This window comes from Halomonas sp. BC1, assembly GCF_002078135.1.
Taxonomy (GTDB): Bacteria; Pseudomonadota; Gammaproteobacteria; order Pseudomonadales; family Halomonadaceae; genus Vreelandella; species Vreelandella stevensii.
In genome coordinates this window covers 1-57671 of record NZ_LFGS01000004.1, presented here as the reverse complement: position 1 = coordinate 57671, position 57671 = coordinate 1, and the positions used below count along the sequence as shown (strand labels likewise).

Below are 57671 nucleotides of genomic sequence, written 5' to 3'. Positions count from 1 at the left end.
CGCCGCCCATCGTGGGGGGCTCACGCAGAATCAGCGCGCTGAGCAGTACCGTCAGCAGGGGCACCATGGCCGCCAGAATGCCCATGTTGGTGGCGGTGGTGGTTTCGGCTGCCACGTAGGCAAGCCCCTGCCACAGGCCCATGCCCAGCAGCCCAAGCAGCGCCAGCTTCAGCCAGTTGCGGCGAATCTCGTCGCGGTGACGCAATACCGCAGGCAGCACGAAAGGGGTCATGACCGCCAGCGCCAGCAGCCAGCGTAAAAAGGCGATACTGCTGGGCGCAATCGCGCCGACCGTCAACTGGTTGATGGTCATGTTCCCCGACCAGATCAGCACGGTGGCCAGTGGGGGCAAGAAGTAGATCAATGGCATAGCGCATTCCCTGAAGACAATCCCTTGGAGGATGTTTACAAATGTCACGAGCGACGGTCAGGCAAGGCGAAATCAGCCGAAAAAGCGGAGTTTACAGAGTGTAAATGAGCATTTTGAGGCTGATTTCAACGCCGCATGGCCTAGCGCAGTAGTTTGTAAGCATCCTCTTATCGTTAGTCGGTTAATGTGACCTTCTTTTCCATGATGAGCAAGGGGGCAACGGCGGTAAAAGGCTGTACGCCGAAGGAACTATGTCATACGCTTGTTTGAATATGAGAGGCTTGTCGTTCTAACAACTCCAAAGGAGCGCCGTGATGCACGCTTATCCGCACCTTTTTCGCCCGTTGACCGTGGGCCACCTGACGCTGCCCAACCGGGTGCTGATGGGCTCCATGCATACCAACCTGGAAGAGGCCCCCAACGGCTTTGCACGTTTGGCGGCGTTCTATGCCGAGCGGGCGCGGGCGGGGGTCAGCCTGATCGTCACTGGCGGCATTGCGCCGAATGCCGAGGGTGCGGTGTTCCAGGGGGCACATGCGCTCACCGAAGCCAGCCAGCTCGAAGAGCACCGCCAGGTGGTAGATGCCGTTCACCAGGCGGGCGGACATCTGTGCATGCAGATTCTGCACGCCGGTCGCTACGCTTACTCCCCTGAGCTGGTGGCGCCTTCGGCGTTGCAGGCACCCATCAATCCGTTCGTGCCCCGTGCGCTGACCAGCGACGAGGTCGAGCAGCAAATTGCCGACTACGTGCGCTGTGCCACGCTGGCCCAGCAGGCGGGCTACGATGGGGTCGAAGTGATGGGCTCCGAGGGGTACCTGATCAATCAGTTCATTTGTCGCCGCACCAACCACCGGGACGATGAGTGGGGCGGTGACTTCGCAGGGCGTATACGCTTTGCGGTGGAGATCGTCAGACGCGTTCGTGAAGCCGTGGGCAACCGCTTCCTGATCATCTTCCGGCTGTCGATGATCGACCTGGTGGAGGAGGGCAGCACCTGGGAAGAGGTCGTGCAGCTTGGCCAGGCCATCGAAGCGGCGGGCGCCAACCTGATCAATACCGGCATTGGCTGGCACGAAGCGCGGGTGCCCACCATCGTCACCAGCGTGCCTCGGGCAGCCTTCAGCGAGGTGACCAAACGGATTCGCAGCGCGCTGTCGATCCCGCTGATCACCACCAACCGCATCAATATGCCCGACGTGGCCGAGCGCCTGCTGGCGTCAGGGCACGCGGACATGGTCTCCATGGCGCGGCCTTTCCTGGCAGACCCTGAATGGGTGCAGAAAGCCGAGCTCGGCAAGGCCGAAGAGATCAATACCTGTATCGCCTGTAATCAGGCGTGCCTCGACCATACCTTCATGGGCAAGCTGACCTCTTGCCTGGTCAATCCGCGTGCATGCCACGAAACCGAGCTGCCTTTGGTGGCTGCCGAGTCTCCCAAACGGGTGGCCGTGGTCGGCGGCGGGCCTGCCGGGCTTGCCACCGCCGTGGAAGCCGCCCGCCGAGGTCATCGGGTGGTGCTGTTCGAACGGCGCAGCGAGCTGGGCGGGCAGTTCAACTTTGCGCGCAAGATTCCGGGCAAGGAAGAGTTCAACGAAACGCTGCGTTACTTCCGCGTCATGCTCGACAAGCACGGCGTGGAGGTGCGCTTGAATACCGACGCCACGCTGGAGGCGCTGGCTGCCTTCGACGACGTGGTGCTGGCGACCGGCGTGACGCCCCGTGGGCTGACCCTGCCCGGCGCCGACCATCCCAGCGTGTTGAGTTACGCCGAAGCCATTGCGCAGCCCGAGCGAGTGGGCCGCCGGGTGGCCGTGATTGGTGCCGGAGGCATCGGCTTCGATGTATCGGAACTGCTGGCGCATCATGGCCACCCGGCCCTGGATCTGCAGTCCTGGTGTGAAGAGTGGGGCGTGGACCTCACGGTGAGTGAGCCAGGCGGGCTGAAAGCTCCCACACCGCCCGCTTCACCACGCAGTATCGTGATGTTGCAACGCAAAAGCTCCAAGCCCGGTAAAAACCTGGGCAAGACGTCTGGCTGGGTGCATCGCGCGTCGCTCAAGCAGCGCGGGGTGCGTACCCTGACTGGCTGCGAGTACCTGAAAATCGACGATGCCGGGCTGCATGTTCGTCAGGGTGAAGAGGCGCAGGTGCTGGCGGTGGACACCATCGTGGTGTGTGCGGGTCAGGAGTCGGTGCGGGACCTGCTGACGCCCCTGGAGCAGGCGGGCAAACGCGTGCATGTGATTGGTGGCGCAGACGAAGCGGCCGAGCTGGATGCCAAGCGGGCGATTGACCAGGGCACCCGTCTGGCTGCCACGCTGTAGCCATATTGAGCGCGTGACGTTGACGTTGAAATGGCGATAGACTGAAGGTCAACCCTAACGACTAAGCCCTGTTAGGGAATTAAGGCGCAGGTGGCACCCGGCCTGCGCTGCACGACCGCCAGAGAAAAAGGATAATCGTCATGCCCTCGGAGTGTACCCCACGATTTTTAGCCAGTGACAACACCTCGGGTATTTGCCCGGAAGCGATGCAGTACCTGATGGAAGCCAATCAGGCCGATGACCTGGCCTACGGCAACGACCGCTGGACTGCCCGTGCCGCCGACCGCTTTCGTCAGATGTTCGACTACGATTGCGATGTGTTCTTCGTGTTCAACGGCACCGCTGCCAATTCACTGGCGCTTTCCGCGATGGGGCGCAGCTACCACAGCGTGATTTGTCATGAGTTGGCCCACATCGAAACCGATGAGTGTGGCGGCCCGGAGTTCTTCTCCAACGGGGCCAAGCTGCTCACCTCCCCGGGTGCCAATGGCAAGCTGACTCCCCAAGGGATCGAGGCGCTGGTCACCAAGCGCAGCGACATCCACTACCCCAAACCCAAGGTCGTGTCGCTGACCCAGGCCACCGAAGTGGGTACGGTCTACTCCCGTGAAGAGCTGTTGGCGATTCGCGCCATGGCCGACAAGCATGACCTGCGCCTGCACATGGATGGCGCGCGCTTTGCCAATGCCTGCGCCAGCCTGAAGGCGTCACCTGCCGAGCTGACCTGGCAGGTCGGGGTGGATGCGCTGTGCTTTTCGGGCACCAAGAACGGCCTGGCGTTTGGCGAAGCCATCCTGTTTTTCAATCGGGAACTGGCCGAGGATTTCTCCTACCGCTGCAAGCAGGCGGGCCAGCTCGCCTCCAAGATGCGCTATGTCTCGGCGCCCTGGCTGGGCCTGCTGGAAAGCGGCGCCTGGTTGACCAATGCCGAGCACGCCAACGCCATGGCCCGCTATCTGTCGGAAGGGTTGCAGGCGCTGCCTGGCGTCTCGCTGATGTTCCCCACCGAAGCCAACAGCGTTTTCGTTGAATTGCCTCCTCATGCCATCGAAGCGTTGAAAGCGCGCGGATGGACCTTCTATACCTTCATTGGTGCGGGCGGCGCACGCTTCGTGTGCGCCTGGAACACCACCATCGAACTACTGGACCAGCTACTGGCCGACGTCAAATCCGTGCTGGAGTAAGCCGCCAGCAAGGCCCGGTTGTGGTCGTCGCGCCGCCTGCTCAGGCGGCGCGTTGCGTTGTTGGAGAGGATTCTTGTCAGCCCGGTGTTTTCAACGCAACTATTTTGCCTCGCCTTTGCTCATAGCCATATAAGACGCGGATCGTTGCGCTGCGTTGAAGGTTTCGTCATCACATTTTGCTAATGCTGACTACGCTGATAGAGCGACACTTCGCACGGCAGGCGGCCTGGGGTTTGGGTCAGGCGATGGCTGCCGGGGATGGGCCACAGGAGAGTTCCATGAGCATCTTTGATCACGTTCAAGACCGTTTTGCCCGCGTTCAGCAAGAGGACATGAGCCTGGAGGAGTATCTGGCGCTATGCCGCCGTGATCCCAAGGTGTATGCCAGCGCCGCCGAGCGCATGCTGGAAGCCATAGGCGAGCCTGAGGTGATCGACACGGCGAAAGACCCGCGTCTGTCACGTATCTTTTCCAACAAGGTGATTCGCCGTTACCCCGCGTTTGCCGAATTTCACGGCATGGAAGAGGCCATCGAGCAGATCGTGGCCTACTTCCGTCACGCCGCCCAGGGCCTGGAAGAGCGCAAGCAGATTCTCTACCTGCTGGGGCCGGTGGGCGGCGGTAAATCGTCGCTGGCCGAGCGTTTGAAGCTGCTCATGGAGCGTATCCCGTTTTACGCCATCAAGGGCTCGCCGGTGTACGAATCCCCGCTGGGGCTGTTTTCACCGGAAGAGGACGGCAAGCTGCTGGAGCAGGAGTACGGTATTGCCAGCCGCTACTTGCGCAGCGTCATGTCACCCTGGGCCGCCAAGCGCTTGAAGGAGTACGGCGGGGATATCTCCCAATTCCGCGTGGTGCGGCTCTATCCGTCGCGCTTGAACCAGATCGCCATCTCCAAGACCGAACCCGGTGACGAGAACAACCAGGATATCTCCTCGCTGGTGGGCAAGGTGGATATCCGCCAGCTGGAGCTCTACTCCCAGGACGACCCGGATGCCTACAGCTTCTCGGGCGGGCTGTGCCGCGCCAACCAAGGCCTGATGGAGTTCGTGGAGATGTTCAAGGCACCCATCAAGGTGCTGCATCCGCTGCTGACCGCCACCCAGGAGGGGAACTACAACCCCACCGAAGGCATGGGCGCGATCCCCTTCGATGGCGTCATTCTGGCCCACTCCAACGAATCCGAATGGCAGGCCTTCCGCAACAACCGCAATAACGAGGCGTTCCTCGACCGTGTGTACATCGTCAAGGTGCCTTACTGCCTGCGCGTCTCCGAAGAGATCAAGATCTACCAGAAACTGCTGGAAGACTCGTCCCTGAACGCCGCGCCTTGCGCCCCGGATACGCTGCGCATGCTGGCCCAGTTCTCCGTGCTGTCCCGGCTGAAAGTGCCCGAAAACTCCAGTATCTACTCCAAGATGCGGGTCTATGACGGCGACAATCTCAAGGATACCGACCCCCGCGCCAAGTCCATCCAGGAGTACCGCGACGCGGCAGGCGTCGATGAAGGCATGCAGGGACTGTCTACCCGCTTTGCCTTCAAGATCCTCTCGCGGGTATTCAACTTCGACAGCCAGGAAGTGGCAGCCAACCCGGTCCATCTGCTGTACGTGCTGGAGCAGGCGCTTGAGCGGGAGCAGCTGCCATCGGAGGTGTTCGAGCGCTACCTGGGCTTCATCAAGGAGTTTCTGGCCCCGCGTTACGTGGATTTCATCGGCAAGGAGATCCAGACCGCGTACCTGGAGTCCTACAGCGAGTATGGTCAGAACATTTTCGACCGCTATGTGACCTATGCCGACTTCTGGATTCAGGATCAGGAGTACCGCGACCCCGAAACCGGCGAGCTGTTGAACCGCCAGTCGCTGAACGAAGAGCTGGAGAAGATCGAAAAACCGGCCGGGATCTCCAATCCCAAGGACTTCCGTCATGAAGTGGTCAACTTCGTGCTGCGGGCGCGGGCGCAGAACAACGGCATGAACCCTAGCTGGCAGTCCTACGAGAAGCTCAAGGGCGTCATCGAGCACAAGATGTTTGCCAATACCGAGGAGCTTTTGCCGGTCATCTCGTTCAACGCCAAGGCATCCAGGTCCGATCAGAAGAAACACGAGGATTTCGTGGCGCGCATGGTGGACCGCGGCTATACCGAAAAGCAGGTGCGGTTGCTTTCCGAGTGGTATCTGCGCGTTCGCAAGTCCCAGTAGCCAGCCGGTTACGGGGGTGAACCTCACGATGGGCGGGCGCGAATGTTCAGCGCTCCCGCCTGAGGCATCAAGGAGGTCGAATGACCTACTTCATTGATCGCAGACCTAACGCCAAGCACAAGAGCGCGGTCAATCGGCAGCGCTTTCTGGAGCGTTACCGCAAGCATATCAAGCGTTCGGTCGAGGAAGCCGTGAACCGTCGCTCCATCACCGACATGGAGCGCGGCGAGAAAATCTCGATTCCAACCAGGGATATCTCCGAGCCGGTGTTCCAGCACGGCAGCGGCGGCGCCCGCACCATCGTTTCCCCCGGCAACAAGGAGTTTCTGCAGGGGGACAAGATACGTCGCCCCGGTGGGCAGGGCGGCGGTGGTGGCGCGGGTGAAGGCGGGGCGTCCAATCAGGGGGAGGGCAACGACGAGTTTGCCTTCACCCTCAGCCGCGAGGAGTTCCTGGAATTCGTTTTCGACGGCCTGGAGCTGCCACACTTGCAGCGCAAGCCCTTGAAGTCGCTGGAGGAGGTCAAGATGGTGCGGGCGGGGCTGGCCCGTGACGGCGTACCTTCGCGCATCAGCATTACCCGCTCCATGCGCGAAGCCTACGCCCGCCGTATTGCCATGCGCGCGCCCATCAAGCGGGCCTTGAAAGAGGCTGAAGAGGCGCTGGCGGCGGAAGAGCGCAAGGACCCGGTGCTGCGCAACCCGGCCCGGGTGGCGGAGCTCAAGGCCGAGGTGGAGCGGCTGGAGAAGCGCATCGAGGCGATTCCGTTCATCGATACCTACGACCTGCGCTATCACCAGCTGGCCGCCCAGCCGCAGCCATCGAGCCAGGCGGTGATGTTTTGCGTGATGGACGTTTCCGGCTCGATGACCCAGAACCACAAGGATATCGCCAAGCGGTTTTTCCTGCTGCTCTACCTGTTTCTGGAGAAGCACTACGAAAAGGTCGAGCTGGTATTCGTGCGCCACCACACCGCCGCTCGGGAGGTCAACGAGGAGGAGTTCTTCTACTCCCGCGAAACCGGCGGAACCATCGTCTCCAGTGCGCTGACGCTGGTGAACAGGATCATCGAAAAGCGCTACCCGGCAGGCCAGTGGAATCTATACGTGGCCCAGGCCTCCGACGGCGACAACTGGGACGATGACTCCAATATCTGCCGCGACCTGCTGGTCAAGCAGCTGATGCCGCAGCTGCAGTATTACGCCTACGTGGAGATCACCCCCCACGATCATCAGTCGCTTTGGCATGAGTATGAAACCGTGGCTGCCCAGTTTCCCGAGCGTTTTGCCATGCGCCAGATCGTCGATGCCGGGGATATCTATCCCGTCTTCCGTGAGCTGTTCAAGCGCCGCCTGAGCCAGGAGCGCTAACGCGCGTTAAGGAGTGGGCCATGAGTGTTGACCGCAACCCCATTGCAACGGGTTCCGACTGGAACTTTGGTATTCTGGAGCGCTTTGACGAAGAGCTGGCGCGGCTGGCTGACGAGTATCGGCTGGATACCTACCCCAATCAGATAGAAGTGATCACCACCGAGCAGATGATGGATGCCTACGCCAGCGTGGGCATGCCGGTGGGCTATCACCACTGGTCGTTCGGCAAGCAGTTTCTGGCCGTGGAGCAGGCCTACAAGCGGGGCCAGATGGGGCTGGCCTACGAGTTGGTGATCAACTCCAACCCCTGTATCGCTTACCTGATGGAGGAGAACACGTTGATGATGCAGGTGCTGGTGATTGCCCACGCCTGCTACGGCCATAACTCTTTCTTCAAGGGCAACTACCTGTTTCGTACCTGGACCGATGCCGAGTCCATCGTCGATTATCTGGTATTTGCCCGCAAGTACATCGCCCAGTGCGAAGAGCGCCACGGTACTCACGCCGTGGAGCAGTTGCTGGACGCTTGCCACGCCCTGCAGAATTACGGGGTCGACCGTTACAAGCGGCCTTCTCCCATGTCGGCCGAGGAGGAGGCCAAGCGCCAGGAGGAGCGAGAGGCCTACCTGCAAACCCAGGTCAACATGCTCTGGCGCACCATTCCCGAGCCACCGACAGGTGCAGAGCCGCTACCCGGGGCGCTGCACAGCGACGATGACCCGTTAGGGCTGCACAGTGGCGGGCGCTACCCCTCGGAGCCCCAGGAGAACCTGCTCTACTTCATCGAGAAGAACGCGCCGCTGCTGGCCCCCTGGCAGCGGGAGATCGTGCGCATCGTGCGCAAGCTGGCGCAATACTTCTACCCTCAGCGGCAAACCCAGGTAATGAATGAGGGCTGGGCGTGCTTCTGGCACTACACCCTGATGAATCGGCTCTATGACGAGGGCAAGGTGGACGAGGGGCTGATGCTGGAGTTTCTGCAGTCCCACGCGGCGGTCATCAATCAGCCGGGGTTCGATAGCCCTCACTACAGCGGCCTGAACCCCTACGCGCTGGGCTTTGCGATGTTCATGGATATCAAGCGTATCTGCGAAGACCCCACTGCCGAAGATCGCGAATGGTTTCCGGACATTGCCGGCAGCCCCTGGCGAGCCACGCTGGAGTTCGCCATGCGTAACTTCAAGGACGAGTCGTTCATTCAGCAGTTTCTATCACCCAAGGTGATGCGTGACCTGAAGCTGTTCATGATCGTCGACGACGACCAGTCGGAAATGTTGGAAGTGGCGGCGATTCATGACGAACGGGGGTATCGGCGGGTGCGCGAAGCGCTATCGACCCAGTATGCGCTATCGGTACGCGAGCCCAACATTCAAGTGGTGGAGGCCGACATTCGGGGGGATCGTTCCCTGACACTGCATCACGTTCAGGACCATCGTCGTCCGCTGGCCAGAAGCGTGTATCCGGTGATTCGTCACCTTCAGCAGCTGTGGGGGTTTCCGGTGCACCTGGTGTCGCTGGACGAGGGGCGGGTGACTCGCCGCTACCAGTGGCCGATAGAAGAAGAGAACAAGGAGAGCCATCCCTGAAGACAGTGACCCCGCGGCGAGCGCGGGGTCCAGGGTATCAGCCTTGTGCGGTCCAGGACTGGCACCAGCCGTCCGGCTCGACACTGTTTTCCGGGAACAGCTGGCAACCTTCGGTGCCTTCCACGAAAAACATGCAGTTGGAGCACAGCTCACCCTCTTCGAAAGCCGGGTGGTCGCTGGCGTCGCTGGCATTTTCAACGTAGTTCAGTGCCTGGGCCGTCGGTGAGGACGGGTCCAGACGGGGCAGCTCCTGAGCAAAAGCAGTTTTCGACAGGATACCCGCACCAAACGGCAGGGCAGCAAGCCCCAGCACGCTGTTACGCATGAACTTACGACGGCTCTGATTAGCCATGGTGTCTCCTTATCGTCACGGTCTGACGGTGTGCTACGGTGATCGGGTGGTGGGCCACCTCTATAAAACTCCGACAGCGAAACGCTGCTGGAGATCTCTAGTACATGCTAGCGCAAGCGTAAAATTAGTGCGAATAACCTTATGAAAAGCGCGACAATTGACCACGCTGCCCAGCAAGGCTTGGCCCCGCCGGGCAGGCTGCTATACTCGCTGCGTCGTGCAGTATTCATCTTACCGCCACTCATTTGCGAGGACGCCATGCAAAGCGCAGTCATCCTGATCAATACCGAAAAAGGCCAGATCAAGGCCGTGGCCGAACGCCTGGCCGATGTGGAAGGTATCAGTGAGGTGTACTCCACCTGCGGCCGTTACGATCTGGTGGCCATTGCGCGCACCCGCGATTTCGAAAGCTTGGCCGAGCTGGTGACCGAGCGGTTGAATGCCGTGGAAGGCATCAGCGATACCGAGACGCTGAACGCCATGCAGGTTCACTCACGCCATGATCTGGAAACCATGTTTTCCGTTGGTTGGTAACGCCCCGGCTTTGCAAAGCCAATGAGACGAATGATGAAACGCCGCTGACAAGGCGTCTTGAAAGATAGCAGGGGAGTCCTCCGTTGGCTAAATCACTTTTGCGCTGGCGTCGTCAAGGGCGACGCCTGGGCATTGCCGTGCTGTTCGTGCTGGTCGGTACGGGCTTGTGGGAGTATCAGGGGCGCCAGCACCAGCAGGCTTATACCTGGATGGGCGTACCCACCTGGGAAACATTGCACCCTACCAGCCTGCACCGTGTACTGCGTAACGATGGCTTTTTAGTGGGGTGGTCGGATGTACGGGTGGGGGCCTTGTGGGTCAGCTACCAGATAGAGGCCGTGCCTGAGGATGTGCGTATTGGCCCCAGGCCCAATTTCCAGCCAGACTGGCGCATGCTGTGGCCGGTGAGTACCGATAGCTATTCCGGCAGTGGCTACGACAGAGGTCATCTGGCGCCCAACTACGCCATTGCTGCCGTGCATGGGCGCAGCGCGCAGGTGGACACGTTCTTGATGAGCAACATGCTGCCCCAGCGGCCGAATCTGAATCGCCAGCTCTGGCAGCGGCTCGAAGCCTCCGTCATGGATCACTTTGCGCCGCGTTTCGAGCGCTTGCAGGTGATTACCGGGCCGGTCTACCCCGAGCGCTTCATGGATAACGTCTTCAACCGCGTGGGCTGGGTGGAAATACCCGAAGCCTTTTACAAGATCATCGTGGCACCCCATGATGAGGCGCCCTTGGCGCTGGCCTTCATCATGCCCCAGGACGTGCAGGGCAATGAGCCGCTAAACGACTACCTGGTGACCATCGATGAGATCGAAGCCCGCACCGGGCTGAATTTTTTCCCGAATCTCTCACCCCAGCTTGAAGCCGTGCTGGAAGGCGAGCTTCGCACCCAGGGGTGGGCGCTGGAGGAGGTGTCTCGTCGCCCAGGCCGGTTCCAGTAGTACGATACGCTGCATGCTGGCAGGCCAAGGCGTTGCCCTGGCCTGCCGCTTGAGCGCAGACACGGCAATGCTCGAACGGCATGGGCTCGATATACATGAAATAGACAGGCAGAAGAGAAGGCAGACAGAAGAGAAATAGTGGGGAAGAAAAGATATCAGAGCAAAAGGGTATCAGAGAATAAAAGCATACAGATGAGAGTGCGCCAAAAGAGGGCGACTAATAAGGGACAACAAACAGATAGAAAAACATCAGAGGGGATAATACGAAAGCAAGAGCGATACGGGGGCATCAATGGTGCCCAGGAGAGGACTTGAACCTCCACGTCCGTACGGACACTAGCACCTGAAGCTAGCGCGTCTACCAATTCCGCCACCTGGGCGTATCGACTCTTTCACTGCGGTACTGCTTTCACAATACATTCGGCCATTACGTCAGTGTTCGCATGGTGCCCAGGAGAGGACTTGAACCTCCACGACCATACGGTCACTAGCACCTGAAGCTAGCGCGTCTACCAATTCCGCCACCTGGGCGAACACAAACGTACTGCTTTTCTTTCACTGCTTTACTTGCCGCCGCACCGTGCTGATTCATGAAAGGGGATAACATGAAACAGTTGGTGCCCAGAAGAGGACTTGAACCTCCACGACCATACGGTCACTAGCACCTGAAGCTAGCGCGTCTACCAATTCCGCCATCTGGGCAAGTGGCGCGTATAATACCGAGGCTGTGGCTAAATGCAAGCCCCTGGGTGATTTTTTTAATGTAAAAAACCGGGGTTTGCAGCGCCAAGTGGTTGGGTGATTGAACGGGCGGCGCTATACTGCGCCCATGACCAAACAAAACATGACTTATTTCAACTCATCGTTAGTTGAACACGACGCCCTTCGAGGCGCACATGCCTTTCGCCCGCAGTGCACGCTGCCCGCGCTTTTTGTTCGCCTCCCGCAACCGTTATCAAGGATGTTGATCGCATGAAGTACTGGACGTTGAGTGATGATCCGCACGCCGAGCGCGAGGCGAAGAATTACGATAACCCGGCTCCTAGCCGTGAATACCTGTTGGCTGCCCTGGAAAGCTATGGCAAGCCGATTACCCATGAAAACATGAGCCGCATGCTGGGCATCGAAGATGAAGACCATCTGGAAGCGGTGCGTCGGCGTATGGCGGCCATGGAGCGCGACGGCCAGGTGCTGCGCGACCGCCGAGGCGCCTATGCACTGATCGACAAGCTCGACCTGATCAAGGGCAAGGTGCTGGGCCATCGGGATGGGTTTGGCTTCGTGCTGCGTGATGACGGCAAGAAGCCGGACCTGCTGCTGCCGCCCCGTCAGATGCGTCGCGTCTTCCACGGAGACCATGTGCTGGTACGCGTCAGTGGGCGAGACCGTCGCGGTCGAGAGGAAGCCACGATTGCCGAAGTGATTGCCCGCAATACCGAGACCATGGTGGGCGTATACCGCAGCAATACGCCGGAATTCGGGATTCTCATTCCCGAAAACCCGCGGATTACCCAGGAAGTGATCATCCCGCACACCGTTAGTGGTGGTGCCAAGGATGGTCAGGTGATCTCTGCCAGGATCGTCCAGCAGCCCGCCACTCGGGTTCAGCCGGTGGGTGAAGTGATCGAAGTGTTGGGGGAGCGTATGGACCCCGGCATGGAGATCGATATCGCCATCCGCAGCTACGACATTCCTGCCGAGTTCCCGCCGGAGGTGCAGGACCAGATCAGCGAAATCTCCGCTGAAGTGCTGGAAGCCGACAAGCAGCACCGCGTCGATCTGCGCGACCTGCCGCTGGTGACCATCGACGACGAATCCGCCAAGGATTTCGACGATGCGGTGTGTGCCTGGAAGACCAAGTCCGGTAGCTGGAAGCTGGTCGTCGCGATTGCCGACGTTTCTCATTATGTGCGCCCTGGTACCGCGCTGGATGACGAAGCGCGCACCCGCGGCAACTCGGTCTACTTCCCGGGGCAAGTGGTGCCCATGCTGCCCGAGCTGCTTTCCAACGGTCTTTGTTCATTGAATCCGCACGTCGACCGGCTGGTGATGGTGTGCGAAATGAACATTTCCAGGACCGGTGCCATCAGCCGCTACTCCTTCTATGAAGCCGTGATGAATTCCCATGCCCGACTCACCTATAACAAGGTGGCGGCCATGCTGGACGGCGAGAGTGAAGAAGGGGAGGCGCTGCGTCGGGAGCACGCCGAGCTGGTCAAGCCGCTCAAGAACCTGCATGAGCTGTATGGCCTGCTGCGCGCTGCCCGGGAAGAGCGTGGGGCGATCGACTTCGATACCACGGAAACGGCGATCATCTTCAATGAAGAGCGCAAGATCGAGAAGATCGTGCCGCGCAGCCGTAACGATGCCCATAAGCTGATCGAGGAGTGCATGCTGGCCGCCAACGTGGCGACGGCGCGTTTCCTCGACAAGCACGACCTGCCAGCGCTGTATCGTATCCACGAGCGTCCAACGCCTGAGCGGCTCGACAAGCTGCGCCTGTTCCTGAGTGAGCTGGGGCTTTCGTTGGGTGGTGGCGACGAGCCGACGCCTCAGGATTATCAGGCGCTACGGGAAGCGATTGCCGGCCGCCCGGATGCTGACATCATCCAGACAGTGATGCTGCGCTCGATGAATCAGGCAGTCTATTCGCCGCAGAACGAGGGGCACTTCGGCCTTGCTTACCAGGCCTACGCTCACTTCACGTCGCCCATTCGTCGCTATCCTGACCTGCTGGTGCACCGTGCCATTCGCTCGGTGATTCGCGGGCCGCGCCAGACCGCTACCGTGGTGCGGGTAGAGGGCGCGCCGGTGGATCCGCCGAGCAAGTGGTGCCCTTATACCTTCGAGCAGATGCTGGAGCTAGGCGAGCACTGCTCCATGACCGAGCGGCGGGCCGACGAAGCCACCCGTGACGTGGAGAGCTGGCTCAAGTGCGAGTTCATGTCGGACAAGCTGGGTGAAACCTTTGAGGGCACCATCGCCTCGGTGACCCAGTTCGGGCTCTTCGTGCGTCTCGATGACTTCTTCGTGGAAGGGCTGGTGCACGTCACGTCGCTGCCTTCCGACTACTACCACTACGAAGCCGAGAAGCATCGTCTCAAGGGTGAGCGCACCGGCACCACCTATCGCCTGGGCGATGGCCTGACCGTGCAAGTGGCGCGGGTGGACATGGATGATCGCAAGATCGACTTCGGTCTTGCCGATGACAAGCCGCGCCCGCAGCGTCAGCCGCGCAAGCGTCGTAGTGACGGCTCGGGTGCAAAGGGCGCTGGGGCAAAGGCGGCAGCCGGTGAGCAGCCCGCCCGTCGCGGCCCGCGCCGTACGCGCAGTGGCTCACGTAAACCATCTCCGAAAAAGGGTTGAGCATGAAATCGGCGTCGTCTCGACGTGGCCCTCGCCCGGCTACGCGCACTTCTGTCCGTACGCCCGATGGGCTGGATCACGTCTATGGTGTGCATGCCCTGGAAAGCCTGCTGGCACGGGGCGAGTCGCCCAAGGAGCTGTGGGTGCAGCAGGGCGCAGGCCAGCGTTTGCAAACGCTGGTGGCCGATGCCCGAGCCAGTGGTGCGGCGGTCAAGGAGCAGTCGCGTGACGTGCTCGACCAGTTGACCCAAGGGGCGGCGCATCAGGGGGTGGTTGCCTTCTGTGCCCCCTTGATGGCAGAAGGAGAGGAGTCTTTGTGGCTCAAGCTCCGCGCCTGGCCGTCTGATACGCCCCCCTTGCTGCTGGTGCTGGATGGCGTCACCGACGTGCATAACTTTGGCGCGTGCCTGCGCAGTGCCGATGCCTCGGGTGCCCACGGGGTGATCGTGGCCAAGGACAAGGCGGCGCCGCTCAACGCCACGGTCAGAAAAGTCGCCTGTGGTGCCGCAGAGGTGGTGCCGGTCTATCAGGTCACCAACCTGGCGCGCACGCTGGCCAGGCTCAAGGAAGAGGGCGTGTGGATCACCGGCACCGCCGGTGAAGCACAGGCCAGTGTGTTCGATATCGACTTCACCGGCCCGACCGCGCTGGTGATGGGGGCCGAAGGCAAGGGGTTGCGCCGGTTGACGCGGGAAGCGTGCGATCATCTGGCCAAGCTGCCCATGGCGGGGCAGGTGTCCAGCCTGAATGTCTCGGTGGCTGCCGGAATCTGCCTGTTTGAAGCAGTGCGTCAGCGGCAGCTTGCAAGTTAGCCTCCGTCCCACTAGAATGCTTGCGCCCGTTTATACATAAGCGGGCGTTCGTATTGGTAACCCCACTACGACACTGGTTTTATCTGCTTGATGTTCTTTTCAGCCATGCGTGGCTTGCCAAGGGCATTTCAGTCAACTCCTTGCTTCCCAGTCGCTGTCAGAGCATATGCTTCGGCACACTCAGGAAGCTGCCAAACCGCAAGGAGATTCCATGCGTCATTATGAAATCGTGTTCATGGTCCACCCGGATCAGAGCGAGCAAGTACCGGCAATGGTCGAGCGCTACACCAGCATCGTCACCGAAAGCGGCGGTACCGTGCATCGTCTGGAAGATTGGGGCCGTCGCCACCTGGCTTACCCGATCAACAAGATCCACAAAGCCCACTACGTGCTGATGAACGTTGAGTGCACCGGCGAGACTCTCGAAGAAATCGAGAACATCTTCCGCTTCAACGACGCCATCATCCGCAGCCTGGTTGTGCGCTGCAAGGAAGCCGTTACCGAAGCTTCTCCGATGATGAAGCCGGCAGAAGAAAAGCGTCCGCGTCGCGAAGAAAAGCCGCGCGCTGAAGCTGAAGAAACTGCCTGATTCTATCCACTGCACGTTTTAAGGAGCTAGTCCATGGCACGTTTTTTCCGTCGCCGCAAGTTTTGCCGCTTCACTGCTGAAGGCGTCAAGCAGATCGACTACAAAGATCTCGACACGCTGAAGGCTTACATCACGGAAACCGGCAAGATCGTTCCGAGCCGTATCACCGGCACCAAAGCACGCTATCAGCGTCAGCTGGCGACCGCTATCAAGCGTTCACGCTACCTGGCACTGCTGCCCTACTCCGATAGCCACCAGTAAGCGTTTAACGTGATGCTGGCACTGGCAAGATGGCTGATGCGCGGAACGCCCTATGCCGTAGGCGGGGCGGCCCTGGCATCGCTGGTGCCCTGGCTGTTTTGGCTGGGCGCCGCCATTGCCGCACTGGTGACCTTGCGCAAGGGTTTTGCCCCTGCGCTGCCGGTCATCATCGCCGCTGCTCTGCCTGCCGGTTTCTGGTGGGCACAAGGTGACGTGATACCACTGGCCAGCGTTCTGCTGGTCACGCTGATGTCCGTCATCCTGCGCGAGCGGATGCGCTGGAGCGAAGCCTTGATCGTGGGCACATTGGCTGCCGCCGTCATGGTTCAGCTGGGCATCTTCAGCCCGCCGGGGGGCACCCAGCTCATGCTGGAGCAGCTGCGGGAGAGCTCTACCGAGATCGACCGTATGCTCACCGAGTTTGCCAACCAGGGCGTCGACACGACGGCCTTGGCTGCCATGGTCATCGGTGGTGTCACGGGGCTGGTCGTGCTGCTGGCCGCCATTATCTGTCTGGCGCTGGCCCGCAGTTGGCAAGCCGGGCTGTATAACCCCGGTGGCTTTCGCGAAGAGTTTCATGCGTTGCGCCTGAGCCCCCGTGAGCTTGTCGTTCTGGTGGTGCTGGGAGTGGCAGGCATGGCGCTTGGTGCGCAGGCGCTGGCGATGCTCTGCTGGGTTCCGCTGCTGATTGCCGGTATTGCGTTGGTGCATGGTTTTATTGGAATAAAGGGGATGAACGGGCTGTGGCTGGTGGCATTTTATGTGCTGCTGATCACGACCTGGCCCACGATTCTCATTGTGCTGCTGTTGGGGCTGATCGATACATTTGCGAACGTTCGCGCACGCCTTGCCCGCAGCAACTGACAAGAGGTTTACGAGATGGAAGTCATTCTGCTCGACAAGATTGGTAAGCTGGGCGGCCTGGGTGACAAGGTCACTGTCAAGCCTGGTTATGGTCGTAACTACCTGGTGCCTTACGGCTTAGCCGTACCGGCCACCAAGGACAACATCGAAGCGTTCGAAGCGCAGCGTGCCGAACTCGAAGCGCAAGCCGCTGAGCGTAAGGCAGAAGCCCAGGCGCGTGCCGAGCAACTCAACGACATCGAACTGTCGTTGGTGTCCAAGGCAGGCGACGAAGGCAAGCTGTTCGGCTCTATCGGTCCTCGTGACCTGGCCGACGCGATCTCCTCTGCTGGAATCGACGTCGCCAAGAGCGAAGTACGCATGCCGCAAGGCCCGATTCGTCAAACTGGCGAATACGACATCGACCTCCACCTGCATGCAGAAGTGGACGCCGTTGTACGCGTGGTCGTTGTCGCCGAGTAATCATACTCGCCAACGCTGACGCCTCAAAGGGCGCGGGTTCTCCCGCGCCCTTTGTCTTTTTAGACCCTTTGTCTTTTTAGACCCTTTGTCTTTTTAGGCCCTGTGGCTCTTTTGGCAAAGGGCGACACAGCAGGCTTATAAAGCCCTCACTTTACGCGGGGGCCAGTGGTGTTATCCGAGCCGCACGGCTAAGATAAGCGCCGTTGGCTATCGGGTAATTGTTAAGGAGCTCGCAATGCAGGACCAGCCTTCTGCTGATCAGGAAACGGCAGCGTTAAAACTGCCACCGCATTCATTGGAAGCGGAGCAGTCGGTGTTAGGCGGGCTCATGCTGGACAACCAGGCGTGGGACAACGTCTCCGAGCGTCTGGTGGCTGACGATTTTTACCGCTATGAACATCGGCTGGTGTTCAATGTGATGACGCATCTGGCCGAGTCGGGCCAGCCGCTGGACGTCGTGACCCTTTCCGAAGCGCTGGAAGCCCGCGACCAGCTGGATACGGTGGGCGGACTGAGTTTCCTGGCCGAGCTGGCGCGCAACACGCCTTCGGCCAGCAACATACGCGCCTATGCCGATATCGTCCGTGAGCGTGCCACGCTGCGTAAGCTCATCCGGGCGGCCAACCAGATTGCCGAAGGGGCTTTTTCGCCTCAGGGCAGGCCCGCCGACGAGCTGCTCAACGAGGCCGAGCGGCTGGTGTTCCAGATTGCCGAAGAGCGGCCCAAGACCGGTGGCCCCATTGGCATGAGTGACCTGCTCACCAAGGCCGTGGATCGAATCGATGAGCTGTTCAACCTGAAAGGGGAAATGACCGGCCTTTCCACCGGCTTCCGGGATCTGGATGAGATGACTTCGGGCCTGCAGCCTTCCGATCTGGTCATCATTGCCGGACGCCCCTCGATGGGCAAGACCACCTTCGCCATGAACCTGGTCGAGCATGCGGTCATTTCCAGCGACAAGCCGGTGATGGTGTTTTCCATGGAGATGCCCGCCGAATCGCTGATGCTGCGTGTGCTCTCGTCATTGGGGCGTATCGATCAGACCCGCGTGCGTTCGGGGCAGTTGGAAGACGAAGATTGGCCGCGGCTGACCTCGGCGGTGAACCTGCTGAAAGACAAGCAGCTGTTCATCGATGACACGGCGGCCCTGTCACCCAATGAGATGCGCTCACGGCTACGTCGGGTGGTGCGTGAGCACGGCAATATCGCCTTGATCATGATCGACTATCTGCAGCTGATGCAGATTCCTGGCTTTTCCGAAAACCGCACGGGCGAGATTTCGGAAATTTCGCGTTCGCTGAAAGGCCTGGCCAAGGAGTTCCAATGCCCGGTGGTGGCGCTTTCCCAGCTGAACCGCTCGCTGGAGCAGCGTCCCAACAAGCGTCCGGTCATGTCGGATTTGCGTGAGTGTGTCACGGGAGACACGCGGGTGATGCTGGCAACCGGAGAGCGGTTGCCGATTGGTGATCTGGTCGGGCAAACGCCGGACGTCATATCGCTGGGTGAAGATGGCAAGCTGCGCCGCTCGACGACGGATTTGGTGTGGTCAGTGGGCACCAAGCCAGTATTCGAGGTTTGTTTGGCTAGTGGGCGGCGTATACGTGCAACAGCCAGGCATCGATTGAAAGCGCTATGGGATTGGAAAACGGTGGCCGAGCTCAAGGTGGGGGATCGTATCGCCTTGGCCAGGCAGTTAGCGCAGCCTGAGCATCCGGTCGTGTGGGAGGAGCATGCGCTTATCCTGCTGGCCCATTTGCTGGGTGACGGCAGCTATGTCAAAGGGCAGCCGCTGCGCTATACCACCGCTAGTGAAGCGAATAGCGACGTTGTGAAGCGCTGCGCAGAGCAGTTTGGCTCGACGGTGACTCGCCATGCGGGACGCGGCAACTGGCATCAACTCGTCATTGCTGGCAATGGCAATCGCTGGCACGCCCAGGGAGTGGGCGCCTGGTTGAAATCGCTGGGTATCTTTGGGCAGCGCTCTGCAGAAAAATATATTCCAGGTGAAATTTTCAGACTGTCCAATCAGCAGCTCGCGCTGTTCATGCGTCATTTGTGGGCCACCGACGGCAGCATTACGACAGATAAAAATGGGCGCACACGCGTCTATTTTTCTACGGTTAGCCGTCGGCTTATCGATGATGTCAGTGCTCTGCTGCTACGTTTCGGTATTGTGACCCGAATCCGCCATGTCGTGTCAGGAGAGGGGAGTGGTTGGTATACCGCCGACGTGTCGGGAAGCGATCAACAGCAGCGCTTTGCACAGAAAATTGGGGCTTTTGGGCATCAGGTGGCGTCGTTAGCACCGCTGAAAGCGGCATCCGTCGTGGCGAACACCAATATCGATACCTTGCCCCAGGAGGTGTTCGAGCATGTCAAACAGGCCATGCTTGCTAAAGGCGTGAGTCACCGGAAAATGGCTGCAGTGCGTGGCACATCTTATGGTGGCTCGTCCCATTTTAGCTTTGCTCCTTCCCGGGAAACCCTTGGCAGCTATGCAGATGCGCTGGGCGATGTGGCTTTGACACAGATTGCCTCCAGCGATCTCTTTTGGGACCAAATCGTCGAGATACGCCCTTGCGGTGAAGAAGAGGTCTTCGATTTGACCGTCCCCGGTGACGCGTGCTGGCTAGCGGATGGCATCGTGAGCCATAACTCGGGAGCGATCGAGCAGGATGCAGACGTCATTGCCTTCGTGTATCGCGACGAAGTGTATAACCGCGATAACCCGGATAACCAGGGCCTGGCTGAGCTGATCATTGGTAAACAGCGTAATGGTCCCATCGGGACAGTACACATGGCCTTCATAGGCAAATACACGCGCTTCGAAGACCTGGCGCCGGATAGTTACGGTGAAGCCTTCGGCGATTGACTTGAGGCTGAGGGGGGAGCACGTATAATGCGCTCCCCGTTGGCTGAGTCGTCTGGGTAACCCTCACTGGAAGGGCGGGATGAGAAGCGTGGGTCAATCGCATTGGTAGATAGACAGGAGTAACGCATGGCAGGTGGTTTTAGGCGCGGTAACCGTAAGCGGCTTCCCAAGCTGGAAGGTCGGGGTGAGCTCCAGTCGTTAGAGCGTGAAGGTCCCTTCAAAGAGTGGTTGGGCATGCCCGATCTCTACCGCTACCACCTGGTAGTGGAAGGGGAGCAGTACAGCTACCAGACAGAAGATGCGGAATTACCTGTCACCATTGGCGACAAGGTCGTGTTCCGTTACAAGGAAACCAAAGGGGGCAACTGGATCGATCGCAACTCGCTTGGCAAGGCCATCGACCCCTCGGAATATCAGTAATACGACACACATCTTGACGTTTCGGTCAGGAACTCTTTTCTGTTATTGCCCTCTTAGGGGGATAGTGCCAAGGTAATACTATTGTCATGGGGCAAAGGCATGCTGTGCTCCATGGCGATGACCAATAACAGGAGGGAACCATGGAACTTAAAGAGCTTAAACAGTTCGTCGAACGTCATGACAATTTTGAAATCCGAGTAATCACGCATTCGGGTAGCCGTTTCTATCAGGTCGAGCTCGAAGACGTCGAGGGTGAGCGTCATATGCTGACCCAGCGTGGCAAGCCTATGCTGTTTCGAGCGCTGGACGATGTGTACCTCGAACTCAAGCGGGCCGGTATCCACCGGGCTTACCTCGTTCAGCACGTGCCTCAGGATGAAGTCATCGGTCGCGACGCCCACTACAGCGCGCCGCTGACCTCGCGTATGCCGCTGGTATTCTGACGCCCAGGCATCACTGATTGCGCGAGCGTGACCCGCATTTTTCCCACCATTGGCCCAGCCGAATTCGGCGACGGGCAAAGAACCGATAGCCTGCATCCATGACGGCGCGCAGGCCAGGCAAGCAAGACAGTCTTACCAGCCGCCTGTAGCCCAACACGGCATACAGGGCCCGGCTGGCATCCATCCCGACATACCAGTTTCCCTGCTGATCCTGAAGATGCAGTTGCCCCATCATGGCTTCGAAGCTGAGCCCCAATGCGCCGGGGTCGAAATCCTCGTGCTGAATATCGATCAGGCGAATGCGCTGGTGGTGTCGGTGCTTGGCTAGCCAGGCCACTTCGACGCGACAAAAGGGGCAGTGTCCATCGTGGTAGAGCGTGACCGGTGGTTCGGCATGCAGCGTGGCGAAACGGCTCATGAGGAGCGCTCCTCGTGGGGGGTATCCTTGGGTGTGAGCGGCTTGCTCGTAACCGGCGGCAGTGGGGGGCGATGCCAGGAACTGCTCTACCTGCTGGCGCAGAACGCCACCACCGCGCCTTCAGGGGCCTGGCGAAGTGTCGGAAGCGACGGGCTAAGCTGGTCGCCCAGAATGAGTAGCAAAGGCTTGGACATGGGTTGGCCTACAGTTATACAAATTATGTTGATAGTATAACTTTATCCCGCGTCTTTGCTGAAAAGTGATAAGATTTAGACCATTGTGAATGATCGACAGCCCCCAGGAGTAAGTGAGATGGCCGACAGCGTTGTAAAGGATCAACCCGGTGAAGGGCGCTTGGCCCACGCGCCAAGCAGTCATCCTCCGGTTGCCCCCGCCAAGGTGGGCGTGGTGCTGGCCAATCTGGGGACGCCCGATGCGACTGACTACTGGTCCATGCGGCGCTATCTCAACGAATTCCTGTCGGATAAGCGGGTCGTGGACTATGCGGGTTGGAAATGGCAACCGCTGCTGCAGCTCATCATTCTGACCAAGCGCCCCTTTACGTCGGGCCATGCCTACAAAAGCATCTGGAACACCGAAAAAGACGAGAGCCCGCTGCTGACCATTACCCGTGCACAAACGGAAAAGATGACCGCCCGGCTGAAAGCGCTGTATGGCGACAGTGTCGAGGTCGATTTCTGCATGCGCTATGGCAACCCTTCCACGGAAAGCGTGCTGAATCGCATGAAAGAGAAGGGCTGCGAGCGCATCGTGTTCTTCCCGCTCTACCCGCAGTACGGCTCGCCCACCACGGCTACCGCCAACGATCAGGCGTTTCGCACGTTGATGAAGATGAAGTGGCAGCCCTACCTGCGCACGGTGCCGGCCTACTTTGAACACCCGGCTTACATCCAGGCGCTGGCCAACTCGGTGCAAGAGGCGTACGACGGCTTTGAAAGCCGTCCCACCAAGCTCGTGGCCAGCTACCACGGTGTGCCGGAACGCTATCTGATGGAAGGCGACCCCTACCATTGCCAGTGCCAGAAAACCACGCGCCTGCTGCGTGAGCGTCTGGGGTTGAGCAAGGAGGAGGTCGATACCGCCTTCCAGTCACAGTTTGGCCCGGAAAAGTGGGTAGGCCCGCAAACCGTGGATCATGTGGCCGAGCTGGCCAGGCAGGGCCACAAGCACATTGCCATTCTGTCACCTGCTTTCTCCTCCGACTGTGTGGAAACCCTCGAAGAGATCAAGGAGGAGATTCACGACAGTTTCATGGAGGCCGGTGGCGAGACGTTCAGCTATATTCCTTGCCTGAATGATCGCGATGATCATATCGATGCCCTGTTGGCCGTGGTCAATAATGAGCTGTTGGGCTGGTTGCCCGTGCCCGCTCCGTAAGATTTCTGCTCGCGCTGACGCCGCTTTGGCCACTGCCCGAGCTTTTTTTATGCCAGCGAGGTGGCTGGAGTTTTTCGAAAGGCTGGTATAAGGTTTGTGCATATAAAATCACATTTATTCAACGTTTAAGCGGCACATGTCGTACCATGCGCCGCTTGCGGGAATAGTTTGCGCTTATTTTAGGGAGAGAACGCCGGATGCAATTTGCCGTTTTAATAGGCTTCGTGCTGGCAGCGTCGTCACCGCTGCTCAACCTCTGGTGTAGGGAACGAACCAGCCTGGTGCTGGCGCTATTTCCAGCGCTGATGGCCGCGTGGCTGATTGGCCAGGCCCCGGTGGTGCTGAGTGAAGGGCCGCAGCTGCTGGAGTGGGCGTGGGTGCCGTCGCTGGGGATCAGCCTGAGCTTTTTGCTGGATGGCCTGTCGCTGCTGTTTGGCCTGCTGATTTCCGTCATCGGTACTTGCGTACTGATCTATGCTGGCGGGTACTTGAAAGGCCATCCGGATATTGCCCGCTTCCATCTGGCGCTGGTGGCCTTCATGGCCTCCATGATGGGGCTGGTCATGGCCGATGGCCTGTTGACCCTGTTCGTTTTCTGGGAACTGACCAGTATCACCTCGTATCTGTTGATCGGCTTCAACCATAACGATATCGAGGCCAGAAAGTCGGCTCGCCAGGGCTTGTTCGTGACCGTTTCCGGTGGCCTTGCGCTGATGGCGGGACTGGTCCTGCTGGGTGTGGCCAGCGGCAGTTGGTCGCTGAGCGAGATTCTGCAGTCCGACGACAACCTGCGCGAGCATGCGCTCTATACGCCCATGTTGATCTGCCTGCTGCTCGGTGCGTTCACCAAGTCGGCGCAGTTTCCGTTTCATTTCTGGCTGCCGAACGCCATGGCGGCGCCAACGCCCGTATCGGCTTACCTGCACTCGGCCACCATGGTCAAGGCGGGTATCTACCTGCTGGCGCGCCTGCAGCCCGAGCTGGGCGGTACCGGCATGTGGGTGGGTATTCTCTCGGTGGTGGGTGCGACCACCATGCTGACGGGCGCCTTCCTGGCGATCCACCATACCAATATCAAGAAGCTGCTGGCCTACTCGACGATCATGGCGCTGGGCACCTTGACCATGCTGCTGGGCATTGGCTCCGACTATGCCATGACGGCGTTCGTCACCTTCCTGCTGGCGCACTCCATGTACAAAGGTGCGCTCTTCATGGTGGCGGGTATTCTGGACCATGAAACGGGTACCAAGGATGTCACGGCCATGGGGGGCTTACGGCGAGCCATGCCCGTGACGGCGACGATTGCCTTCGTGGCCGCGCTGTCGCTGGCCGGGGTGCCGCCGCTGTTCGGTTTCATTGGCAAGGAGCTGATGCTGGAGGCTGCCCTGGGCGCCGACAGCGTGCGCCTGATGCTGGTGCTGTTTGCGTTCTTCTCGGCCATTCTGACCATTGCCGTGGCGGCCATCATTGCGCTGCGCCCTTTCTTTGGCGCGCAGCATGCCACCCCCAAGGTCGCCCATGAAGCGCCGTTGAGCATGTTGGTGGGGCCAGCTTTGTTGGCCTGTGGCTCGCTACTGCTGGGGCTGGCGCCCGCGCTGCTGGGGGTGGATGCACTGCTGACCGCAGCGGCCACTTCGGTAGTAGGCGATGCGCTGACGGTTACCCTGTCGCTGTGGCACGGTATCAACGTGGCGCTAATCATGTCGCTGGTGAGCATGGCGCTGGGCTTTTTGCTGTTCAAGCGTTGGGACGATGTGCGCAGTCATTTGGCGCGATTGGCACCGGTCATGCGCTATGGGCCGGAAGCAGGCTATGAAGGCTTCATGAATGGCGTCGTACGCTTCTCCGAGTGGCAGACCCACATTCTGCAGAATGGCTACATGCGTAATTACATTCTGGTGATGCTGGTGGTGTTGATCGGCCTGATCGGTAATTCGATTCTGCTGCGCCACTCGCCCCAGCTGGCGCTGACGCTGGACGTGCGTTTCCATGAAATCATCGTGGTCGGTACCATGGCCATGGGGGCAATTTTTGCCACCATCTCGCGCTCGCGCCTGGGAGCCGTGGTGTCGGTTGGCATCATGGGCTTCTCGATTGCGCTGATCTTCATTCTGTTCAGTGCCCCCGATCTCGGCATCACCCAGCTGCTGGTAGAGACCATGACGGTCATTCTGCTGGTGCTGGTGCTGTTCCGCTTGCCGCGTTACTCCAACCTCTCGACCAGCCTCGAGCGCGTGCGCGATGGGGTCGTGGCAGCTGCCATGGGGGTCATGATCTTCCTGTTGATCATGACGGCATGGAGCATCGACCAGTTCGAAACCATTTCCACGTACATGGTCGAGAACAGCGCGCCACTGGCCCATGGCCGTAACATCGTCAACGTGATTCTGGTGGACTACCGCGCCCTGGATACGCTGGGTGAGATGTTCGTGCTGGCGCTGGCCGCCATTGGTGTCATTGCCATGTTGAAACTGCGTCACGATGGCCCCCAGGGCAAATCAGTAGAGGCGGAGAAGAGCAGCGTCAAGGAGCCCTACGATGGTTAAGTCAGGTACGATCATTCTCAATACGGCGGCACGCTTTTTGATGCCGCTGCAACTGATGTTCTCTATTTTTCTGTTGCTGCGTGGCCATGACGAGCCCGGCGGCGGCTTCATCGCCGGGCTGGTGGCGGCGGGGGCGTTTGCGCTTTACCTGTTCGCCTTTGGTGCCAGCGCCACCCGAGAAGTGCTGCGCATGGTCGACCCCCGCGACCTGGTCGGGGCGGGTCTGCTGTTGGGCATGATCTCGGTGGTGCCCGCCTGGTTCATGGGTGAGCCCTTCTTGACTGCACAGTGGTGGACGATTCCCGGTATCGAGTTCAAGGCCTCTACGCCGCTGATCTTCGATGTGGGCGTCTATCTGGCGGTGCTGGGTTCCGTGATGGGCATGGTCATGGCGTTAATGGAGGTGGACAAGGATGAGCCTTGAGCTGCATACCCCGGATAACATAGGAGGCTCCCCATGGAACCGCTAATGGCCCTGGCGATTGGTTTGCTGTACGCCACTGCCGTATTCATGATGCTGCGGCGTTCGATCGTCAAACTGGTGATCGGTTTGCTGCTGCTTTCCAATGGCGCCAACCTGCTGATTTTTACCACCGCAGGCATGACCCGTGGCGCGCCACCGCTGATTCCCGAAGGCATGATGCAGCCACTGGGCCCCGTGGCCGATCCGCTGCCCCAGGCCGTGGTGCTGACCGCCATCGTCATCGCGTTCGGCGTACTGGCATTTGCCGTCGTACTGATTCGCCGTGCCTATGAGATCGTGAAGGCAGATGATTTGGACAAGATGAAGGATACCGACACGTGAGGCCTGAAGTTGCACTTCCCGTTCTGTTGCCTCTGCTTTCGGGGGCGATATCGCTGCTGTTCTGGCGGTCGCGGCCCATGCAGCGCTTTGTGGCCGTTGCTGGCAACGTTGCGCTGCTGGGCGTCAGTCTGTGGCTGTTTGTCGCGGTACTGACAGATGGCTATGTCACCATGCAGATGGGTAACTGGCCTGCGCCCTTCGGCATTACCCTGGTGGCGGACATGCTCAGTGCCGTGATGATCCTGATGACCGGTATCATCGGCTTGGCCATGGGCATCTACTCACTGGCCACCACCGGGCGTGGTCATGAAAAGTTTGGCTACTACCCGCTGATGCATCTGCTGCTGGCCGGTGTGGCCGGAGCCTTCCTGACCGGCGACATGTTCAACCTCTACGTGTGGTTCGAAGTGATGCTGGTGGCATCGTTCGCGCTGCTGATTCTGGGTGGCGAGCGTGCCCAGATGGAAGGAGCCATCAAGTATGTGACGCTGAACCTGTTGGCATCGGTGATCTTTCTGACCGCCGTCGGTCTGCTGTATGGCACGGTCGGTTCGCTGAACATGGCCGATATCGCCCTGCGCATGGACGAAGCCGAGCACAGCGGCATGGTAGAAGTGCTGGCCGTGATGTTCATGGTGGCCTTTGGTATCAAGGCGGCCGCGTTTCCGCTGTTCTTCTGGCTGCCCGCGTCGTATCACACGCCGCCCGTGGCGGTATCGGCGCTGTTTGCTGGCCTGCTGACCAAGGTCGGGGTGTACTCGCTGTTCCGCGTCTTCACGCTGATCTTCGATCAGACCATGGGCTACCTTCAGGACATCATACTGTGGGGTGCAGTCTTGACCATGGTCACCGGCGTACTCGGGGCGGCGGCGCAGTATGAGTTCCGCCGTATTCTCTCGTTTCACATCGTCAGCCAGATTGGCTACATGATTCTTGGTCTGGCGCTCTATACCCCGCTGGCCATCGCCGGTGGCGTGTTTGCGATCATGCACAATATCATCGTGAAAACGAATCTGTTCCTGATCAGTGGTATCACGCATCGCTTGCAGGGCACCTACCAGCTCAAGAAGATGGGCGGGCTGTATCGCGAGCGCCCCTGGCTCGCCGTGGCGTTCTTCATTTCGGCTTTCTCGTTGGCGGGCATTCCGCCGCTGTCCGGTTTCTTCGCCAAGTTCGTACTGGTGCGAGCAGGCCTGGAAGCGGGCGCCTATGTGGCCACCGGCATCGCTTTGGCCGTGGGCTTGATGACCCTCTACTCGATGGTCAAGATCTGGAACGAAGTGTTCTGGAAAGCCCTCCCGGAAGAGAACAAGGTGCCCGCCACCCAAACGCCCACGGGCGATGACGGCCGTATGCTCAAGCCGAGCCTGTGGATGATGTATCTGCCGGTGATCGTGTTGGCCATGATGTCGCTGCTGGTGGGTGTGTTCGCCGAGCCCATCATGCAGGTCATGAATCAGGTTGGCGATCAATTGATGAACCCGGCAGGCTATATAGAGGCCGTACTCGGTGAGTCGGCAAGTGTCATCGATGCGCTGTTGGAAGCGGCTGAAGCAGGTGTGGATCAGGCGAGTGACGTTCAGGAGGATGCTCCATGACCGGTGCAATTTGGAACTTGTTACTTGGCTTGGCCTGGGTACTGTTGAGCGGTGATTTCTCGGGCTTGAACCTGCTGGTAGGCATGGTGTTTGGTTATATTGCGCTGGTGTTGATCGAACCTCAGGTTGAAGCGCTGAAAGGCTATCCTTCGCGAGTGCCGCGCATCATCGGCTTCATTGGCTTCTTCATGAAAGAGCTGGTGCAGGCCAACTTGCGCGTCGCTTTCGATATCCTGACGCCGCCCTGGCACATGCAGCCAGGGGTCATTGCTTTTCCGCTGGCCGCGCGCACGGAAATGGAGATCACCATGGTGGCCAACCTGATTTCGCTGACGCCGGGCACGTTGAGCCTGGACGTCTCCGATGATCGCCGGGTGCTCTATATCCATGCCATGTTCCTTGATGACGAAGATGAGTTGAGACGTAGCCTCAAAGAGATGGAGTACCGAGCCCTGGAGTTATTTCGCTGATGGATACCGTGATTTTAATTAGCCAGGTCGTGATGGGCTGTGCCCTGATACTGACCTTCGTGCGCGTGGTGCGTGGCCCTAGCCTGCCGGACCGAGTGGTGGCGCTGGAGCTGTTTTCCACCACGGTGGTGGGGCTGGTAGGGGTATATGCCATACAATCAGGTGTATCGAGCTTTCTGGATGCGGCCATCGTCATTGCGCTGATGGGCTTCCTGGCCGCCATCGGATTTGCTCGCTTTCTGGAACGTGGAGGGCCGCGGGATGATTGATTTCGTCAAGGGAACGCTGGTTCTGACCGGCGCCAGCTTCATGCTGCTGGCCTCCATTGGTTTGCTGCGGCTGCCCGATTTGTTGACCCGTATGCATGCCACCACCAAGGCTGCTGCACTGGGGGTGATCCTGATCATGCTGGCGGCAGCCATGCACTTTGCCGAAGTGGGGGTCGTGGCGCGGGCATTCGCGATCATCGTATTCATCTTGATCACCGCACCTATTGCCGCCCATGTGATTGGCAGGGCGGGTTACTTCGTCGGCTCTCGACTGTGGAGCGGTACGGTGAAGGATGAACTCAGGCCCAATTATGATCCGCTCACCCATGAATTGAAGAGCGGATTGGAGACCCATGAAAATGCCAAGCGTCAACCTCGGCCTACAGATCCCGACTGACCATTAATCAACGAGTTAACCAAAAGCCACCTTCGGGTGGTTTTTTTATGCGGAGTTAATAAGGCGCTGCTGTTTAACCAAAGTGCGCAGTGCCACTAAATGCCTGTTAATTTATATACAATATATGTACTGTATAAGATATAGTGTCCATGTATGAAAGCGTGGCGCGGTGCTTTACGCGCAGCGAGATGGACAGATGAGACGAAAACAAGACCTACCGGAAAAAGACTGCGTTCAATGCCAGCGCCCATTTACTTGGCGGAAAAAATGGGCGCGCTGTTGAGAGGAAGTGCGTTTTTGCAGCGAACGCTGCCGACGCGAAGCCAGACAGCACAGCACGCCGAGGAGGCACGAGCATGAACAGCACGACTGATATTGTCTGGCTACAGGATAACCTCCGTGTAGCGGACAACCCTCTACTACATTTCACATCCGCCCCTGATCAACTGGTTTGCCTTTACGTACTGGACCGGGCGTGGTTACGTTCCAATATGGCAGGCGAGGAGACTTGCCGCCTTGGCCCGGCGCGCCTGCGCTTCTTATGGCAAAGCCTGATGGAACTGCGTGGCGAGCTGCTGCAATTAGGCAGCGATCTGCTGGTACGTATTGGTCACCCTGCCGAAGAGGTAGTGGCCATGGCCACGCGCCTCAAAGCCCGGCAAGTGCTGGTCGCCGAACACTCGGGCTGCGAAGAACGGGCGCACATTGGTCAGGTGGCCGAGACGCTGCCTGAGCACTGCTCGCTGGTGCGTTTCGATAGCGGCTACCTGATTGACGCCTCGGCGCTGCCGTTTGCGTTGGAGGAGCTGCCTGCCAGCTTTTCGGCGTTTCGTCGTCAGGTGGAGAAACATTGTGAGATCCCCGCGCCGCTCAGCATGCCGGTGACGCTGCCCGGGTGGCCAGACGACGCCCCCCGCGGCTTCCCGCCGCTCAGGGATGTGTGTCAGCAGAGTGCGACCTGGCAGCCAGACAAGCGTCAGGGGCTTGTATTCGTCGGCGGTGAATCCGCCGCTCGAGACCGGCTGCAGCACTATCTGTGGCGGCAGAACGGCGCTGAGTCCTACAAGAAAACCCGCAATGGTTTGTTGGGAGCCAACTTTTCGACGCGGTTTTCGCCTTGGCTGGCCAGGGGCTGTCTCTCGGCTCGCCAGGTACACCGTGAGGTCAAGGCCTGGGAAGCCATCAACGGTAGCTGCGAGTCCAGCTACTGGATCGTGTTCGAACTATTGTGGCGTGACTACTTTCACCGTGCAGCACAGCTGGAAGGCCCTGCGCTATTCGGCCGCGAGCAGCTCCCCGTGCCTAACGAGGCGTTCAACCGTTGGCGCGATGGCAAGACAGGGGTCCCGTTCATCGATGCGGCGATGATCGAGCTCAAAGGGACCGGATGGATATCCAATCGCGCACGCCAGAACGTGGCCAGTTTCCTGGTCAAGGATCTCGGCGTGGACTGGCGTTTGGGCGCTGGCTGGTTCGAGCACTGTCTGATCGATTACGATGTGGCCAGTAACTGGGGTAATTGGCGCTATATCGCCGGAGTAGGGCGAGATCCCCGGCAGGATCGCTACTTCAACGTGTTGAAGCAGGCAGGACATTATGACCCAAAAGGCCTCTATGTCGCATACTGGCTGCCCGCCCTCGAGTCCTTGCCCTTTGGCCTCGAACGGCACCAGCCTTGGCGCGCGGCGCCTTCCAGGTTCGATCCTCCCTGCGTCATGCCAAGTGAGTGGCACCGCTGGCTGATTGCTGCCGAAGAGTTCGAGGAGACGGATGAGTAAGCAAGCAGGAAGCGTTGTGAGTGAACGCCGATTGGCCTGGGGGCTGGGCCTTGCTGGGCTGATCCCGTTCATTGCGGCGAGTGGCGCAGCATGGTGGGCGCCTACCGCCTGGCAGGTCACGGCGATTTACGGGTTTACTTACTACAGTGCGGTGATTCTGTCATTTCTGGGTGGCGTTCATTGGGGCAGTGCGCTGCAGGTCTCGCGGCTGGGTAACGGTAGGCGCTTGGTACTGGCCATGGTGCCTAGCCTGATTGCCTGGCCTGCGCTGATGTTCGATGTGGTGACGGGGCTATGGGTGCTGTTGGCAGGCTTTGTGCTCATTGGTCTTTACGATGTCAGCCGCGATGGCCGTGAAGGGTTTCCTCGCTGGTACACAGGGTTACGCTGTGTGCTGACCGGTATCGTGGGGGCTGCCCACCTGGTGGTGCTGTGGCGGCTCATGGTTGGAGGCTGGCATCAGACCCGTTTCTGAGCCATTATCACAGCCACGCCAAGGACAGCCATGAGACGATGACATGTTATTGAAATCCCAGGTATCACCCGCTTTCGCGCCCACCTTCAAGCCAGCCTTGATACTGGCAACGATGCTGGCTTTGGGGGGGCAATCTGCCCAAGCCAGCCCGCAACTGATGACCGAAGTCGATGCGCGAGCCGCCGAGCAGGTGCAGTATGCCAGCTTCAACCAGTGGCTAAGTGATTTCCGCCGTTACGCCGCCAATCAAGGGATCAGTGAAGCCACTCTGGCCAAAGCGCTGGACGGTGTGCGTTATCGCGAGCGGGTGATCGAGCTGGACCGTCATCAGCCTGAGTTCGTCAGGCCCATCTGGCAATACCTCGATAGCGCCGTGTCCAGTACGCGCATTGCCAATGGTCGTGAAAAGTATGCTCAGCATCGCGATACTGCTCAACAGATGCAGCAGCGCTATGGGGTGCCTGCCGAAATCATCGTTGCCATCTGGGGTGTCGAGAGTAATTACGGCAGCAACTTTGGTGACTTTTCGACGCTGGAGTCCCTCGCCACCCTGGCCTACGATGGCCGTCGCCGTGATTTTGCCCGCGGAGAGCTTCTGGCAGCGCTGCGTATCATCGAGCAGGGGGATATCGCCGCCGATGAGATGCGCGGCTCCTGGGCCGGGGCCATGGGGCATACTCAGTTCATCCCCAGCAGCTTCGAAGCCTATGCGGTGGACGGCGACAACGATGGACGGCGTGATATCTGGGGCAGTATTCCCGATGTCATGGCCTCGACGGCCAACTACCTGGCCCGCGCCGGTTGGCAAGCAGGCCAGCCCTGGGGAGCCGAAGTGGTGCTGCCTGATACGTTCGACTACTCGCAAACCGAGCGTTTGAGTTCGGCCCAGTGGGCCGCGCAGGGCGTACGGGCGGTGAGCGGCGATTTGCCCGCCTTCGATAGCGCCGCCGTCATCGTACCAGCGGGTGCCAGTGGCCCAGCATTCATCGTAGGCCCTAACTTCCGGGCCATTTTGCGCTACAACAACGCCACCAGCTATGCACTAGCGGTGGCGACACTGGCCGATGCCATTGCCGGGCGTCAGGGTATTACTCAGTCCTGGCCCACCCATGAGGCACCTTTGACGCGCGACGATGTCAGAACGCTTCAGCAGCGGCTGAACAACGCCGGTTATTCGGTGGGCACCGCCGATGGCATCATGGGACCCAATACCCAGGCAGGTGTGCGAGCCTTCCAGCGTGATCAAGGGCTGGTGCCAGATGGCTTTGCTACTCAATCGCTGCTCGCGCGACTGCCATAATTCCACTACTCCTTTAATCCAACTATCAAGGATGCGTTGCGATGGTGAATAGATTGCGAAAGGCCATGGGCATGACGGCTCTGGCGAGTGTGCTGATGGCGAGTGCCAGCGTACAGGCTGAGGACAAGGTGTTCGGCTGGGTGGAGAACGCGTTCATCGAGCCTTGGGGCATTGGCGTCAAGGCCAAGCTGGACAGCGGTGCGCTGACCTCGTCGTTGGACGCCCGTGACATCGAGATTTTCGAGAAGGATGGCGAAGACTGGGTGCGCTTTCGCTTAAAGCTGGAGGATCAGGCCAGCGGTGAGGCCTTTAGCGACGAAATCGAACGTCCGCTGTATCGTGAGCAAGCCGTGCGCGGCGCCGGTGGGCGCGATGAACGCCCCGTGGTGCTGATGGATGTGTGCATGGGCGACACCATCTATGAAGAGCAGTTCAGCCTGCGCGACCGCGAAGAGATGATTTACCCGCTGCTGCTGGGGCGTCGCACGATCAGCCATCTTGGGTTACTGGATGTGCGCAGAACGTTCTTGCAGACACCGGAGTGTGGGGAGAATGCCGAGTACGTTCCCCACGACCCCGAAGACGATCAAACCTGATCAATAGGGTGAGTCAGAACAGCCGTGCCAGCAGCGCCGTCACGGCGGTTTCTACTCTCAGGATGCGCGGGCCCAGGTGCATGCCCTCGCATCCTGCTGCCAGCAGTTGCTCGACTTCCCATTCGATAAACCCCCCCTCTGGCCCCACGAAAAGTGCACAGGGCTCGTCGATGCCGCGTGGGCAGGCGTCGGGCATGCCAGGGTGAGCGACGAGTCCCCGTCGCTCGTGTAGTACGCCGTTCAGGTGATCTTCCAGAAAAGGGCGAAAGCCCTTGCACAGCGTGACCTGCGGGAGCTGCGTGTCGCGTGCCTGCTCCAACCCGAGCAGGAGATGCTGGTGCACCTTTTCTGGGCGTAGCTCCGGCGATTGCCAGTAGCTTTTCTCCACCCGCTGGGTGTGCAGTAGGGTAATCTGTTTCACGCCTAGCGCAGTGACATGTTCCAGCGTGCGGGCCAGCATGCGCGGGCGTGGCAGGGCCAATACCAGATGTACCGGTAGCGCGCGCGGTGGAGGCGTTTCCAGCGGGCCCAGGTGGAAGAGGGCACCGCTGTCGCTCAGTTCGATCAGTTCGGCCTTGCCCATGTTGCCTCCTTGAACGCCCACGCTCAGTTGGCCCCCCGGCTGGGCGCGATGTACGTCGCGCAGATGCGTCAGGCGGCGGGTGTCGGTCAGGCGGGCTTGTTGGCCGTTCACCTCACTGGGGTCGAGCAAGATCAGATTCATGATGGTCGTCTATTAGTCGTGGGCAGGCCGCGCATCGCGGCACTAATCCGTTAAGCTGGCTTGCATGGGCGTGTGTTGCAGGCACAATAGCAGCCATGGCGACAAAAGCCTTTATCGCGTTTAAGGAGATACGCTGTGCGCGTCATTCGTAAATATGCCAACCGCAGGTTGTACGACACACAACAAAGCCGCTACGTGACGCTGGAAGATTTGCGCCGTCTGATCATCGACGAAGAGCCTTTTCGTGTCGAAGATGCCAAAAGTGGCGAAGACCTCACGCGCACGATTCTACTGTCGATCATTATCGAACAGGAGCAGGCCGATAGTGAAGCGGAAGTGTTCTCCAACGATCTGCTGGCCCAGTTGATTCGCGTGTATGACATGTCGTCACCGCTGCCTCTGGCGCGCTATCTGGAACAGGGCACCCAGCTGATGCTGGAGCAGCAGAAGCGCCTCCAGAGCCAGTGGCAGCAGGCCATGCGGCATACGCCCATGGAGTTCATGCGTGAACTGGCCGAGGAGAACATGCGCTTTTGGCAGAACACGCTCAACCAGCCTTCCACCAAGGAAGACGACGACCCAACGGACGGCAAGCCTTAGCTTCACAACAGCGCTGGGTTTCAGACAGCGCTTGGCGCCCCGCTAGCGGCTGCGTTATGGCATAATGCGCCCATCGATGCTCTCCTGTTTTGAGAAGGATACCCATGAAAGTTTTGATGATCGGTGGCGGTGGTCGTGAACATGCCCTTGCCTGGAAGCTTGCCCAATCCCCCCAGGTCGAGCAGGTGTTCGTAGCGCCTGGTAATGCAGGCACGGCCACGGAGCCCAAGCTGAGCAATGTGGCCATTGCCGCAACCGACCTGCCTGCGCTGGTGGCGTTTGCTCAGCAAGAGCAGATCGCCCTGACGGTCGTTGGCCCGGAAGCGCCGCTGGTGGAAGGGGTGGTCGATCAATTTCAGGCAGCGGGCCTGGCCATCTTTGGCCCTACCCAAGGGGCTGCTCAGTTGGAAGGCTCCAAGTCCTTCACCAAGGACTTCCTGGCCCGCCACGCCATTCCCACCGCCGACTACCAGACCTTCACGGCGGTCGAGCCAGCGCTTGACTACCTGGCCCGCATGGGCGCGCCCATCGTCATCAAGGCCGATGGTCTGGCCGCCGGCAAGGGCGTGATCGTGGCCATGAGCGAAGCCGAAGCCGAAGCCGCCATTCGCGATATGCTGGAAGCCAACGCCTTTGGCGATGCCGGTGCGCGGGTCGTCATCGAAGAGTTTCTGGATGGCGAAGAGGCCAGCTTCATTGTCATGGTCGACGGTGAGCATGTCGTGCCCATGGCCACCAGTCAGGATCACAAGCGTGCCTACGATGGCGATACCGGTCCCAATACCGGCGGCATGGGGGCCTATTCACCGGCGCCTGTGGTCACGCCCGAGGTGGATGCCCGCATCATGGAGCAGGTGATCCTGCCTACCGTACGAGGCATGGCCGAAGAGGGCAATGCGTACACGGGCTTCCTGTATGCCGGTTTGATGATCGACGCTGCGGGCCAACCCAAAGTGATCGAATACAACTGCCGCTTTGGTGACCCGGAAACCCAGCCCATCATGATGCGACTGGTGTCGGATCTGGCGGAGCTTTGTCTGGCGGGCGCTAAAGGCGAGCTGGCAGGCAAGCAGTGTGAATGGGACAGCCGCGCGGCGGTGGGCGTGGTCATGGCGGCGGGCGGTTATCCCGGCAGCTATCGTAAAGGCGATGTGATTCACGGCTTGGTCGATGCCGAGCAGGCCCAGTGCAAGGTGTTCCACGCGGGCACTGCCCTGACCGATGAAGGCGAGATCGCCACGGCCGGGGGGCGCGTACTGTGTGTCACGGCGCTGGGCGACAGCGTGTCGGCTGCTCAGCAGCAGGCCTATCAGGGTGTCAAGGCCATCCAGTGGGAAGGCGCCGAGTTCCGCCGTGATATCGCCTTCCGCGCCATTGCCCGGGAAGTGAATCACTAACGACCTCTTTCGTCACCCAAGCAGGAGAGCCGTCATGGAACGCGTTGCTATCGAATTTCCCGCAGACGCGGTGATCCACCGCCATACCCTCTCGGTGCGGGTGACCGACATGAACTACGGCCGCCACCTGGGGCATGATGCCCTGGTGTCGCTGCTGCATGAGGCCAGGGCGCAAGCACTGGGTAGCCTGCACTTGCCCGAGTGGGACATGGGCGGCTATCCCAGCGTTGTGGTGGACCTGGCGATACAATATCAGCAGGAAGCGCGCTTCCCGGAGGTGCTGGTCATCGAGACGGCGGTGCCTGAACCGCAGGGCAAGGCACTGACTGTCTATCAGCGTGTCTTGAAGGAAGGCAGCGAGACCGTGGTGGCCACGGCCCGAATCAACAAGCTGCTGCTGGATCTGGGGGCGGGCAAGCCGGTGCCCATTCCTGACGCGGTGAAGCAGACACTCGCCGAGGCAAGGGGGAGCTGATGTCCCGAGAGTATCCCATCATTGCCATCACCGGCTCCTCTGGGGCTGGCACCACCACGGTGCGCCGTAGCTTCGAACGGATGTTTCTAAGAGAAGACGTTCACGCGGCCATGGTGGATGGTGATGCCTTCCATCGCTATACCCGCGATGACCTCAAACGTATCTTCCGCGAAGAGCCCGAACGCAAGGATGAGCTTTCTCACTTTGCCGTCGAGGCCAACCTGCTGGATCGCCTGGAGGGCCTGTTCGTCGAGTACGGTGAACACGGCACCGGTACCTACCGGCACTACATCCATGCAGAAGACAAGCAGAAGATCGAAGCCGGTTACCGAGTGGGCACCTTTACCGAATGGCAGGCGCTGCCTTGCGGCACTGACCTGCTGTTTTACGAAGGGCTGCACGGTGGGCTGGTGACCCGCGAGTACGATATTGCTCGGCACGTGGATTTGCTGGTGGGCGTTGCGCCGACCATGAACCTGGAGTGGATTCAGAAGATCGATCGTGACACCAAGCTGCGTGGCTATTCCCAGGAAGCGGTCATCGACACCATTCTGGGGCGCATGGACGATTACGTGCGCTATATCCAGCCGCAGTTTTCGCGTACCCATATCAACTTTCAGCGCGTGCCTACCGTCGACACCTCCAACCCCTTCGAGGTGCAGGATATCCCCACCGATGCCGAGTCTTTCGTGGTGATTCGCTTTCGCGACCCCTCGACCGTGGATTTCCCCTGGCTGCTGGCCATGATCAAGGATGCGTTCATGACGCGGCCCCACACGCTGGTGGTGCCCGGTGCACGCATGTCGTTGGCGATGGAGTTGATCCTCGCCCCGTTGGTTCGCCACCTGCTGGCTCAGCGCCGTTTCCGATAGGCGCGTTTAGCTGGCTCTTTTGACAATAACGCGCCATACCAAGGAGGCTGCGATGGAGTGCCTGTTTTGTAAAATCATCAACCGCGAGATTCCTGCGGATATCGTCTTCGAAGACGAGCATGTGCTTGCCTTTAACGATATTAGCCCTCAGGCGCCTACGCATCAGCTGATCATCCCTAAAAAGCACATCGCCACGCTCAATGACATTGCGCCTGACGACCTGCCGGTGATCGGCCGCTTGCAATATACCGCTGCCCAGTTGGCCAAACAGCAGGGATTTGCCGAAGACGGCTATCGGGTGGTCATGAACTGTAACGAAATGGGCGGGCAGACGGTCTACCACATCCATATGCACCTGATGGGCGGGCGCCAGTTCACTTGGCCTGCAGGCTAAGTCTAACGCGGGAGGCTCGCTTTGGCGGGCGAAGGGCGCCGTCAGGCGCCCTGGCAAAGTCAGCCATCGCGAGCTAAAGCTTCCTCCCACACCCGCCCTGCCAGGCACTGGGGGGAGGTCGCTTTAGCAGGCGAAAGGCGCCCGCGGTCAAGCGTCGATACGCTTGTACTTCATGCGCTTCGGCGTGTCGTTGCCGACTCGTTTCTTGTGATCTTCTTCGTATTCCGTGTAATTGCCATCGAAGAACACCACTTCCGAGTCGCCCTCGAAGGCCAGGATGTGCGTGGCGATACGATCCAGGAACCAACGGTCGTGGGAGATCACCATGGCGCAGCCGGGGAAGGCCAGTAGGGCTTCTTCCAGGGCGCGCAGTGTCTCGATGTCCAGGTCGTTGGAGGGTTCGTCCAGCAGCAATACGTTGGCACCCTGCTTGAGGGTTTGCGCCAGCTGCAGGCGCCCGCGCTCACCGCCCGACAGCTCATCCAGGCGCTTCTGCTGGTCGTTGCCCTTGAAGTTGAAGCGACCCACGTAGGCACGCGAAGAGACTTCGTAGCCGTTGATGTTGAGAATGTCCTGGCCGTCGGATACCGCTTCCCATACCGTCTGCTTGTCGTCCAGCGCGTCGCGCAACTGCTCGACGTAGGCGATATCCACGGTTTCACCGATCACCACGTCGCCCGCATCCGGCTGCTCCCTGCCGGTGACCAGCTTGAACAGCGTCGATTTACCCGCGCCGTTACCGCCGACGATGCCGACAATGGCCCCCTGGGGAATGGTAAAGGAGAGGTCCTGGTAGAGCAGCTTGTCATCGAAACGCTTGGTGACGTTGTGGAATTCGATGACCTTGTCACCCAGGCGCGGGCCAGGCGGAATGTAGATTTCGTTGGTTTCGTTACGCTTCTGGTAGTCGCCGGACTGCATCTCTTCAAAGCGATTGAGACGCGCCTTGCTTTTTGCCTGACGGCCCTTGGCGTTGCTGCGTACCCACTCCAGCTCCTGCTTGATGGCCTTCTGGCGCGAGGCTTCCTGCTTGGCTTCCTGGGTCAGGCGCTGCTCTTTCTGCTCCAGCCACTGAGAGTAGTTGCCCTCGAAGGGGATACCCTGGCCACGGTCCAGCTCGAGAATCCAGCCTGCCACGTTGTCCAGGAAGTAACGGTCGTGAGTGATGGCCACGACGGTGCCGTTGTAGTCGTGCAGGAAGCGCTCCAGCCAGGCCACCGATTCCGCATCCAGGTGGTTGGTGGGTTCGTCCAGCAGCAGCATGTCCGGGCTGGACAGCAGCAGGCGGCACAGAGCCACACGGCGGCGCTCGCCCCCGGAAAGGTTGCCTACCTTGGCGTCCCAGGGCGGCAGACGCAGCGCTTCGGCGGCCACTTCCAGCTTACGCTCGATGTTATGCGCATCGGCGGCTTCGATGATGTTTTCGAGACGCGCCTGTTCGCTGGCGAGGGCATCGAAGTCTGCATCCGGTTCTGCGTAAGCCGCGTACACCGCATCCAGTTTCTGCTGAGCTTCCTTCAGGGCACCCAGCGCTTCTTCGACGGTATCCCGGACGTTTTTCTCGTCGTCCAGCTGCGGCTCCTGAGGCAGGTAGCCCACGTTGATGCCGGGCATCGGACGAGCTTCACCTTCAAACTCTTTATCGACACCGGCCATGATGCGCAGCAGCGTGGATTTACCGGCGCCGTTCAGGCCTAGTACGCCGATTTTGGCGCCCGGGAAGAACGACAGCGAGATATCCTTGAGAATTTGCTTCTTGGGCGGCACGACTTTGCCAACCCGATTCATGGTGAATACGTATTGCGCCATGGAAATCCGTTAGGTTGTGGTAAAAGCGGGGCCAGCGGTGCTGGCTTGGTGTACAGATGATAGTGCCCAGCGCGGCTAAAGGCCAGCCGCACGGTACTGAGTCAGGTGAGCAGGATGAAACGAAAAACCGTGCGGAAATGAAAAATTCTACGCAGACTGGTTTGCATCTATTGGCCCCCACAGGCTGGCCTGGAGGCACTCACTGCTGTGGGAGGGGGTTGTTGTGGGAGGGAGCTTTAGCTCGCGACGATTCAGGCACCAGTGCCTGCCCAGACAGTCGCCCAATGAAATTGGCCTCCCACAAGCTGGCCTGGAGGCACTCACTGCTGTGGGAGGGGGTTGTTGTGGGAGGGAGCTTTAGCTCGCGACGATTCAGGCACCGGTGCCTGCCCAGGCCGTCGCCCAATGAATTGGCCTCCCACAAGCAGGTTTGGGTGGCTACCCAGGCTATCCTGAATCCATTACGCGCTGAATTAAATGAAAAGGGGCAATCCAATGATTGCCCCCTGTTCGAACGACAGAGCATCTACCCGTAAGGCGCTACTCTTCCTCATCCCAGTCGTCTTTGATGGCACGCTGCAGGCGTCGCTCTTCTAGCCATGCTTCCACCTGGCGCCGTGCGCGCAGGGTGTCGGCCTTGCTGGGTTTGCTCTTGGCGTATTGATCGTCGTTGACCGCGTCCAGGTTGTCGAAGTCGTCGGCGTCCAGCCCGTCGCTGGTGTAGGTCTCACGATTCAAGGGGTCACGGCTCATGGTATGCCCTCCAACCCAGGCCGGCGCACCGGCATCACAACGGCTCCCTTCCGCAGGGAGCACCTAACGCTAAACAAGCGCCTAGGCGCTATATAACGCCAGTTGGGATGAAGTTCAAGCACAAACTTGCCTTGGCCGCCATTAAATCCCCCAGAGCTACCAAAATCCCCAGAGCTACCAAAATCCCCAGAGCTACCAACAGCAGCATGGCCACAAACGCTATTCGGCCAGCGCCTGCTGCTTTTTCAACGCTGCCAAAGCCAGCTGGGCTTCGACCCGTTCGGTGACGTCTTTCTGCACGCCGATGAAGTACATCAGGTTATCGGCTTCATCATAAACCGGCGTAATCGATAGCTCGTTCCAGAACATCGTGCCGTCTTTACGATAGTTGCGCAGCACTTCGCGAGAGGGGCGGCCATCCTGTAGGGCATCACGAATCGACGCGAGGGCATCCTGATCGCGGTCTTCGTTCTGCAGAAAACGACAATCTCGATACAGGATTTCGTCTGCGCTGTAGCCGGTCAGTCGTTCGAAGCCCTTGTTGACATAAATCAGAATGTTTTCGTCACCTTCCTGCTCTGCAACGACAATGCCATCTTCAGAAGCATCAACAATGCGTTCGAGTAACTCCGGGCTGATCAAGGGAGATCGTTTCATCAATGGATTCCTGTTGCTTCTCGTCATTCTAGCCGTGTCGCTGTTCGTCAGCGCGAGGCGCGTATAGGCAGGGTAGGCGATGCCACTTACCACTGATTACCGCTAGGATAGCAAAAAACCACGTTACGCCGTGATTCCCGCCCATCATGGCGAGCGTTGCACGGGTTTGCAATCCTTGAAGATCACTCTGCTTCTGGAAGACGCTGAGCGCTTACCATGGCCCCGAGTGCCGTGGCCGCTAGCACCAGCAGCAATAGGCTGCTGCCAAGCCACTGGGCCAGCCCGCCAATCAGGCCGCCCACTGCCAGCATGAGCACTCCTGTGAAAGTGTTGGACAGCGCCACATAGAGTGCTCGGTTGTCCTGACTGGCCATATCGACCAGATAGGTCTTGCGGCCCAGGCGAACCCCATGGTGAATGATCATCAGCAGGGCATAAACGCAGGCGTAGGGCAGTACGCTGCGGGTCCACTCGCCCGGTAGCCAGGCAATGCCCGCGCCTAGGCAGCAACACAGAGCGGTACCGGCGGCAGCATCACGCATGACGCGGCGGCTGGAGTGGTCCGCGCGTTTGCCCCAGATGGGGCTGGCAATCATCGCTGACAACCCGGACACCACCACCATGATGCCTAGCCCGCCCAGCTCACCGCCGCTTTGTTGTTGGCCCAGCAGCGCCAGGTAGGGCAGGGCAAGCGCACTGGAAAGCAATAAGGCCCTGGCCAGATTGAAGTGCAGGAAGGTGCGATCCTCGCGCATCAGGGTGGCCCCGAGCTTGATACTGTCCCAGGCGTTTTCACCGCCTTCTACGGCCCCCGGCATTTCCTTGATGCGCGCGGCGCTGAACGCGTTGAGCAACCATCCCGCCGCCGCGACACATAGCAGCATGGCCAGCGCCACGTTACCTGGGCGATCACCGAACCACAGCAACACACCGCCCGCCGCCAGCGTGGCGGCACCTGCTACGCTGCCACTCCAGCCCATGAGGGTCCCTCGCCGGCGCTTGGCGATGGTCTTGCCCAGTACGTCCTTGGTGGCGATCGACGAAAGCCCCCTCGCCAATGACAGTACCACCAGCACCGCCAGCACCAGAAATCCACCCAGCGTGCCATTTCCCCAGAGCGCCAGTAGCGCGAGGCACAGTGCGGCCAAGGCTTGAAGCAGCGCTCCGGTGACCCATACCCACTTGCGCTGAGGTTTCAGGCGAATGAAGCCTGCCACGAACAGCTGAGGCAGCAGCGCGCCAGCCTCACGGATGGGGACCAGCAAGCCCACCATCCACACTGGCGCACCGATGATGCCCATCAACCAGGGCAATACCAGTCGTGCACTGGAGAGTTCATCCGCCAGCTTGTTACCCAATGCCGCCCATAGATGATGGAAAAAGTTACGCGGCTGCTCCTGGCAAGCGCCCTCGGGGATGTCGGCACACATACGGCTGTCGTCATCGCCCGTCAGCCACTCATAGAGACGCGTTTGTGAAACATCTGGCTGAGCCATGGGGTTCCTTGGCAGTTGCTAATAAATATAAGATGACAGAATGCTTGATCAATATCATAGCGTAATCGACATGATAGTTTAGCTTGTCAGGGAATTGGCCGATAAGGAGTACGCCATGCCGCAGGTCCGGATTCACTACTGCACCCAGTGTCAGTGGCTGCTGCGCAGCGGCTGGTATGCCCAAGAGTTACTGTCCACGTTTGGTGAGCAGCTCGACCAGGTCGCGCTCGTGCCTTCCCATGGGGGCCGGTTTGAAATCTGGTGTGATGACACGCTGCTTTGGGAGCGCAAACGTGACGGCGGCTTCCCGGATATCAAGACGCTCAAACAGCAGGTACGCGATCACATCGACCCTGACCGTGACCTTGGGCACATCGACCGATGAGCCAGGATAGAGCGGCTATTCTGTATGGACTGGGGGCGGTCGCCCTTTGGTCGACGGTAGCGACCGCCTTCAAGCTGGCACTCTCCTGGATGAGCCCGTTAGAGCTAATGTGGCTAGCGGCGTTGGTGTCATGGCTGTTGATGGGCGCGCTGGTAGTTGCTCAAGGGCGCATGCAGCAGGCGCTCAGGTACGGCTGGCGCACGGCCTTATGGGCGGGGCTGATGAACCCCGTCGCGTATTATCTGGTGTTGTTTGCAGCCTACGACCGTCTGCCAGGCCAGGAGGCCATGGCCCTGAACTACACCTGGGCATTGGCCATGGCATTTCTGGCGGTGCCTCTGCTGGGGCACCAGTTGACGCGAAGAGACATGCTGGCCGGGCTGATCGCCTATGCCGGGGTGTGGGTCATTGCGACGCGTGGACAGGTTTTCAACGTCGCCTTCGAGGATGGTTTAGGCGTTGCGCTGGCGCTTGCCTCAACGTTGTTATGGGCACTCTACTGGCTACTGAATGCGCGAGATGCCCGGCCACCGTTAGTGGGGCAGTGGCAAAACTTCAGTGTTGGCTTACCTGTTTTAACCGTTCTGTTACTTTTTGGCCCGGGGTTTCAGTGGCATGGCATGACTGCGCTGGCCTCCGGCGTATACGTAGGATTGTTCGAGATGGGCATTGCCTTTGTGCTGTGGCAGTTGGCGATCCACAAGGTGTCTCGAACCGCCAAGGTGTCTACGCTGATCTTCCTCTCTCCGCCGGTCTCTCTGTTGTTGCTCTATGTCGTGGTGGGCGAGCCATTACTGAGCTCGACGTTGACTGGTCTATTGCTGATCCTGGCGGGGCTGGCGCTTCAGCAGTGGCCGAGAAAGGAATTGCCCGCTACCGATTGAGTGTTTTTTCAGCATGTTATTGTAAATTTTTGTGACTTTTGTTTTTATATAGTGGTGCTTACGAATTCAGTGCTAGCTAATATGAATTTGCTAGGGAGTTATGTCTAGACGACACTCATGTTTAATTGAATTCGGCAATAACAAAGCGCAATAGATGTGTCAGCATCGGCGGGTAAGCAGCCAAGGGGGTAGCAATGCACGGTAGCGTTGTTGCACAGGGAAAGACTACTTGCTCATCTGCAGCGAGAAACGTTCATTCGAGATTCACGGCCATGAAGAACAGCAAAACAACCACGCAAGCATCATCCTCTTTTTTACAACGCGGTCTGCTCCCCGCAGCCGTGGCAACCTTGGGTTGCCTGCCACTGACGGCATTGGCACAAAATCTGCCTGCTACGCTTTACGCGCCGGGCGCTACGGATGTGGTCAGTACCATTCAGCAAACCATCGTCAGCAATCCTCAGGTTAATGCCGCTTGGGCCAACTTTAGCGCAGCAGGTAGCGACGTGCGCGTTGCTCAAGGTAATTATCTGCCCTCTATTGATGTTTCGGCGGGGGTAGGCCGTCAAGATCAGCAGAACGATGGGCGGGGCAGCTATAACAGTGATTTTGCCGAGCTGACGCTGACCCAGATGGTCTTCGATGGTTTCGCGACGCGCAGTGAAGTGGAGCGTCTGGATCGTACGCGCTTGATTGCCTATTTCGAGCTGCTGGGGGCCAGTGAAAATATTGCCCTGGAAACCTTCCAAGCGTATCTGGATGTCATGCGTTTCCGTGAAATGGTGCGTTTGGCGCAAGATAATTACCGCGAACACCGCCGCGTGTTTTCGCAGATCGAAGAGCGCGCCCTTTCGGGTGCGGGCAGAGGGGTAGACCTGGCGCAAATCAGTGGTCGTCTGGCGCTCGCCGAGTCCAACCTGATGACCGAAGCCTCCAACCTGCATGACGTGACGGCGCGCTATCAGCGCCTGGTCGGCCAACTGCCGCCTCAGAACATGACGCCTGCGCCCTCACTGGCGGCTGATTTACCCACGGATGTGAGCCAGGCCATTCAGATGGCGTTCCAGGGGAATCCTGAATTCCACGCTGCCATCGAGAATATTGCTGCCCAGCGGGCCGTGCAGAGCGCTGAGCGTGCTGCGTTTATGCCGCGATTGGATATTCAGGGGCGTACCGGCACCAATAATCAGGACGACGCCATTTCAGGACGTCGCGACGAGCACAGCATTCAGCTAGTGGCGAGCATGAACCTTTACCGTGGTGGTTCTGATAGTGCTGCCTTCGAGGCGGCCTCCACCCGAATCGAGCAGGCGGTCAACCAGCGTGAAGTAGCTTGTACCAACGTGCGTCAGACCACGCAGATTGCTTACAACGATACCCAGCGCATTGGCGAGCAGCTGCGCTATTTGAATGACCATCGCCAGTCCATCGACCGGGTCCGCGGTGCTTATCAACAGCAGTTCGATATCGGTCAGCGCACCCTGCTGGACGTGCTGGACAGCGAAAACGAGTTCTTCGAGGCCAGCCGTGCCTATGCCAACGCAGAGTTTGATCTGACGCTGGCCCAGGCCCGCACCTTGGCCGCCATGGGCCAACTAATGCAAACCCTGGACGTCGTCCGTGACGACATCCCTAGCCTGGCAGAGCTGGGCTACGAAGGCATGGCGCAGAATCCCGAAATGGCGTGTGGTACGGAAGGGCCGCGCGGGTTTACGCTGGAAGACTTCACTCGAGGTATCAGTGCCCAGTTCAGTCACGAGTCAACTAGCCAGTCACCGGTGTACGCGTCAGCAGCCACCTATGTGATGATGCCTGACGTCTAAACAGTGTCGCTACGGCTGACGGTGTTCCATGGTTTTGAAAACGCCGTCAGTCTAGCTATCCATTATTATCCGGCTCACAAAAGCCCACCGCTGGCGGCCACTTTTTAGTCGTCAGGCATGTATAGTTAAGCGCTTCCCTGAGGATACGAGGTCTGTGTGACACAAGCGAAGCTAACGAAGACAGACGCAGCAAACTCATTTGCCAGCGAGCCGCCAGGTGGCGATGAATTGCTGGAATGCCTTAAGGCAATTGCCTCGTTTCATCAGCATGAAGTCTCTGCAGAAGCATTGCGAGCGGGGTTGCCGCTGGAAGACGGCAAGCTAACGCCTTCTGTGTTTGGCCGGGCAGCCTCCAGAGCTGGGCTGACTGCGCGTATCGTCAAAAGCCCACTCTCAGGGCTCAATCCAGCACTGCTACCTGCTGTGCTGCTACTCGAACCTGGCCGGGCCTGTGTGCTGTTGGCCATTGATCTCAAACAGCAAAAAGCCCGTGTGCTGTTTCCTGAACTGACGGAATCCGAAGTCGAAATCCCTTTAGCGGAGCTCCATGCGGGCTATAGCGGCGATGCTATTTACGTTCGCCCGAAGTTTCTGACGGACAATGCTTCCGAACCAGGCGTCAATAGTAAGAAGCGCCGGGATCAGCACTGGTTCTGGGGCGTAATTCGCGAGAATCGGCGGTTATATCGAGACATCGTGCTGGGGTCGGTGGCCATCAACTTGTTTGCCATCGCCATGCCGCTTTTCGTGCTCAACGTTTACGACCGCGTCGTACCCAATCAGGCGACTGAGACGTTGTGGGTGCTGGCTATCGGTATTTTTATCGTGTTGTGTTTCGATTTGGCGCTGCGACTGATGCGCAGTAGCTTCGTTGATCTGGCGGCAAGCCGTGCGGATGTCAAACTCTCTTCATCGCTTATGGCAAAAGCACTGGGTGTCCGGTTGGAAGAGCGGCCGGCATCGACCGGCGCGTTCACAGCCACCATGCAGTCGTTCGAATCGGTTCGTAATTTTATTGGTTCGGCGACGATTCTGGGGATTGTCGATCTTCCCTTCGTGCTGATGTTTGCGGCCATTATTGCACTGATCAATCCCTGGTTAGTACTGCCGGTATTGATCGGAGCCGTGTTTGTACTGCTGTATGCATTGGCCGCGCAAGGCAAGTTGCACGAACTTTCGCAAACCGCTTGGGAGGTCGGTGCTCAACGCAACTCCTTGTTGGTCGAGTCGGTTTCTCAATTGGAAAACGTCAAGGCCCTACGGGCCGAGAGCCGCATTCAACGCCAATGGGAAAAAGCCACAGCGTTTTTGGCTAAAATCGGTAGCCAGCTGAAAATGGTCAGTACGTCGGTATCCAGCGTGGCGCTATGGGCTCAGCATAGCGTCGCGGTCTGCGTGATCATTATCGGTGTCTACCAGATTATCGAAGGTAATCTCACCCAAGGGGGGCTAATCGCGGCCTACATGCTGTCTTCCCGTGCCATGTCGCCCATTAGCCAAACGGCAGCACTACTGGCGCAGTACCATCAGTCTGCTACTACCTTGGAAACGCTCAACACCGTAATGGATAAGAAAAGCGAGCGTCATGAGGGTAAGTCCTACGTCGAAAAACCCAGCTTCGAAGGTAATATCCGTCTCGAGAAAGTCACCCTGCGCTACCCAGAGGAAGAACGCGATGCTCTGCGTGAGGTCTCGATCCACATCAAGGCAGGAGAGAAAGTCGCCCTGCTGGGTCGTATTGGCTGTGGCAAGTCATCTCTCAATAAGCTGATCATGGGGTTCTACCAGCCAACGGCAGGTGCCGTGCTGGTCGACAACGTCGATATCCGCCAGTTGGATCCGCTGCATCTGCGCCGCCATATTGGCTATGTGCCGCAGGATGTCAGTCTGTTCTCGGGTTCCTTGCGCGAGAACATCGTGGCCGGGGGGGGAAATGACCGCGTCGATGACGAAGCGTTGCTCAGAGTGCTAAAGCTGGCTGGCTTGGAGGCGCTGGTAAATGGCCACCCTCACGGTGTGGATTTGCAGGTGGGCGAGCGCGGTCAGGCGCTGTCTGGCGGGCAAAAGCAGGCAGTGGCCATTGCCCGAGCCTTGGTGCAGGACCCGCCCATCTTGTTGTTGGATGAGCCGACCAGCTCCATGGACAACGCCAGTGAAGAAGCCTTCAAGGCCAACCTGACCCGCATATCGGCAGGCAAGACTATTCTCGTGGTGACCCACCGCACATCGCTGCTGTCGCTGGTCGATCGCATCATCGTCATGGATGCGGGCAAAGTGGTGGCCGATGGCCCCCGCGATACCGTGGTGGAAGCGCTGCGTAAAGGGCAAATCGGGAGGGCTTCCTGATGACACGCAAGCCTTCCGTGACACCAGAGCAAAAAGGTTTCGATGCGATTGGCCGTTTTTCCGAAAAAGGCCAAAAACCGTTTCGCCCTTTCATGGATCGACTGTTTGCCAGACGGGTCACCTCTGCGCACCTCAATCGTGACTGGGCAAGCGATACCGACTGGGCGCGCATGCAGCAAGAGCCTATCCGTGCGCGCCTGTTTCTCTATACGGTACTGCTAACCATCGTAGCCCTGCTGACATGGTCCTATTTCGCCGCCATCGATGAAGTCACCCGTGGCACGGGCCGCGTCATCCCCGCCAGCCAGCTCCAGAGGATCCAATCCTTCGATGGCGGCGTGGTCAATCAGATCATGATTCGCGAGGGGCAGCTGGTCAGCGCGGGAGATGTGCTGATGCAGATCGACCCGACTCGCTTCGTCTCGGATTTCAGGGAAAACCGCGCCCAGCGCTTTGCGCTGGAGGCACGTGCCGAGCGGTTAAGGGCGCTGGCCACCAATTCACCCTTCGAACCCTCCGATGAGCTGCGCGAAGAAGTGCCGCATATCGTCATGCAAGAGCGCGAGGTGTACGAGAGTCGTCGCGAAGAGCTGCGCGAGCAGGAAAACGTACTCAATGACCGTATCCGTCAGCGTCGAGAAGAGCTACGTGAAGCACAGGCACGGCGCGACACGGCTCAGCGTGAAGCGAACATGGCTAGCCAGGAACTGAACCTGACGCGCCCCTTGCTGGCATCCGGTGCGGTGTCGGAAGTGGAAGTGCTGCGTTTGCAGCGGGAAGTATCGCGTGCCACGGGTGAGCGCAACCAGGCAGATGCCTCGGTGTCACGTTTGCAAGCTGCCGTGGAAGAAGCCGAAACTCAGTTGAGGGAACTGGGAGCCGAGCGTCGCAGCGAGTGGCGTAATGATTTGGCCCAAGCGCTGGGTGATTTGAATGCCCTGCAGCAGTCAGGCACTGGCTTGCAGGATCGCGTCCGGTTGACGGAGATCCGGTCACCGGTAGACGGCATCGTACAGCGTATCCACATCAATACGATTGGTGGTGTCGCTCAGCCGGGCCAGGAAGTTGTGGAAATCGTGCCGACCGATGATCAACTTCTGGTGGAGGCACGCATCGCCCCGCAGGACATTGCCTTCCTGCACCCAGGACAACCTGCCACCATCAAGCTCACCGCCTACGACTACGCGATTTATGGTGGGTTGCAGGCCGAACTCGAGCATATCAGCGCCGACACTATTACCGATGATGATGGCAATACCTTCTATCTGGTTCGCGTGCGCAGCCAAGAGAATGAAAACGTAGCCGACCGGCTGCAGGTTATACCGGGGATGACCGCACAAGTGGATATCGTCACTGGTAAGCGAACCGTCATGCAGTTCATGCTGAAACCTGTTTTAAGGGCGTGGCGAGATTCCATGGGAGAGCGCTGATGAAACACTGGTTTATAACAACAGACGGGAGTTTAAAAGCGCGCTGGAAAAAAGCGTTTCAGGATGTGGGAGCCCTGACGCCTGACACCCTGGGCCGGCGCGTAGCGCCCAATGATCTTGTGTGGCTGTCCACTACCGTGGATAGCTGGCCACTCATGATTCCTGCGCTGATAGAGCAGGGTGCCATCGTGGTGGTGCTGAGCTATACCCCCGACGATCGTGAAGCGCTAAGGGCATTGGATCTGGGCGCCAGGGGCTATGTGCATACCCTGGCGGCGGCTGATGTGCTGAACCAGGTGGCTCTGGTCGTGACCCATCAAGGTGTTTGGGTTGGGCAAGCGTTATTGGCGAAAGTCCTCGGTGGTACGTTCAAGGCTCTCCAGCAGCGCGTTGACCATGACCGTTATCAACACAGCGACTACCTGCAGCTGCTCACCGAGCGAGAGCGTGGCGTTGCGTTGGCCGTGGCGCGTGGCGCCACGAACAAAGAGGTGGCCCGCCAGTTGGAGATCACTGAACGCACGGTTAAAGCGCACCTAAGCGCTATTTTTCGAAAGCTGTCAGTACGCGATCGGCTGCAGCTGATTCTCAAATTGGCACCGGTGGCGGAGCGTACCTCTGGTAGCGTTGAGTGATCCGCTAGGTCTGGGTTTTGGGGGTCGCACCGCTGCACCCCAAAGCGTCCGCTGCCGGTACCTCACCTCGTTCGTCACTTACACCCTCACTACTTACGCGAGCCATGACATGTCGGATCACGCCGTTCAGGAAGCACACGTTGCCCGTGAGGCTATCCACTCAGCCTTGCATGATGCTTTGCATGCTGTGGGTTCTGACGTGTTGTCACAATGGCAGCGTCAGCATGCCAGCGTAGCTCCTTTCGACTCACTGTTACTGGTCTCGGTAAGCGACGGCTATGCGCGGGCTCAGGTCACGACGCTGACGGTCGATGTCAGCGCACTGCGGGCGGGCCAGTGGGAAGTACTGGTGCCTGCGCTTGAACAAGCGATTACCCGACTGCAGCGTAAATTCGGGCATCCGCTGGTGGGGTGTCGCATCGAATGGCCTTTCGCCGTGCGTGAAGGTCGTTGGGGGGCCTTCAAGCAGGAGCTTAAACGCTATAAGCGCAGCTACTTCCGCAGTGGTTTGGCGTTTGAAGGCAAGCGCGAAGCCAGGCTGCTGCTCAGTGAAATGGAGCTGAATGCCAACGCCTGCCTGTATGGCGGGCACCAGGTGGGCCATGCGCAAATTAACCAAGCCCACCTGGAGCGCTACCTCAAGGCCCGCCACGGCTCTAGCCAGATGCCAAGCTTTGCCGACGAGATGCCCATGTGGAGTTTTGCTACGGCTGGCGTCTTTTTGGCGCTTGGCGGTGAACAGCCGAGCCATCATCTTCTGAGCACGCAGCCCCGCTGCTGGGGGCGTCGTGAAACCCCGCCGTTGACCCCTGCCTCCACCGCTGAACTGATAGCCCGCTCGACGCGCTTTCTGGGTAGGCAGGTACAGGCGAATGGCCGCTATGTGTATGGTTATTTTCCCTGTTTCAATCGTGACATTGGCACCTATAACATCCTCCGCCATGCCAGCAGTACTTATGCGCTGCTGGAAGGTTATGAAAGCTGCCTTACTCAACGGCTTCTTGACGATGAACAGCTCCGCCAGTTGCATGGCCAGATAGACCGCGCGTTGGAGAGCTTGCGCGATCGGGACATCATCGAGCGTGATGGCGCGGCCTATGTGGTCGACACGGGAAACATCATCAAACTAGGGGCTAATGCAGTGGCTATCCTGGCCCTGGTCAAGTATCAGCAGGTGATGGACGATGACCGCTATGCTGCGTTGGCCGACGCGCTGGCGTTGGGGATCGTCCGCATGCAGGAGGCTGATGGCAGCTTCGTGCATGTGCTGAATGCGGCGGATTTATCGCTCAAGGAAAAGAGCCGAATCATCTACTATGATGGCGAAGCGGCCTTTGCGCTGATGCGGCTTTACGGCCAGACTCGTAACCCCCAGTGGCTGGCGTGTGTCGTCAAGGCCTTTGACTATTTTATCGACAACGGCCATGAGCAGGCCCACGATCACTGGCTGGCCTACTGTACCAATGAGCTGGTGATGTACCGCCCCGAACGCCGCTATTTTGAATTCGCGGTGCGCAACGTAGCGGGGTACATCGACTTCATCCGTGATCGGATCACCACTTTCCCAACGCTGTTGGAACTCTCCATGGCGTTCCACAAGACACTGCTCACGCTGGAGCAGATGCCGGAGCTTGCCGATGTGCTCGATGGCCTGGACATCGATGCGTTCTATCACGCGCTGCATACCCGCGCGAACTACTTGCAAAATGGATTCTTCTGGCCGGAAGTGGCCATGTACTTCAAGGCCCCGTACACCGTGCAAGACGGTTTTTTCATTCGTCATCACAGCTTCCGCGTGCGCATCGACGATGTCGAGCACTATCTCTCCGGTTTGGTGGCCTATCAGCAACTGCTGGGCCATGGTCGGCAAGCGAGTTTCAGGGTGGACGGGGGCAAGCTGGAGGCCGAATCACTGGCATCGACGACCAGCGGGCGCTGGCATGTGATGCCGCCGATGGGCTGGCAGGCCACAGGGCTATGTTGCAAGCAGGCGTTTTTCGCATCAGGCCATCTCGTGGTGGCGAGCGGCAGGGCCGACACAGGCTTTTTGACGGAAGCCGCCATAAAAGCGCTGGTGGAGCAGGGGGCCTCGGCCGTCATATGTGAACAAGGCGAGGTTTACCAAGCGCTTGGGGTGCCTATTCTGCAGGTAGAGGATGTCCAGGCAGCGGTACTCGCCATTGGGCAACATCAGCGTCGCCAGTTTCGTGGGCGAGTGGTCGGGGTGACGGGAAGCGCGGGCAAGACCACCGTGGTCGCGATGTTGGCACACGCTTTGGATGACGGGCCCGTGGGGCAGAGTCGAGGGAGTGCCAACTTGCCCATCGGGGTGGCCTGGAATATGGCGTCCATGCCGCAAACGGCAAATTATTGGGCCGTCGAGATGGCCATTGGCTCCATGGCGGTCAATACAGCGCTGGCGCGGCCTGACCTTGCCATCATCACCAATATTGCTGCATCGCACCTTGTCTATCACCACTCTCTGGATGAAATCGCCCGAAAGAAAGCGCGCATCTTCAGGAGTATGGCACCAGGCGGGGTGGCGATTCTCTACCGCGACAGCGCCCACTACGGGTACCTCGCAGGGCAAGCACGACACTACCGCTTGACGGTGATCAGTTTTGGAGAGCATGAGGAAGCGGATGTTCGACTGCTGGAATATCATGGGTTGAGCGGACAAGTCTGCATCGATGGCAATGCATATACCGTCGAGCTGGCTGCGGCAGGACGCCATATGATGTTGAACGCACTCGCTATTCTAGCCGTGGCCCAGCATGACCGGCTGCCCTTGGCAAAGGTCATCGAGCGGTTACGCACTTTTCAGGCGGTACCGGGCCGCGGTGAAGTCAAGCAACTGAATTACCAAGGAGTGCCTATCACCCTGCATGATGAAGCTTATAATGCCAATCCTCTTTCCATGCGCATGGCCCTGGAAGCCTTTGCTGCATTGCCGGTCAAGGGAGAAAATAAGCTTTTGATTATTGGAGACATGCTGGAGTTGGGGGAGGAGGCAGAAGCGTTGCACCGTGAGTTGTCGCCACTGATTGCCGCATTGGCCACACGACGCGTGCTATTGTGCGGCCCTCTAAGCCAACCGCTGCTGGCCATGTTGGGTGGCGAAGATCAGGGCGTTTTTCACTACTCGGATGTAAAGGCACTCAAGCCGGAACTCATGCAACACTTGCAGCCCGGTGACCATGTGCTGGTCAAGGCCTCTCATGGCGTGGGACTTGCCTCACTGTTCGCGGCGCCGAATCTTGTTGGATAAGCTGGCTGGAAGGGAGCTCGCGCGTAATGGTATGGCGTTTGCTATCCTCCTGATAAGCGCTTTCTCCGCCTTGGCGCAGCCTCAGCAGGGGGTTGGTGTTTGTCATACGCTGACACGAGAACCTGCCTTGTCGAAGGTTGGGGCGATGCAGGTGCCAGGCTTATCGGGTTCATTGACGCACTTTGTCGTGCGAGACCCCGAACCACCTGTAGCAATAGACCCCATTCGACAGGATGATACCGCCACCCAACTAGCTGCCGCCAATGTGCTTTTTCATGAGGTGCTAGGACTAACGCCCCCGCTACAGATGCCGCGTTATCTACAGGCTGAGGAAATCGTGGTGATTCTGCGGGATGACCAGATTCGCGGCGGCCAAGCCTATGACGAAGTAGTGCGTAACCCGGCTATTCCCGAATGCCATATTCGCATGGCCCTGGGCGGACGTGTTGAGGCCGCCACTAACCTGACACCAGCCCACGAGCTTTTCCACCTGTATCAAAACGCCCACATGATGTTCAAGCAAGGGTGGGTACACGAAGGGCTGGCACGCTGGTCGGAGTCGCTGCTGAGTGGTGACGTGCAGCCCGGTCCCCCTCTGCCTACGGCTAGTAGCGACCTGGAAAGCATTATGCAGTCGAGCTATGGCGCCGTGACCCTATGGCAACGGTTATTTTATCTACTCGACCCCCAAGGCAGTATCTCGCTGCCCAGCTCACTGATGTCGCTGCGCTACCACGATGGCAGCCAGGTAGTGACATTGGAGCATCTTCACGGTAGCCGCTTCGTGGCGCCCCTGTTCGAAGCACTCCATCAGGCGAGCATTTCCCTGGCTGAACAACAGCAATGGCCCACTTACGGCTGGGCCGAAGCCGAGCAGCGCAGCTTGCAGTATAACCATGCCATTCTGGCGGCTTTATACCGGGCGATATCGGCCTACGCGCCGAAGGAGCATCAGCCTGAAGAGCTGCGTAGGTTCATGCAGCTGATCGATACCATGCTGAAAGAACGGGAGTGAAGGGTTACATGTCGGCAACCGAAGAGCAGAGGGCTCATCGTCGCCACCTACGCGACCTGATGTGGGCCCTTTTGGGTGAGGTGGTGCGACCATTCCGCTGGCAGGTAGGCGCCATTCTCTTGAAGCAAGTAACAGCGCAGATACTGTTGCTGGCCAGCCTGTTGCTACCTTGGCAGCTGTTACAAGTCTTGATGAGCGGTCAGAGTCGTTTGACCCGCGGATTGCCTGCACAGTTTGGCGATAATGACAAGATGGCGATGCTACTGGCCTTGGCCGTTCTCTGCTTTTGCGCGTTTGCGCTAATGCAGTGGTGGGTCAAGCGCAGCATCTCACGTTTGTTCGACGCCCTTTTGCTTAGGCTCAACAAGACACGCCTGGTAGCCAATCATCGGCCTTTGGGCAGGCGCATGCTGGCCATCGTGATGGGAGCGCTCTCTTCGATGTGCATTGCCCTATTGTTTTGTTTGGTCATTGCCTTTTTGCACCCGGCGCTAGGGTTCCTGGCAGTGGTTTGTGTGGCCATCCTGGGGCTTATCGTGGCGCGTTACTACCGCTTCGAAAAAGTGCCACAGCTTCAGGAAACGCTGCAAAGCAACGTATTGTCGGTCATCAATATCAGTTTTGCGCTTGGCTTTGTCATCCTGGTCATCGACTATCTGTATGGATCGGCGCGCCCCCTGTTCACACTGTTCGTCCTGCTGATTGCGTTGCGCCAAATGATGGCCGCCAGCGTCAACGGCATGGTCAACGCTCTGGGTATCATCAAACACGTTCAGCACATCAACATGCTGTTGCTCCCTCGCGCCCGGCAGGTAGCGATTAGCGAAGCAACGGACTTCCTCAAGCGCTTCGATGCGGCACGATTGGCCCAATGGCTGCCCGGCTGGTTGGCCGAACGTCATCATCTCGCATTCGTCGATATCGTCGAGTGTCGTCTGCTGCACAGTCGTACCGTCGCCCACGTGCTGCTATGCACGCAGCAGGACAGCGCAAGCCCCTCCTACTGGCTGTTGAAATGTTACGTGCCTTCGCGAGAGAACGAAGCGCACCACGAAATTGCGCTGCTCGAAGAGCGCAGTGCGGCGGCGGGAGCAATGCCGTCTGAAGTACCCAAACTGATCGGTCATGGCGACTTGCTTTGGTGCCATTACGTCGCTCTAGACATCGGCAGCCTGCGCCCGCAATGGCTCAACTCGGAAGAACGCAAACCCTGGCTGGCGGCGCTTCGCCAAGCGTTACTGCAGACGCCGCTGTCACCGAGCCTGATAGCACAGTACCGAGCTACCTTTGCCACGTTGCCAGAACGCATGAGAAGCATTGATACGAACCGCTTTGATTATTTGACGCAGGAAGATCGGCAAGGCTTTCAGATCACGCGATTCCAGGAAAGCTGGCCACATATGATCGCGCTAGTCGAGAAGGTGCCAGCTGGCCTCACGCTTCAGAACCCCGCCACTGCACGCCTCGCATTGATAAACCAACAACCTCTATTACTCGACTGGCAAAGCTGGAGCCATGATACCCTGGGCGCCCATTGGCCCCTCTCGGCCAAGCTTAATAAAGAAGTACTCGCGCTGCTGTCGGCAAACTGGCCGCAGCTCACCCAAAGCCCAGAATGGGAAGCGCTGCACTCCCCGGAAGAGGCCACGCTCCATATTGCGCTAGCCGCACGAGCCCATGAGTTTTGCCACCGCTGCCGCTACCATAATGACGCGGGTGCCCTCAATATGATGGCGGGTCTGTTAAAGGCTCATGAATCCCTGCGCGCAGACCCGTAACCTCCGTTTCTCGCTTCCTTTTCACGTAAATACTGCCCGTTCATTGCGTATTGGCCATCGGTACAATAGGCAACCCCGTTGGCCAGCGCTACCTTGTTTACAATGCCGCCAATAGGCTTTTCTGCGTCTGCAGTCAGTCAGCCTCGGCAACCCCTTAATCGAGCGGTGGGTGGAGAACAAGACATGGCAACGGTAATTGCGATTTCAGGTCAAGCATGGGCACGCGACGAAGATGGCAACCTGCGTGAACTGCGCATTGGTGACGTCATTCAGGAGGGAGAAACACTCATTACCTCCGTCGATGGTCGCGTCGAGCTGGACTTTGCCGACGGTACCGGCGCCAACGTGGTAGAGGGCGGCCAGGAAGTCGCCGTTACCCCTGAGCTGAACACAGACGCCATTGTCGCCACCGATGCCAGCGCCCAGGACGACGACCTGGAAGCCCTGCTCGCCGCCCTCGAAGATGAAGACGGTGACCTGCTCGATCTCCTTGATGCCACTGCTGCCGGCGCTGGCGCAGGTGGCGGCGGTGGCGGCGGCAGCAGTTTCGTACGCGTTGCCCGTATCGCCGAAGAAACCGACCCACAAAGCTTCAACACCGACGGCGGCCTGGAAGGCGCCGAATTCGTAGAGTTTGACGGAGGTGCTGCCGCTGCCGCTGCCGCTACTGCTGACGATACAGATGCCGATGCGGATGCAGACGCTGACGCCGATGCCGACGCCGACGCCGACGCCGACGCCGATGCAGATGCAGATGCAGATGCAGATGCTGACGCAGACGCCGATGCTGATGCAGATGCTGACGCTGACGCAGATGCGGATGCGGACTCGGATTCCGATGATCCTGAAGATCCCGAAGATCCCGAAGATCCCGAAGATCCCGAAGATCCCGAAGATCCCGAAGATCCCGATGATTCGGATTCAGATGCGGACGCCGACGCCGACGCGGATGCCGACGCCGACGCCGACGCCGACGCCGATGCCGATGCGGATTCTGACGCTGATGCAGATGCGGATGCCGATGCTGACGCAGATGCCGATTCTGATGCTGACGCGGATGCCGATGCCGATGCTGACGCAGATGCCGATTCAGACGCCGATGCGGATGCAGATGCGGATGCAGACGCTGACGCCGATGCCGATGCAGACGCCGATGCCGATGCAGACGCTGATGCCGACTCCGACTCCGACTCCGACTCCGACTCCGACTCCGACTCCGACTCCGACTCCGACTCCGACGCGGATGCCGACGCCGACGCGGATGCAGACGCAGACGCTGATGCCGATGCAGATGCAGATGCAGATGCAGATGCAGATGCCGACGCGGACGCCGATGCTGACGCAGACTCCGACGCGGATGCAGACGCCGATGCAGATGCAGACGCTGATGCCGATGCGGATGCGGATGCGGATGCCGATGCGGATGCCGATGCCGACGCTGATGCAGACGCGGATGCGGATGCGGATGCAGACTCCGACGCGGATGCAGACGCCGACGCCGATGCAGATGCCGACGCAGATGCTGATGCGGATGCTGACGCCGACGCGGACGCCGATGCAGACGCGGATGCGGATGCCGATGCGGATGCCGATGCGGATGCCGATGCAGACGCCGATGCCGATGCCGATGCCGATGCCGATGCCGACGCTGATGCAGATTCTGATGCCGACGCGGATGCAGATGCAGATGCAGACGCAGATGCGGATGCTGACGCAGATGCCGATGCGGATGCTGACGCAGATGCCGATGCCGATGCCGATGCCGATGCTGACGCTGACGCCGATGCGGACGCCGACGCCGACGCCGACGCAGACGCGGACGCTGATGCCGATGCAGACGCCGATGCCGATGCAGATGCGGATGCAGACGCCGATGCAGATGCAGATGCAGATGCGGACGCTGATGCAGACGCGGATGCC

The 57671-nt window shown here is 59.2% G+C and carries 52 protein-coding genes and 3 tRNA genes (1 of these 55 running past the window's edge); 44 read left to right on the top strand and 11 right to left on the bottom strand.

Features of this window, described 5'->3' with window-relative positions; all coding sequences use genetic code 11:
• Window positions 1-370, bottom strand: the beginning of a protein-coding gene (locus B7L72_RS01870) for a DMT family transporter (protein WP_081192246.1). It extends 548 nt beyond the left edge of the window; the window shows 370 of its 918 coding nt (coding positions 1-370); the start codon lies at window positions 368-370; its stop codon lies beyond the left edge, outside the window.
• A 314-nt stretch (window positions 371-684) separates the two neighbouring features.
• Here B7L72_RS01870 and B7L72_RS01865 point away from each other — a divergent pair, with 314 nt between their 5' ends.
• The 5 genes from B7L72_RS01865 to B7L72_RS01845 all read left to right on the top strand — a co-directional run bounded on the left by B7L72_RS01865 (window position 685) and on the right by B7L72_RS01845 (window position 9038).
• A complete protein-coding gene (locus B7L72_RS01865) occupies window positions 685-2697 on the top strand; it encodes an NADPH-dependent 2,4-dienoyl-CoA reductase (protein WP_081192244.1) in 2013 nt (670 codons plus the stop codon).
• A gap of 140 nt (window positions 2698-2837) precedes the next feature.
• Window positions 2838-3881 carry a threonine aldolase family protein gene (locus tag B7L72_RS01860; RefSeq protein ID WP_081192242.1) on the top strand — a complete coding sequence of 348 codons (1044 nt, stop codon included), beginning with the start codon at window positions 2838-2840 and terminating at the stop codon, window positions 3879-3881.
• Between the two features lie 278 nt (window positions 3882-4159).
• Window positions 4160-6082: a PrkA family serine protein kinase gene (locus B7L72_RS01855; protein ID WP_039181971.1), complete on the top strand. Its 1923-nt coding sequence runs from the start codon at window positions 4160-4162 to the stop codon at window positions 6080-6082.
• A gap of 80 nt (window positions 6083-6162) precedes the next feature.
• Window positions 6163-7452 carry a YeaH/YhbH family protein gene (locus B7L72_RS01850; RefSeq protein ID WP_081192240.1) on the top strand — a complete coding sequence of 430 codons (1290 nt, stop codon included), beginning with the start codon at window positions 6163-6165 and terminating at the stop codon, window positions 7450-7452.
• Between the two features lie 20 nt (window positions 7453-7472).
• Complete coding sequence (locus B7L72_RS01845; RefSeq protein WP_081192238.1) at window positions 7473-9038, top strand: SpoVR family protein; 1566 nt, start codon at window positions 7473-7475, stop codon at window positions 9036-9038.
• Window positions 9039-9075: 37 nt separating this feature from the next.
• On the opposite strand, the gene B7L72_RS01840 is transcribed toward B7L72_RS01845, so the two are convergent.
• On the bottom strand, window positions 9076-9390 hold the full coding sequence (locus tag B7L72_RS01840; protein ID WP_039181982.1) for a high-potential iron-sulfur protein: 315 nt from the start codon (window positions 9388-9390) through the stop codon (window positions 9076-9078).
• Between the two features lie 258 nt (window positions 9391-9648).
• Between B7L72_RS01840 and B7L72_RS01835 the strand changes: the two genes are divergently transcribed.
• A complete protein-coding gene (locus tag B7L72_RS01835; RefSeq protein ID WP_026002022.1) occupies window positions 9649-9924 on the top strand; it encodes an Lrp/AsnC family transcriptional regulator in 276 nt (91 codons plus the stop codon).
• 83 nt (window positions 9925-10007) lie between these two features.
• The gene (locus B7L72_RS01830) at window positions 10008-10871 is read left to right on the top strand and encodes a DNA/RNA non-specific endonuclease (protein ID WP_254893734.1); all 864 of its coding nucleotides are present in this window, start codon (window positions 10008-10010) and stop codon (window positions 10869-10871) included.
• Window positions 10872-11164: 293 nt separating this feature from the next.
• Here B7L72_RS01830 and B7L72_RS01825 read toward each other — a convergent pair.
• The 3 genes from B7L72_RS01825 to B7L72_RS01815 form a co-directional block, all read right to left on the bottom strand.
• Window positions 11165-11251, bottom strand: a tRNA-Leu gene (locus tag B7L72_RS01825).
• Between the two features lie 64 nt (window positions 11252-11315).
• Window positions 11316-11402: transfer RNA gene (locus tag B7L72_RS01820), tRNA-Leu, on the bottom strand.
• Between the two features lie 84 nt (window positions 11403-11486).
• Window positions 11487-11573 (bottom strand) — tRNA-Leu (locus B7L72_RS01815).
• Window positions 11574-11843: 270 nt separating this feature from the next.
• On the opposite strand from B7L72_RS01815, the gene rnr reads away from it, so the two are divergent.
• The 9 genes from rnr to B7L72_RS01770 all read left to right on the top strand — a co-directional run bounded on the left by rnr (window position 11844) and on the right by B7L72_RS01770 (window position 20960).
• Complete coding sequence (rnr, locus tag B7L72_RS01810; RefSeq protein WP_081192234.1) at window positions 11844-14237, top strand: ribonuclease R; 2394 nt, start codon at window positions 11844-11846, stop codon at window positions 14235-14237.
• Window positions 14238-14239: 2 nt separating this feature from the next.
• On the top strand, window positions 14240-15049 hold the full coding sequence (rlmB, locus tag B7L72_RS01805; RefSeq protein WP_081192232.1) for a 23S rRNA (guanosine(2251)-2'-O)-methyltransferase RlmB: 810 nt from the start codon (window positions 14240-14242) through the stop codon (window positions 15047-15049).
• 211 nt (window positions 15050-15260) lie between these two features.
• Window positions 15261-15638, top strand: coding sequence for a 30S ribosomal protein S6 (gene rpsF / locus B7L72_RS01800; RefSeq protein ID WP_016916554.1), 378 nt, complete (start codon window positions 15261-15263; stop codon window positions 15636-15638).
• A 33-nt stretch (window positions 15639-15671) separates the two neighbouring features.
• A complete protein-coding gene (gene rpsR / locus B7L72_RS01795) occupies window positions 15672-15899 on the top strand; it encodes a 30S ribosomal protein S18 (RefSeq protein ID WP_009097135.1) in 228 nt (75 codons plus the stop codon).
• Window positions 15900-15911: 12 nt separating this feature from the next.
• Window positions 15912-16763: a hypothetical protein gene (locus tag B7L72_RS01790; RefSeq protein WP_081192230.1), complete on the top strand. Its 852-nt coding sequence runs from the start codon at window positions 15912-15914 to the stop codon at window positions 16761-16763.
• Window positions 16764-16778: 15 nt separating this feature from the next.
• The gene (gene rplI, locus B7L72_RS01785; protein WP_016916556.1) at window positions 16779-17225 is read left to right on the top strand and encodes a 50S ribosomal protein L9; all 447 of its coding nucleotides are present in this window, start codon (window positions 16779-16781) and stop codon (window positions 17223-17225) included.
• A gap of 100 nt (window positions 17226-17325) precedes the next feature.
• Window positions 17326-20097, top strand: coding sequence for a replicative DNA helicase (locus B7L72_RS01780; protein ID WP_446718541.1), 2772 nt, complete (start codon window positions 17326-17328; stop codon window positions 20095-20097).
• A 126-nt stretch (window positions 20098-20223) separates the two neighbouring features.
• Window positions 20224-20517, top strand: a complete 294-nt coding sequence (locus B7L72_RS01775) for a hypothetical protein (RefSeq protein ID WP_039182003.1) — start codon at window positions 20224-20226, stop codon at window positions 20515-20517.
• A 140-nt stretch (window positions 20518-20657) separates the two neighbouring features.
• Complete coding sequence (locus B7L72_RS01770) at window positions 20658-20960, top strand: DUF6482 family protein (RefSeq protein WP_039182006.1); 303 nt, start codon at window positions 20658-20660, stop codon at window positions 20958-20960.
• A 10-nt stretch (window positions 20961-20970) separates the two neighbouring features.
• On the opposite strand, the gene B7L72_RS01765 is transcribed toward B7L72_RS01770, so the two are convergent.
• On the bottom strand, window positions 20971-21378 hold the full coding sequence (locus B7L72_RS01765) for a thiol-disulfide oxidoreductase DCC family protein (protein WP_081192226.1): 408 nt from the start codon (window positions 21376-21378) through the stop codon (window positions 20971-20973).
• A 312-nt stretch (window positions 21379-21690) separates the two neighbouring features.
• Here B7L72_RS01765 and hemH point away from each other — a divergent pair, with 312 nt between their 5' ends.
• The 13 genes from hemH to rloA3 all read left to right on the top strand — a co-directional run bounded on the left by hemH (window position 21691) and on the right by rloA3 (window position 33010).
• Window positions 21691-22776: a ferrochelatase gene (gene hemH, locus B7L72_RS01760; protein ID WP_081135349.1), complete on the top strand. Its 1086-nt coding sequence runs from the start codon at window positions 21691-21693 to the stop codon at window positions 22774-22776.
• A gap of 197 nt (window positions 22777-22973) precedes the next feature.
• Complete coding sequence (locus B7L72_RS01755; RefSeq protein ID WP_016916563.1) at window positions 22974-25322, top strand: putative monovalent cation/H+ antiporter subunit A; 2349 nt, start codon at window positions 22974-22976, stop codon at window positions 25320-25322.
• Complete coding sequence (locus tag B7L72_RS01750; RefSeq protein WP_016916564.1) at window positions 25315-25746, top strand: Na+/H+ antiporter subunit B; 432 nt, start codon at window positions 25315-25317, stop codon at window positions 25744-25746. Before B7L72_RS01755 ends, B7L72_RS01750 begins: the two co-directional genes overlap by 8 nt.
• A 33-nt stretch (window positions 25747-25779) precedes the next feature.
• A complete protein-coding gene (locus B7L72_RS01745) occupies window positions 25780-26127 on the top strand; it encodes a Na+/H+ antiporter subunit C (protein ID WP_026002026.1) in 348 nt (115 codons plus the stop codon).
• Window positions 26124-27725, top strand: coding sequence for a Na+/H+ antiporter subunit D (locus B7L72_RS01740; protein ID WP_016916566.1), 1602 nt, complete (start codon window positions 26124-26126; stop codon window positions 27723-27725). Before B7L72_RS01745 ends, B7L72_RS01740 begins: the two co-directional genes overlap by 4 nt.
• The gene (locus B7L72_RS01735; RefSeq protein WP_016916567.1) at window positions 27722-28195 is read left to right on the top strand and encodes a Na+/H+ antiporter subunit E; all 474 of its coding nucleotides are present in this window, start codon (window positions 27722-27724) and stop codon (window positions 28193-28195) included. The genes B7L72_RS01740 and B7L72_RS01735 overlap by 4 nt, the downstream gene beginning before the upstream one ends.
• On the top strand, window positions 28195-28464 hold the full coding sequence (locus B7L72_RS01730) for a monovalent cation/H+ antiporter complex subunit F (protein ID WP_016916568.1): 270 nt from the start codon (window positions 28195-28197) through the stop codon (window positions 28462-28464). Before B7L72_RS01735 ends, B7L72_RS01730 begins: the two co-directional genes overlap by 1 nt.
• Entirely contained in the window at window positions 28457-28861 is a 405-nt protein-coding gene (mnhG, locus tag B7L72_RS01725) for a monovalent cation/H(+) antiporter subunit G (protein WP_016916569.1), read from the top strand. The genes B7L72_RS01730 and mnhG overlap by 8 nt, the downstream gene beginning before the upstream one ends.
• Before the next feature lie 196 nt (window positions 28862-29057).
• Window positions 29058-29144, top strand: coding sequence for a DUF2256 domain-containing protein (locus tag B7L72_RS01720; protein WP_081192809.1), 87 nt, complete (start codon window positions 29058-29060; stop codon window positions 29142-29144).
• A gap of 73 nt (window positions 29145-29217) precedes the next feature.
• Window positions 29218-30639, top strand: a complete 1422-nt coding sequence (locus tag B7L72_RS01715; protein ID WP_081192224.1) for a DASH family cryptochrome — start codon at window positions 29218-29220, stop codon at window positions 30637-30639.
• A 16-nt stretch (window positions 30640-30655) separates the two neighbouring features.
• Window positions 30656-31114, top strand: a complete 459-nt coding sequence (locus tag B7L72_RS01710; RefSeq protein ID WP_081192222.1) for a DUF3429 domain-containing protein — start codon at window positions 30656-30658, stop codon at window positions 31112-31114.
• Between the two features lie 43 nt (window positions 31115-31157).
• Window positions 31158-32414: a lytic murein transglycosylase gene (locus B7L72_RS01705; RefSeq protein ID WP_139788415.1), complete on the top strand. Its 1257-nt coding sequence runs from the start codon at window positions 31158-31160 to the stop codon at window positions 32412-32414.
• A gap of 65 nt (window positions 32415-32479) precedes the next feature.
• Window positions 32480-33010 (top strand): retropepsin-like aspartic peptidase RloA3, encoded by a 531-nt coding sequence (gene rloA3 / locus B7L72_RS01700; protein WP_081192220.1) that lies wholly within the window; start codon window positions 32480-32482, stop codon window positions 33008-33010.
• Between the two features lie 13 nt (window positions 33011-33023).
• On the opposite strand, the gene B7L72_RS01695 is transcribed toward rloA3, so the two are convergent.
• Window positions 33024-33734, bottom strand: a complete 711-nt coding sequence (locus tag B7L72_RS01695; protein WP_081192218.1) for a 16S rRNA (uracil(1498)-N(3))-methyltransferase — start codon at window positions 33732-33734, stop codon at window positions 33024-33026.
• Window positions 33735-33869: 135 nt separating this feature from the next.
• Here B7L72_RS01695 and phaR point away from each other — a divergent pair, with 135 nt between their 5' ends.
• The 5 genes from phaR (at window position 33870) to B7L72_RS01670 (ending at window position 37472) form a co-directional block, all read left to right on the top strand.
• Window positions 33870-34334, top strand: coding sequence for a polyhydroxyalkanoate synthesis repressor PhaR (phaR, locus tag B7L72_RS01690; RefSeq protein ID WP_016916575.1), 465 nt, complete (start codon window positions 33870-33872; stop codon window positions 34332-34334).
• A 104-nt stretch (window positions 34335-34438) separates the two neighbouring features.
• Window positions 34439-35731 (top strand): phosphoribosylamine--glycine ligase, encoded by a 1293-nt coding sequence (gene purD, locus B7L72_RS01685; RefSeq protein ID WP_081192216.1) that lies wholly within the window; start codon window positions 34439-34441, stop codon window positions 35729-35731.
• Window positions 35732-35765: 34 nt separating this feature from the next.
• Window positions 35766-36206, top strand: coding sequence for an acyl-CoA thioesterase (locus B7L72_RS01680; protein ID WP_016916577.1), 441 nt, complete (start codon window positions 35766-35768; stop codon window positions 36204-36206).
• Complete coding sequence (locus B7L72_RS01675) at window positions 36206-37078, top strand: phosphoribulokinase (RefSeq protein ID WP_016916578.1); 873 nt, start codon at window positions 36206-36208, stop codon at window positions 37076-37078. Before B7L72_RS01680 ends, B7L72_RS01675 begins: the two co-directional genes overlap by 1 nt.
• A gap of 52 nt (window positions 37079-37130) precedes the next feature.
• Window positions 37131-37472 (top strand): histidine triad nucleotide-binding protein, encoded by a 342-nt coding sequence (locus tag B7L72_RS01670; RefSeq protein ID WP_039182057.1) that lies wholly within the window; start codon window positions 37131-37133, stop codon window positions 37470-37472.
• 147 nt (window positions 37473-37619) lie between these two features.
• Here B7L72_RS01670 and ettA read toward each other — a convergent pair whose 3' ends face one another.
• From ettA to B7L72_RS01650, 4 genes are all read right to left on the bottom strand, one after another.
• The gene (ettA, locus tag B7L72_RS01665) at window positions 37620-39281 is read right to left on the bottom strand and encodes an energy-dependent translational throttle protein EttA (RefSeq protein ID WP_081192214.1); all 1662 of its coding nucleotides are present in this window, start codon (window positions 39279-39281) and stop codon (window positions 37620-37622) included.
• Between the two features lie 540 nt (window positions 39282-39821).
• The gene (locus B7L72_RS01660; RefSeq protein ID WP_016916581.1) at window positions 39822-40034 is read right to left on the bottom strand and encodes a PA3496 family putative envelope integrity protein; all 213 of its coding nucleotides are present in this window, start codon (window positions 40032-40034) and stop codon (window positions 39822-39824) included.
• 219 nt (window positions 40035-40253) lie between these two features.
• The gene (locus tag B7L72_RS01655; protein ID WP_081192212.1) at window positions 40254-40691 is read right to left on the bottom strand and encodes a PAS domain S-box protein; all 438 of its coding nucleotides are present in this window, start codon (window positions 40689-40691) and stop codon (window positions 40254-40256) included.
• Window positions 40692-40873: 182 nt separating this feature from the next.
• The gene (locus B7L72_RS01650) at window positions 40874-42187 is read right to left on the bottom strand and encodes an MFS transporter (protein ID WP_081192210.1); all 1314 of its coding nucleotides are present in this window, start codon (window positions 42185-42187) and stop codon (window positions 40874-40876) included.
• 115 nt (window positions 42188-42302) lie between these two features.
• On the opposite strand from B7L72_RS01650, the gene B7L72_RS01645 reads away from it, so the two are divergent.
• From B7L72_RS01645 to B7L72_RS19025, 10 genes are all read left to right on the top strand, one after another.
• Window positions 42303-42572, top strand: coding sequence for a SelT/SelW/SelH family protein (locus B7L72_RS01645; protein WP_016916584.1), 270 nt, complete (start codon window positions 42303-42305; stop codon window positions 42570-42572).
• Complete coding sequence (locus B7L72_RS01640; protein WP_081192208.1) at window positions 42569-43456, top strand: DMT family transporter; 888 nt, start codon at window positions 42569-42571, stop codon at window positions 43454-43456. Before B7L72_RS01645 ends, B7L72_RS01640 begins: the two co-directional genes overlap by 4 nt.
• A 272-nt stretch (window positions 43457-43728) precedes the next feature.
• Window positions 43729-45279 (top strand): TolC family outer membrane protein, encoded by a 1551-nt coding sequence (locus B7L72_RS01635; RefSeq protein ID WP_081192206.1) that lies wholly within the window; start codon window positions 43729-43731, stop codon window positions 45277-45279.
• A gap of 228 nt (window positions 45280-45507) precedes the next feature.
• Window positions 45508-47625, top strand: coding sequence for a type I secretion system permease/ATPase (locus tag B7L72_RS01630; RefSeq protein WP_254893732.1), 2118 nt, complete (start codon window positions 45508-45510; stop codon window positions 47623-47625).
• Window positions 47625-49055, top strand: a complete 1431-nt coding sequence (locus tag B7L72_RS01625; protein ID WP_081192202.1) for an HlyD family type I secretion periplasmic adaptor subunit — start codon at window positions 47625-47627, stop codon at window positions 49053-49055. The genes B7L72_RS01630 and B7L72_RS01625 overlap by 1 nt, the downstream gene beginning before the upstream one ends.
• Window positions 49055-49690 (top strand): response regulator transcription factor, encoded by a 636-nt coding sequence (locus tag B7L72_RS01620; RefSeq protein WP_081192200.1) that lies wholly within the window; start codon window positions 49055-49057, stop codon window positions 49688-49690. The genes B7L72_RS01625 and B7L72_RS01620 overlap by 1 nt, the downstream gene beginning before the upstream one ends.
• Before the next feature lie 109 nt (window positions 49691-49799).
• The gene (locus B7L72_RS01615) at window positions 49800-52958 is read left to right on the top strand and encodes a UDP-N-acetylmuramoyl-tripeptide--D-alanyl-D-alanine ligase (RefSeq protein WP_081192198.1); all 3159 of its coding nucleotides are present in this window, start codon (window positions 49800-49802) and stop codon (window positions 52956-52958) included.
• Between the two features lie 127 nt (window positions 52959-53085).
• Entirely contained in the window at window positions 53086-53973 is an 888-nt protein-coding gene (locus tag B7L72_RS01610; RefSeq protein ID WP_254893731.1) for a hypothetical protein, read from the top strand.
• A 119-nt stretch (window positions 53974-54092) separates the two neighbouring features.
• Window positions 54093-55751, top strand: coding sequence for an ABC transporter ATP-binding protein (locus B7L72_RS01605; protein ID WP_254893730.1), 1659 nt, complete (start codon window positions 54093-54095; stop codon window positions 55749-55751).
• A 183-nt stretch (window positions 55752-55934) separates the two neighbouring features.
• Window positions 55935-57671: retention module-containing protein (locus B7L72_RS19025; protein ID WP_176212816.1), on the top strand; the 1737-nt coding region annotated here is incomplete at its 3' end.

What these genes read in the sequence shown, in the direction of transcription:
- B7L72_RS01675 (WP_016916578.1), top strand. Translation starts at nt 36,206, where the DNA reads ATGTCCCGAGAGTATCCCATCATTGCCATCACCGGCTCCTCTGGGGCT.
- ettA (WP_081192214.1), bottom strand. Translation starts at nt 39,281, where the DNA reads ATGGCGCAATACGTATTCACCATGAATCGGGTTGGCAAAGTCGTGCCG.
- rloA3 (WP_081192220.1), top strand. Translation starts at nt 32,480, where the DNA reads ATGGGCATGACGGCTCTGGCGAGTGTGCTGATGGCGAGTGCCAGCGTA.
- B7L72_RS01730 (WP_016916568.1), top strand. Translation starts at nt 28,195, where the DNA reads ATGGATACCGTGATTTTAATTAGCCAGGTCGTGATGGGCTGTGCCCTG.
- rlmB (WP_081192232.1), top strand. Translation starts at nt 14,240, where the DNA reads ATGAAATCGGCGTCGTCTCGACGTGGCCCTCGCCCGGCTACGCGCACT.
- B7L72_RS01640 (WP_081192208.1), top strand. Translation starts at nt 42,569, where the DNA reads ATGAGCCAGGATAGAGCGGCTATTCTGTATGGACTGGGGGCGGTCGCC.
- rpsF (WP_016916554.1), top strand. Translation starts at nt 15,261, where the DNA reads ATGCGTCATTATGAAATCGTGTTCATGGTCCACCCGGATCAGAGCGAG.
- B7L72_RS01840 (WP_039181982.1), bottom strand. Translation starts at nt 9,390, where the DNA reads ATGGCTAATCAGAGCCGTCGTAAGTTCATGCGTAACAGCGTGCTGGGG.
- hemH (WP_081135349.1), top strand. Translation starts at nt 21,691, where the DNA reads ATGGCCGACAGCGTTGTAAAGGATCAACCCGGTGAAGGGCGCTTGGCC.
- B7L72_RS01865 (WP_081192244.1), top strand. Translation starts at nt 685, where the DNA reads ATGCACGCTTATCCGCACCTTTTTCGCCCGTTGACCGTGGGCCACCTG.
- B7L72_RS01715 (WP_081192224.1), top strand. Translation starts at nt 29,218, where the DNA reads ATGAACAGCACGACTGATATTGTCTGGCTACAGGATAACCTCCGTGTA.
- B7L72_RS01775 (WP_039182003.1), top strand. Translation starts at nt 20,224, where the DNA reads ATGGCAGGTGGTTTTAGGCGCGGTAACCGTAAGCGGCTTCCCAAGCTG.
- B7L72_RS01745 (WP_026002026.1), top strand. Translation starts at nt 25,780, where the DNA reads ATGGAACCGCTAATGGCCCTGGCGATTGGTTTGCTGTACGCCACTGCC.
- B7L72_RS01655 (WP_081192212.1), bottom strand. Translation starts at nt 40,691, where the DNA reads ATGAAACGATCTCCCTTGATCAGCCCGGAGTTACTCGAACGCATTGTT.
- B7L72_RS01855 (WP_039181971.1), top strand. Translation starts at nt 4,160, where the DNA reads ATGAGCATCTTTGATCACGTTCAAGACCGTTTTGCCCGCGTTCAGCAA.
- B7L72_RS01770 (WP_039182006.1), top strand. Translation starts at nt 20,658, where the DNA reads ATGGAACTTAAAGAGCTTAAACAGTTCGTCGAACGTCATGACAATTTT.
- B7L72_RS01650 (WP_081192210.1), bottom strand. Translation starts at nt 42,187, where the DNA reads ATGGCTCAGCCAGATGTTTCACAAACGCGTCTCTATGAGTGGCTGACG.
- B7L72_RS01790 (WP_081192230.1), top strand. Translation starts at nt 15,912, where the DNA reads ATGCTGGCACTGGCAAGATGGCTGATGCGCGGAACGCCCTATGCCGTA.
- purD (WP_081192216.1), top strand. Translation starts at nt 34,439, where the DNA reads ATGAAAGTTTTGATGATCGGTGGCGGTGGTCGTGAACATGCCCTTGCC.
- B7L72_RS01670 (WP_039182057.1), top strand. Translation starts at nt 37,131, where the DNA reads ATGGAGTGCCTGTTTTGTAAAATCATCAACCGCGAGATTCCTGCGGAT.
- B7L72_RS01720 (WP_081192809.1), top strand. Translation starts at nt 29,058, where the DNA reads ATGAGACGAAAACAAGACCTACCGGAAAAAGACTGCGTTCAATGCCAG.
- B7L72_RS01615 (WP_081192198.1), top strand. Translation starts at nt 49,800, where the DNA reads ATGTCGGATCACGCCGTTCAGGAAGCACACGTTGCCCGTGAGGCTATC.
- B7L72_RS01645 (WP_016916584.1), top strand. Translation starts at nt 42,303, where the DNA reads ATGCCGCAGGTCCGGATTCACTACTGCACCCAGTGTCAGTGGCTGCTG.
- B7L72_RS01695 (WP_081192218.1), bottom strand. Translation starts at nt 33,734, where the DNA reads ATGAATCTGATCTTGCTCGACCCCAGTGAGGTGAACGGCCAACAAGCC.
- mnhG (WP_016916569.1), top strand. Translation starts at nt 28,457, where the DNA reads ATGATTGATTTCGTCAAGGGAACGCTGGTTCTGACCGGCGCCAGCTTC.
- B7L72_RS01845 (WP_081192238.1), top strand. Translation starts at nt 7,473, where the DNA reads ATGAGTGTTGACCGCAACCCCATTGCAACGGGTTCCGACTGGAACTTT.
- B7L72_RS01750 (WP_016916564.1), top strand. Translation starts at nt 25,315, where the DNA reads ATGGTTAAGTCAGGTACGATCATTCTCAATACGGCGGCACGCTTTTTG.
- B7L72_RS01755 (WP_016916563.1), top strand. Translation starts at nt 22,974, where the DNA reads ATGCAATTTGCCGTTTTAATAGGCTTCGTGCTGGCAGCGTCGTCACCG.
- B7L72_RS01735 (WP_016916567.1), top strand. Translation starts at nt 27,722, where the DNA reads ATGACCGGTGCAATTTGGAACTTGTTACTTGGCTTGGCCTGGGTACTG.
- B7L72_RS01635 (WP_081192206.1), top strand. Translation starts at nt 43,729, where the DNA reads ATGAAGAACAGCAAAACAACCACGCAAGCATCATCCTCTTTTTTACAA.
- B7L72_RS01765 (WP_081192226.1), bottom strand. Translation starts at nt 21,378, where the DNA reads ATGAGCCGTTTCGCCACGCTGCATGCCGAACCACCGGTCACGCTCTAC.
- B7L72_RS01705 (WP_139788415.1), top strand. Translation starts at nt 31,158, where the DNA reads ATGTTATTGAAATCCCAGGTATCACCCGCTTTCGCGCCCACCTTCAAG.
- B7L72_RS01835 (WP_026002022.1), top strand. Translation starts at nt 9,649, where the DNA reads ATGCAAAGCGCAGTCATCCTGATCAATACCGAAAAAGGCCAGATCAAG.
- rpsR (WP_009097135.1), top strand. Translation starts at nt 15,672, where the DNA reads ATGGCACGTTTTTTCCGTCGCCGCAAGTTTTGCCGCTTCACTGCTGAA.
- B7L72_RS01620 (WP_081192200.1), top strand. Translation starts at nt 49,055, where the DNA reads ATGAAACACTGGTTTATAACAACAGACGGGAGTTTAAAAGCGCGCTGG.
- rnr (WP_081192234.1), top strand. Translation starts at nt 11,844, where the DNA reads ATGAAGTACTGGACGTTGAGTGATGATCCGCACGCCGAGCGCGAGGCG.
- B7L72_RS01660 (WP_016916581.1), bottom strand. Translation starts at nt 40,034, where the DNA reads ATGAGCCGTGACCCCTTGAATCGTGAGACCTACACCAGCGACGGGCTG.
- rplI (WP_016916556.1), top strand. Translation starts at nt 16,779, where the DNA reads ATGGAAGTCATTCTGCTCGACAAGATTGGTAAGCTGGGCGGCCTGGGT.
- B7L72_RS01625 (WP_081192202.1), top strand. Translation starts at nt 47,625, where the DNA reads ATGACACGCAAGCCTTCCGTGACACCAGAGCAAAAAGGTTTCGATGCG.
- B7L72_RS01860 (WP_081192242.1), top strand. Translation starts at nt 2,838, where the DNA reads ATGCCCTCGGAGTGTACCCCACGATTTTTAGCCAGTGACAACACCTCG.
- B7L72_RS01680 (WP_016916577.1), top strand. Translation starts at nt 35,766, where the DNA reads ATGGAACGCGTTGCTATCGAATTTCCCGCAGACGCGGTGATCCACCGC.
- B7L72_RS01850 (WP_081192240.1), top strand. Translation starts at nt 6,163, where the DNA reads ATGACCTACTTCATTGATCGCAGACCTAACGCCAAGCACAAGAGCGCG.